Raw genomic sequence first — 51470 nt, 5'->3', positions numbered from 1 at the left:
TAAAACAAGTCAATCAACAAGTGCCCACACAGATTGTCTGATATATTGTTAAAGAGCAAAAAAGAACGACGCACTGGATTTTATCATATTTCACAACAGTGCGTCGTTGTGTGGGGTGTATTATAGGGATTTTCAAAATCCTTGCAAGTACTTTTTGCAAATAATTTATCGTTTGTTGAAAATACATACACAAAAAATAAAATTACGCCAACAAATGGTTTATTTTTCTCCAAGTTTTGTAAATTGAAGCTTGCTTAAATCCACCAATGCATCTGGTTTAATATCGGCAATAGTACGATTGAACAGCCCGCAGCTTTGGCACGCTCAAGAGCATTTTTCATAAAGCCACGATCTTTTAATACATAAAGCTAGAATCACATCGGGCGTTTAATCGCTGGACCAACTTCCTCAATCGGGCAGATTGACACGGTTGAAAGGGTAAATGGCACGCCTTTTTTATCTGCCGCTTGTGCTGCTTGGACTTCCCCACGGCACGCATACATACCGCACGCCCCAAAGCGTGCAAGAATGGTCGAAATTGAAAGTTTTTCGCCAAATAACTCAATGCTGGTATCTAAGTCAAACATATCTTTTATGTACACGTTGTCTTAACGCAATATTTTCCAAATCGCTCATATTGCGGACAAGTGTTTGATCTGCATAAGAACCGCCATCGGCATAGTGTAACATAAAAGGAGGAACACGGCGACGTGCCGCTTCACAATAGTCGCTGACTGATGAAATAATCATTTTGACCTCTTTGAATTTTGTTAATAAATGAATTATCAAGGTATAACATAAACCCAATAAGATTAAATAATAATTATTTCTATTTTTAGACATTAATCACAATTTATTTTGCTGGAGAAAAAGAAAACCGCCTAAAAAAGCGGTTCTATAATAAAATCATTTGCACTATGACAACCGCTCACACTACCGTTAATAGTGTGAGCCTAGTCGCTAAGTCATGTAGAGCTAAGAGAATGATTTATATCCTAGATATACTGATTACAGTGTTCAATAAATTAGTCTAACTGCTGGAAAGGAGCTAGGGTAAAAACCTGTCCCCAACCTCCCAATATTGTATGTTGTATGCCATACCCTATAAAATATCAAGATTAGATATTTCTTTACATGGCAAGATTATTTCTTTGGATAAACATGTAACACCAATCCAAAAGGAGCTGAATTATACCTAACCGAGAGTAACTTGTTACCCTCGACAAACTGTTGATTTAGAGGAAATATTTGCAAATTTTTATTGCAAATAAAGAGCTTACCTCACTATTTTACTAACGGGTAATTACAAGCTTCTTGCATACCGTTTAAACAAGCGCTTTTAAACCACTTTTGTGCTAAAGAAATATTTTGCGGAACTGATTGTCCTAACGAGTACATAATCCCTAACATCGCCTGGGCCTCGGCAACACCTTGATTTGCTAACAATTGATACCACTTAAATGCTTGAGCATAGTCTTGTTTTTGATAATAGTATAAATATCCCAAGCTATACTAAGCTTTCACATCTCCTTGCTGAGCTAAATTCCAATACTTATTTATCTCATCACGACTATAATAATTACTTGTCGCCTCCGAAACTGGCTGAGCTAAATACTTTTATTCAGATGTTTTATTCCAATTTCCATAAGCCCAAAAACATAATTTGAAAAATGCCATTAACAAGAATAATTTTAAAAATTTTTTCATTTTGTTCCATTCCTTATTAAATTACTAGCTTTACAAGCATCTTGAATGTTATTTGCACAAGCCTTATCAAACCAATATAAAGCCTGTCTTCCATCTTCTTTAACCCCATTTCCCAAAGTATACGCAGCTCCGACTTGATATTGAGCATGAGGATAGTTTTGTATAGCTGCTTCTTTAAGCCATTTAAAAGCCTGCTTATAATCCTGATCTACTCCCAAACCAAATGAATACAGAATACCTATTTGATATTGGGCTGGAGCATAATTTTTCTCAGCCGATTTCAGATACCATTTTGCTGCAGTCGAAAAATCCATATTATTTTCAACAGCTTGTTTGCCCATATTAAATTGAGCTTCTGACGACCCGTTATTAGCAGCTTTCTCATAACATTCATTTGCTTTCTTGTTACTTTGAGTTACCCCCATTCCTGTTTCATACATAGTCCCAATTAAAAATAAAGCTGAAGGATCATCTTGATCTGCGATAGGTTTTAATAATTTAAAAACCTTCGCATAATCCCCTCTCTCCATAGCTTCTTCTATTTGGAGAAATTGAGCTTCATTGTTATTAGCATAAACTTGCTGAACATATCCAAAAGCAAAAATCATACTCAAAGAAGTCATTTTTAACCATTTCATTCAAAATTCCTTAATAATCTCTATTAAACTGAAATTGCTCTGTATCTGGCGAATAAGTTGCATATTTAGGGCAAATCGTTTCACCTTGTGGTAAGAAAGCTGTTACATACCCCGCTGCATAATAATCTGTGCGAGCTGGCTTGTATGCACACTCACCCTTTCCAGAATACGCATCATATTGCAAACCAATCAATTCCATTTTCCATACTCTTGGCTGTTTAGGCTTGGACTCACAAGCAGATAACGCAAAAACAGACAAAGCAACAACATCATATAATGCTAATTTTTTCATAAAGACCTCACAAAGATTTTGAATACAAATTGATTTAAAATTAGAATAATGATAATTTCGCCATAAAATTTATCCACCAACTCAAAAGCGATAAATTTACCTAAAAACATAGAAAATTAAACTAGGAGTATATGATGAGCGTTCACGATACCATTCGAACAATGAGAGAATTTAATCAATGGACGCAGGAAGATATGGCTGAAAAATTGAATATTTCGGTGAATGGTTATTCAAAAATTGAAAGAGGAAAATCTAAGCTAACCTTAGAAAAACTAGAGCAAATTGCGAATATCTTTAACATTAACGTTTCTGATCTTTACTCCGCTAAAGAAAAAGGATTTTTTTGTTTATTTAGTGAAAATAGTCAAAACAATTCAAATATCTATGCCAATACTGATGCAGTCGTCTTTGAAAATGAAAAATTATCACTCATAATTCAGCATAAAGATGAAATTATAAAAAGACAGGAAGATGAAATATCTACTTTAAGAGAGATGCTCAAATTACTGCAAAATAAATAAGACTCACTTTACAGATCTCTTTGACATCATCCTCGCCCTAAAGAGCAGGAATTTTAGTCTATTTTTATTACATCTAAAGATTCAAATCCCCATAGGTGTAAAGCTTTTTTAAATTGAGATTCTTCTAGAAAATGTTCAGTACAAAACATTTGATTATGTTTTTCACCTTGAGCTCGTACACTTTTACCATCGAGCAAATATTTTATCCGCTTAGCAATCGCCGCGCCAGGATCCATAAAATATTTAATTTGTGGCAAGCACAACTGAATTTCATCTTTGATGAGTGGAAAATGAGTACAACCTAAAACTAATGTATCTAAATCTGCCATGTCTGCCCACGGAGATAACTCATCTTTTAAACTGATTAGATCAACGGAATGACCACGAATTTTTTGCTCCGCAATTTCTACTAATTTTGTCGTTCCCAATCTCTCAACAATACAATCTTGCGCAAATTTATCAATTAAATCATCGACATAATGACGTTTTACCGTACCCTTTGTAGCTAATAAACCAATATGTTTTGTCTTTGTCATTTCTGATGCAGGTTTAATAGCGGGTACAGTCCCAATGATAGGAATATCAAAAGCAGCTCGCAAAGGCGGAAGCACAACTGTACTCGCTGTATTGCAAGCTATCACAATTGCATCTAATGGATAACGTTGATTAACAAGTTGGCAAACCGCTAAAGTGCGGTGAATAATACTTTCTTCTTCGCGTTCTGAATAAGGGAATCCCGCATTATCAAAACAATAGAGATAATGCCAATTGGGTAATAATTTTTTAGCTTCACGATATACGCTAAACCCACCCACTCCAGAATCAAAAAAGAGCACAGTTGGGCATTTTTCTTTTTTATTCATTTATAAAACTCTTTCAAAAATAACCGCACTTTAGGCATTCGAATAAATTTCTCGATTATTTAGCCAACGACGGATTAAACTTTCTGCCACATTCGGATATTTTACAATTAATGCTTTAGCATAATGTTGAACTGTTGGGATCATTTTACGATCACGCATTAAATTCGCCACTTTAAATTCGGCAATTCCTGTCTGTTTAGTGCCCAATACTTCACCAGGGCCGCGAATTTCTAAATCTTTCTCTGAAATCACAAAGCCATCTTGGCTATCACGCAATACCTGTAAACGTTTTTGCGACACTTTCCCCAACGGCGGTTTATACATTAAGACACAAAAAGACGCCGTACTGCCACGCCCTACTCGTCCACGTAACTGATGGAGTTGTGATAAGCCCAAACGCTCAGCATTTTCAATGATCATTAGACTGGCATTCGGCACATCCACGCCAACTTCAATCACGGTTGTAGCCACAAGCAAATCGAGTTCTGCATTTTTAAAGGCAGCCATAATATCTTGTTTTTCTTGTGGTTTCATTCGCCCATGTACAAGGCCAATTTTAAGCATCGGCAGCGCTTTCGTTAAATCTTCCCAAATGGCCTCGGCTGCTTGCGCTTCTAGCACTTCAGACTCATCAATTAATGTACAAACCCAATAAGCCTGACGTTTTTCATTAATACAGGCATTTTTGACTCGAGCAACGATTTCATCGCGACGCTCTTCAGAAATAACCACTGTCGTAATCGGTGTTCTACCTGGAGGTAATTCATCAATAATCGACGTATCAAGATCAGCATAAACCGTCATCGCTAATGTTCTTGGGATTGGTGTTGCTGTCATGATCAGTTGGTGCGGATAAAATCCTGCTTTTTCGCCTTTTTCTCGCAACATCAAACGTTGATGCACACCAAAACGATGCTGCTCATCAATAATCACCAAGGCTAAATCCGCAAATTCCACTTCTTCTTGGAATAAAGCATGTGTCCCCACCACCATTTGCACAGCACCCGATTTAATCTTTTCCAATTCGGTTTGGCGAGCTTTCCCTTTCACCTTACCCGCTAACCAGCCTACTTCAATACCAAAAGGTTCTAACCAACGGCGGAAATTATTCGCATGCTGTTCCGCTAAAATCTCTGTTGGCGCCATTAAAGCCACTTGTTTGCCATTATCAATCGCTAATAAGGCTGCTAAGGCTGCCACTAAGGTTTTCCCCGAACCAACATCCCCTTGAACAAGGCGCATCATTGGATAATCTTTCGCTAAATCCTGCTCAATATCCGCCACCACTCTATTTTGGGCATTCGTTAGTTGAAAAGGCAAAGATGTAAGAAAACGTTGCTTCAAATCGGTTTGATAATGCAATGGCAACGCTAAAAACTGCTGCGCACCCAACCGCACTTTTTGCATCGCAAGATTATGTGCAAGAAGCTCTTCAAAGATAAGTCGTTGCTGTGCGGGATGTTGTCCTTTCTCCAAAATATCTAACGAGATATCTGGCGGCGGACGATGCAGAAATCGAATAGCATCCTTTAAACTAAAAGGATGGGGATTAAATTCATTAGGTAAAATTTCCGTTAATTGGATTTTATCGAGTAAAACCAATGCTTGATCGGTTAGCTTACGTAATGAATTTTGCTTTAAACCTTCCGTTGTGGAATAAATAGGCGTGAGCGTTTCCTCTAAAACCAATGGCGCATTATCCCGTATGATTTGATATTCTGGATGATGAATTTCTGCCATAAAACGCCCGCGTTTAATTTCACCAAACGCTTTGACGCGCGTACCAATCTGAAAACTGTTTTTCATCCCCGCATTAAAATTGAAAAAACGGAGCATAATCTTGCTCGTTCCATCAGAAAGACTTACGGTTAAAATAGGACGGCGCCCAAAGGCAACTTCACAGGTTTGGACAACCCCTTCAATGGTGGCATATTGTTCAGGACGAAGATCAGCAATGGGTGTTATTCTCGTGCGATCTTCATAACGGATGGGTAAATGAAAAAGCAAGTCTTGGAGATTATGAATTCCAAGACGGCTTAATTTATCGGAGATTGCCGCGCCTACACCAGATAAAGTGGTTAGAGGAACGGCATCGAGAAGTTGCATGCTCATTATGCTTCATTAATATTGCGCTTCAAACGAATCACACTGGTAATTTGTTTGATTTTTCGCATAATGTTTTCTAAATGATAGATATCTCTCGCGCCAACTTGGATAATAACTAATAGCACATTATTCTCTAATTCTTCAGTCCAAATACTTTGAATATTACTTTCACAAGTCGCGACCGCTGTCATGAGACTACCTAATACATTTTGTTCATTAAGCATTTCAATGTGTAATTCGGCATCAAAATTGACCGCACTTTCAGCCTCTTCCCATTTTGCCGCGGTGAAATCTTTGGCATTACCTGACGTTAAATTAGAACAAGCTTGATGATGTACAACCACGCCTTTCTTCGCCGTACTTAATGCCACGATCGGATCACCCGGAATTGGATGACAACATTGAGCGAAAGACGCTTTCATTTCGCCATCTCGGCTTAACGTTAGCGTACTTTGTGTGTTTTCAGATACACCATCCACATCAATTTCAATGGCCTCATCCATTAATTGATGAGCAATGACACTCGACATTTGGTTACCTATGCCAATTTCCTCAAAAAGCTCATTGAGGCTTGAGAGATTCAATTCATTTAGTAACGCTTGGATTTTCTCTTCAGAAACCTCAGAGAGATAATGAGGTTTTAAGGCCATTTCTAGCTGTTTTTTACCCGTCTGAACCGCATCATCTGCACGCAATAATTTTAAGAAATGACGAATACGGGTTCTTGCGCGAGCCGTCACTACAAAGTTTAACCAGCTAACGCTTGGATGAGTATTTTCACTGGTCACAATCTCAACAGTTTGACCAGATTCTAAAGCTTGTGATAACGGATAAGGTTTATGCTCTACTACTGCCGCAACACAATGATTTCCCACATCAGAATGCACGGCATAAGCAAAATCGACAGCTGTTGCGCCCATTGGTAATTCAACGATACGACCTTTCGGCGTAAAGACATAGATTTCTTTCGGGAAAAATTCAGATTTTACGTTCTCAATAAACTCAAAGGAGTTACCCACGTTTTGTTGAATATCTACCAGGCTTTGTAACCAACGTTGTGCACGTACTTGAGCGGTGGTGCTATCGTTTTTACCACCTTCTTTATACACCCAATGAGCGGTAACTCCCATTTCAGCAACCTGTTCCATCTCTTCAGTTTGAAGATGAACTTCTACTGGGACACCATGAGGGCCAATCATTGAGGTCTGTAAAGCTTGGTAGCCATTTGCACGTGGCACGGCAATATAATCTTTCACTTTACCAGGACGAGGCTTATACAAACTATGCATTTGCCCCAACCCGCGATAGCAATCATCAACCGAATTCACAATAACGCGGAAAGCATAAATATCCATAATGGAATGGAATTTCTGATCTTTCATGCGCATTTTTTGGTAAATTTTATAGAGATGTTTTTCACGTCCCCAAATACGATTTGTAATGCCTACATTATCAAGACGTTGTGAAATATCATTAGAAATGCGTTGAATCAATTCTTGACGAGAGCCACGCGCTTGTTCGACGAGCTTTTTCAGTACTTCATAACGACGAGGATGCATTGCTTCAAAAGATAAATCTTCTAATTCATTCTTGATATGCTCAATGCCTAAACGGTGGGCTAATGGGCAGTAAATCTCTAGAGTTTCTTTTGCGATACGACGGCGTTTATCCGGACGCAATGAACCCAACGTTCGCATATTATGGGTACGGTCAGCCAGTTTGATTAAGACGACACGAATATCTCGAGTCATCGCTAAAATCATTTTGCGGAAGTTTTCAACCTGTGCTTCTTGGCGGGTACGGAATTTCAATTTATCTAGTTTCGATACGCCGTCAACAATTTCGGCTACGCTAGCACCAAATTCATCTTTTAATTGGGATTCGGTATAAGGGGTATCTTCGATAACATCGTGCAATAACGCGGCCATGATTGCTTCATGGTCTAAATGCATTTCCGCAATAATTGAAGCTACTGCAACAGGGTGAGTAATGTAAGGTTCGCCGCTTGAGCGAAATTGTCCTTCGTGAGCATCTCGCGCAATGACGAATGCACGTTTGATTAATTCAATTTTATCGGCGGGCAAATACCCCTGAATAATTCGATCTAAATCTGCAAACAATTCCAAAGGACACCTGACTTTTTGTAGAGAGAAAGACTAGGCGATCAAAATAGCTTTAATTTTGACCGCTCTTTAATGAGATTATTCTGCGATTAACGCTACAGCCACTTCTTCATTACGTTGAGAAACTGCCGCATCTAAATACTCTTTTGCATCCATGATTTCTTGGTTGATTAACCCTTTTTCGATTTCACGTAATGCGATTACTGTTGGTTTATCGTTATCTTCCGGCACTAACGGCTCACTTTGATGTAACTCTAATTGTCTCGCACGACGAGCGGCGGTTAAAATTAAATCAAAACGGTTACCAATTTTTTCTACTGCATCTTGCACAGTCACTCGAGCCATGTTTTACTCCGATGTTAAAAATAATGTCTATAAAGGGAAAATATTGTACTCAATTCAAGCTTATTTTGCTAGTAGCTGATGAATTAAGTCCGCATTTTCTGTTTGTTGATAAGCTTTGGTCAAGCGTTCCGCCTGCAAAATGCTTTGTAAATCTGCCAATGCCTGTTCAAAATTATCGTTCACAATAACATAATCATATTCATCATAATGCGAAATTTCGCTGATTGCTTTTGACATTCGCTCAGCAATGACCTCTTTGCTATCCTGCCCACGTCCAACCAAACGACGTTCTAATTCAGGCAATGATGGCGGCAAAATGAAAATACTTTTTATAGAAGGTACTTTTTGACGAATTTGCTGTGCACCTTGCCAATCAATATCTAAAAACACATCAATGCCTTTTGCTAAGTTTTCTTCAATTGCTGGCAATGAAGTGCCGTAATAATTGCCACCAAACACTTTTGCGTATTCTAAGAAATGGCCTTTTTCAATTAAGGTTTCAAATTCTTCTACTGAAACAAAATAATAATGCACTCCATGACTTTCGCCTGGTCGAGGTGAACGTGTCGTGTGTGAAATAGACACCATTTTTTTCGTGCCTTGATTTTTTTCTAATAACGCGGAAATTAATGATGACTTGCCCGCCCCACTCGGTGCAGAAAGAATATATAAATTACCTTGAGACATAATTGAAACCTCTTGTTGTTGTTTGTTTTTATTATACAAAAAGAAAATGAAAAGTGCGGTCAAATTTTCATTTGTTTTTACAAATCATTAAAAAGTGATCGAGATCACAAAAAAGTGGTATATACCCTTTTTTTTATCAAAATGCCCATGCTATAATCGACCGGAACTCGTTAGAGCAACGATTTTGTTTAACTTAAAAAATAGAAGGTGAAAATCTTATGGCTATTAAAATTGGTATCAACGGTTTCGGCCGTATCGGTCGTATCGTATTCCGTGCAGCACAACATCGTGATGACATCGAAGTTGTAGGTATCAACGACTTAATCGACGTTGAATACATGGCTTACATGTTGAAATACGATTCAACTCACGGTCGTTTTGACGGTACTGTTGAAGTTAAAGACGGTAACTTAGTCGTAAACGGTAAAACTATCCGTGTTACTTCTGAACGTGATCCTGCAAACCTTAACTGGGGTGCGATCGGCGTTGATGTTGCAGTTGAAGCAACAGGTTTATTCTTAACTGATGAAACAGCACGCAAACACATCACTGCTGGTGCGAAAAAAGTCGTATTAACAGGCCCTTCTAAAGATAGCACACCAATGTTTGTACGTGGTGTAAACTTCGGTGCATACGCAGGTCAAGATATCGTGTCTAATGCTTCTTGTACGACAAACTGTTTAGCACCTTTAGCACGTGTTGTTCACGAAACTTTCGGTATTAAAGATGGTTTAATGACCACTGTTCACGCAACCACAGCAACTCAAAAAACGGTTGATGGTCCATCAGCTAAAGACTGGCGCGGTGGTCGTGGTGCATCACAAAACATCATCCCTTCATCTACTGGTGCAGCGAAAGCAGTGGGTAAAGTATTACCAGCATTAAACGGTAAATTAACTGGTATGGCGTTCCGTGTTCCTACTCCAAACGTTTCTGTAGTTGACTTAACTGTAAACTTAGAAAAACCAGCAACTTATGAACAAATCAAACAAGCAATTAAAGATGCAGCGGAAGGTAAAACTTTCAACGGTGAATTAAAAGGCGTTTTAGGTTACACTGAAGATGCTGTAGTTTCTACTGACTTCAACGGTTGTGCTTTAACTTCTGTATTTGATGCTAATGCGGGTATCGCATTAACTGATTCTTTCGTTAAATTAGTATCTTGGTACGATAACGAAACTGGTTACTCAAACAAAGTATTAGACTTAGTTGCACACGTTTACAACTACAAAGGCTAATCAAAATCGCTAAAAAATTAACCGCTCTTTTTAGAGCGGTTTTTTTATTTCCAATTCATTTCACTTAATCAATATTTTTAAATTCTTTATTTCTCATCCAGAGATAAAAATAGAAAATAAATATGTCTATTATTTATTCTATATTCACAAAATAACAACATTTCACTAGATTTTAAATTTATTTCGTTTATATTAGCGTACACTTGTTCGCTCAAATAAGGCTTATATGAATTTAGAACGTCATTTCGTCAATCGAATTCGCCAACAGGCAAAAACTCGTCAAAATGCAACCGCACTTCGCCATAAAATTAATGGCTTATGGAAAGATATTTCGTGGAACGCATTTCAACAACAGCTTGATCAGCTGTCATTAGCTTTTCTTGCTTGTAACATTCAAGCACAAGATAAAATTGCGATTTTTGCACAGAATATGTCACGTTGGACAATCGCAGATATTGCGGCACTTCAAGTCCGCGCTATAACTGTTCCAATTTATGCAACCAATACCGCACAACAAGCTGAATTTATTTTAAATCATGCCGATGTCAAAATTCTGTTTGTCGGTGATCAAGAACAATATGATCAAGCGTTAGAAATTGCGCATCAATGTCCACAATTACAAAAAATTGTGGCCATGAAAGAACAAATTCAATTGAGTGAAAATACTCTTTCTTGCCATTGGGACGATTTAATTAAATTAGGCAAAGCCGAATTTCAGGCTGAATTTGAAACTCGCTTAGCAAATAAAACGATGGATGATTTATTCACGATCATCTACACCTCAGGCACAACAGGTGAACCAAAAGGCGTCATGCTTGATTACAGTAACTTGGCGCATCAACTTGAAGCCCATGATATGGCATTAGATGTTAATCAAGATGAGGTTTCACTTTCTTTTTTACCGTTTAGCCACATTTTTGAGCGTGCTTGGATTGCCTATGTATTACATCGCGGAGCAATTCTTTGCTATCTCGAAGACACCAATCAAGTACGTGAAGCATTAACGGAAGTACGTCCAACCTTTATGTGTGCAGTACCGCGTTTCTATGAAAAAATTTATTCTGCTGTGCTTGATAAAGTTCAAAAAGCGCCTTTTATTCGTCAGATGATTTTCCACTGGGCGATTACAGTGGGACAAAAACGTTTTGATCTTCTCTCTCAAAATAAAAAAGTCCCGTTCTTCTTGCAAAAACGCTATGCATTGGCCGATAAGCTGGTACTTTCTAAACTGCGTTCATTGTTAGGCGGACGAATTAAAATGATGCCTTGCGGTGGCGCAAAATTAGAACCAAGCATTGGGCTTTTCTTCCATAGCATTGGGATTAATATCAAACTCGGTTACGGCATGACAGAAACCACGGCAACCGTTTCTTGTTGGGATGACCATCATTTTAATCCGAATTCTATCGGTAAATTGATGCCAAATGCAGAAGTTAAAATTGGTGAAAATAACGAGATTCTGGTGCGTGGTGGCATGGTAATGAAAGGCTACTATAAAAAACCTGAAGAAACGGCTCAAGCCTTCACTGAAGATGGGTTCTTGAAAACGGGAGATGCGGGTGAATTTGATGCTGAAGGTAATTTATTTATTACCGACCGCATTAAAGAATTGATGAAAACCTCTAACGGTAAATACATTGCACCACAATATATCGAAGGTAAAATCGGTAAAGATAAATTTATCGAGCAAATCGCGATTATTGCTGATGCCAAAAAGTATGTTTCTGCCTTAATCGTACCTTGTTTTGATAGCGTAGAAGAATATGCGAAAAAACTGAATATTAAGTATCAAGATCGCATGGAATTACTCAAACACTCTGAAATTATCAAGATGTTTGAACAGCGTATTGAGAGCCTTCAAAAGGAACTCGCTCACTTCGAGCAAGTGAAGAAATTTACGCTACTCTCTCAAGCATTTAGCGTCAAACTTGGTGAAATCACCCCTACGCTCAAATTACGCCGAAAAGTGATTATGGAACGCTATCATCACATCATTGACTCGATGTATTCCAGCAATAAAGAGAACAAGGAAAATAAAGAATAAAAAAAAGTGCGGTGAATTTTTCACCGCACTTTTTAGTTTAACAAAAATGATTTATTCGACTTCGACCAGCACACCTTCTTGGTGAGGTTTCAATACACCGACCTCACTAAGCTCGATACCGGCTTTTTTCGCAATCTCTAAGATTTCCGCTTCACTTTCAGGTTTAACCGCAATCAATAAGCCACCTGAAGTTTGAGGATCGCAAAGTACCGCCTTTTGATAATCCGTAAGAGGACCGATTTTATGGCCATAGCTTTCAAAGTTACGATTGGTTCCACCTGGTACACAACCTTCAGCAATATAATCCGCTACGCCATCTAATAATTTGATTTTATCAAAATGCACAACCGCATTAAGATTTGAGCCTTCACAGATTTCAGCCAAGTGTCCTAATAAACCAAAGCCAGTGACATCCGTCATGGCGGTTACACCAGCAACTTCCGCAAATTGGCTACCAATCAGGTTCATTTGACACATGGCTGCCGTTGCTAAGCCTTGGTGTTCTGGTTTTAACTTGCCTTTTTTCTCTGCAGTAGTTAGCACACCGATACCTAATGGTTTGGTTAAATAAAGCTTACAATTTGCTTCTGCTGAGGCATTCCGTTTTACACGATCCGTTGCAATCACACCCGTTACAGCTAAACCAAAAATGGGTTCTGGGGCATCAATCGAGTGACCTCCAGCAAGGGAAATCCCCGCTTGATGACAAGCAAAACGGCCACCATCAACTATTTTCTGTGCCACTTCTGCCGGCAATTTATTAATCGGAAAACCTAAAATAGCAATCGCCATAATTGGCTTTCCGCCCATTGCGAAAATATCACTAATGGCATTGGTTGCGGCAATACGGCCAAAATCAAAAGGATCGTCCACAATCGGCATAAAGAAATCCGTGGTACTGATAATTGCAGTACCATTACCAAGATCATAAACCGCTGCGTCATCCGCTGTTTCGTTCCCGACCAATAAATTCGGATCGGTAAATTTTTCGATTTCTGTCTGTAAAATTGTCCCTAACACCTTAGGCGAAATTTTACAGCCTCAACCTGCGCCGTGGCTATATTGTGTTAAACGAATCTCACCCGTCATGCTAAATCCTTACTAAAATCACATACCTTTTAAACTAAAAGTGCGGTCAGAAAATTTGGCGTTTATGACGCCAACTTCTCCACTTTCGCTTGTTTAATCATATTATCGCTGACTTCCAAAATCGTAATTTGCAAGCCATCAATTTCACAAACTGTTCCTTCATCAGGAATATCTTCAAGATGCTCAAGAATCAAACCATTAAAGGTTCGAGCATCTTCTGTATCTAATTCCCAACCGAACATTTTATTTAAATCACGAAGATTTGCTGAGCCTTCAATAATCATTGAACCATCAGATTGATGCACCACTTCTTGCTCAATAGATGGCGCCATGGAAGTGGTGAAATCACCTACAATTTCTTCCAAAATATCTTCAAGTGTGACTAACCCTTTGATATCACCATATTCATCCACCACTAATCCAATACGTTCTTTTTTCGTACGAAAGTTAGCTAATTGCATTTTAAGTGGTGTTCCCTCTGGAATGAAATATACTTCATCCACTGCACGTAATAACGTTTCTTTTGTAAATTCATTCTTTTCTAATAATAGCCGGAAGGCTTCACGTACTCGTAAAATCCCTAGTACTTGGTCATCAAGACTGCCTTTGTATAAGACAATTCGGTTATGGGGTGCATGGTTGAGTTGACGCATAATGGCTTTCCAATCATCGTCAATATCGATTCCGCCAATTTCATTACGTGGCACCATAATATCATCAACGGTAACCGTTTCCATATCTAAAATAGAAAGTAGCATTTGTGGATGCTGTTCATCTGGCGTGGCTTCACCTGCTTCAGAAACGATACTTCTCAGTTCCTCACGACTAATCACCTGTTTTTGCAAATCGAGTTTTAATCCAACCATTCGCATTAAAGTTTTGGTAAAAATATTCATCAACCATACTAATGGATAGAATACTTTTAACAATAACGACAAAATGTGACTTGAAAATAATCCCACTTTCTCTGGGTGCATTGCCGCAACCGTTTTAGGAAATATTTCAGAAAAAACAAGCATCACAAAAGTTAATAAACCTGTTGCGATTGCTACCCCCGCATCACCATATAAACGCATACCAATCATGGTTGCAATAGCTGACGCACTGATATTCACAAGGTTATTAAAGATCAGAATGAAACTTAACAAGGTATCAGGCTTTTCAAGCAGTTTTTCTGCTTTTTGCGCGCCTTTATTGCCTTGTTCCGCCAGAAAGCGAAGACGATATTTATTAAGAGACAGTAGACCAGTTTCCGATCCTGAAAAATAGGCAGATAAAATTAAACAAATAATCAGTGTAATAAATAAAGTACTAAGGGGAATACTATCCAAGGGAAAATCCTTTTGTTCGTTAATCAACAAAAAGTGCGGTTATTTTTTACCGCACTTTTTACTTGTTTTTGATTTTTACTAAATCAAACGACTACTAAAATAGCCAATCGTGAGCAGAATGATACCCGAAATTGCGTAAATAATCATCCTTTTTCCACGCCAGCCTAGTCGCCAATGACCAAAACAAGCTATACCAAAACTAATCCAAGCAAGGAAAGAGAAAATTGCTTTGTGCAGATTTTCTAGGGTCACTGCTTGTAACACATGATAAGTACCCGAAATTAAAGTCAGTGTGAGTAAAACTTCTCCCATCGCAAATAAAAAGAAGAAATGACGTTCTACTGCCATCAATGGTGGAATTGCTGGTGAAAATTGGATTTTACGCTTTTTCAAATTACGGTCTAACCACACCAACTGGATCACATAAAGCGTTGCAATAAAACAAACTGCATAGGTAAACAGCGACAAGCCAATATGGAACAACATCAATGTATTTTGATTAAGCATTTGAATAATGTGGCTTGATAAGAATGTCGCAAAGATTAAGCTAATGATCGAAAAAGCATACACGATTGGTAAAACAAACCACATCGTGGAAACAAGAAACATTGAAAGCGTCGCTAAGGCAGCAATTTAAATGCCAAGATGGCGAAAAAGTGTTTAAAGCCTTATGGGATTTAGGAATTATTCTGCGCGACCAAAATAAAACGTTAAATTTACAAGACTGCATTCGTATCACCGTTGGCACAAAAGAAGAATGTGAACGTGTGGTTGAAGCCATCAAACAAATTAACTAATACACAGGAGAACAGCCCATGCAACCTATTCTTTTCATTGCCCGCGATGGTACCTTGATTGATGAGCCAAAAACTGATTTTCAAATTGATAGCCTTGAAAAACTTAAATTCGAGCCGAACGTCATTCCGGCGATGCTGAAATTGAAAGAAAAATACCGTTTTGTGATGGTGTCCAATCAAGACGGGCTAGGCACGGATTCTTTTCCGCAAGAAGATTTCGACAAGCCGCATAACGCCATGATGGCGCTGTTTAAATCGCAAGGCATTGAATTTGACGACGTACTGATTTGCCCGCACAAACCGGAAGATAACTGCGCCTGCCGCAAGCCGAAAACCAAGTTGCTGAAAAAATACATCCAAAAAAACTTGTTCGATCCTGACCGCTCTTTTGTGATTGGCGACCGAGCTACCGACGTACAGTTGGCGGAAAATCTCGGCATTCGCGCACTGCAATATCACCCTGAAAAATTAAACAGGGATCTGATCGCAGAAAAACTGCTCGGCGACCCCATCAGCAACATCGGCAACCGCCCACCTCGCTACGCAGAAATCGCCCGCAAAACTAAAGAAACAGACATCAAGGTTCAAGTATGGTTGGACGAAACGGGCGTGAACCAAATCAGTACGGGTGTGGGCTTTTTCGACCACATGCTCGATCAAATCGCTACCCACGGCGGTTTCCGCATGAACGTACAATGCAACGGCGATTTGTGGATCGACGAACACCATACAGTGGAAGATACTGCCCTCGCTCTCGGGCAAGCATTGAAACAAGCCCTTGGCGACAAACGCGGCATCGCCCGCTTCGGCTTTGTGCTCCCGATGGATGAATGCCGCGCCGAATGCGCCTTAGATTTATCCGGCAGACCTTGGATCAAATTCAACGCCAAATTCAAACGGGACAAAGTGGGCGATTTCAGCACAGAACTCACCGAACACTTCTTCCAATCCCTTGCGTTCTCGCTACTCGCCACGCTACACTTAAAAGCCATCGGCGACAACGACCACCATAAAATTGAAAGTTTGTTTAAAGTGTTTGGGCGGACGTTGAGACAGGCGGTGAGAATTGAGGGGGAGGAGTTGCCGAGTAGTAAGGGCGTGTTATGATTTGTAGGGCTGGCCCTGTGCCCGTCCGAAATTACTAATTTTGAGAATTTTTTTAGAAATTGATCTTTTAAAACCATAAATAGGAAACTTAAAAATGCAAGTAGAGACTGAAATAGATGGGAAAATACGAGGATTAATAGAATCTGATATCAGTAAAAAATCTAATAGGAGATGTTGTAGTGCTCGAGAATTATTTGGGATAGAGTGCAGTAAAAAAATTATAGAATCTCATACGTTATCAAAAAGTGGTTCTTTAAAGACAATTATGAATAAACAAAATAAAGTATGTGGGATTAATTTAACCTTTAATGCTTTAGAAAAAAATGGTGGCTATTTTGATATTTCTGAGTTTGGTATAAATAAAGCATCTACTTTTAAGGGATTTTGCTCTGAGCATGATAAAAAATTATTTTCTATCTTTGAAGATAGTCCCATTATTCCCACTAAGGAACAATTATGCATGCTATCTTACAGAGGTATATGTAGGGAATTGTATACAAAAGAAAATGAATCAAATACAGGATTATTACATAATATGTGTGATTTTTCTGTGTTTTCTGATTCTCCAATATTACCTATAGTAAAAAATATAATCTCAAAGAGAGATGAACTGTTGGGTATAGGATTAACAGAAATTAAAAATACTTATCATGAATTAAATAATATTATTTCAAATAATAGGTTTGACGATCTTGAATATTTCGTAATAAGTTTATCATATCCGTCAAAAGTGCTATGTAGTGGTGCAATTGTTCCAGATAGGGATTTTAATAATAAAATTCTTAAAGATTTATCTAATAAAAATGAAAAGGCGGAACATCTTTTTTTTAATATTATAAATTATGAAGATAGAGGTATGTGTATTTTTTCTTGGATTAAGAAAGAAGAGAATAAATATTTCTATGATTTTATTAAGACATTAGTTCAGCGGAAGCATAGAATTGAAGATAATCTTGTGAATTTTGTATTTTCTTATTTTGAAAATACGTACTTTTCTCCTGATTGGTGGAAGGGGCTTACAGAAGAGAAAAAGAATGAAATACAAAGAAAGATAATGGAATATGACGGATGTCATAATTTGGCTGAACATAAGATAAAAAATTATTTAGCTTTTAAAATAGATAAATATAATTATTTAAAATAAGTGAGATTTACAGTGACCAATATCACAATCATCAACACCGGCTGCGCTAACCTCTCCTCCGTCAAATTCGCCTTTGACCGCTTGGGTTATCGCGCTGAAATTACGCGAGATATTCACAAAATCCAAGCTGCCGATAAATTGTTGTTGCCCGGTGTGGGCACGGCGATGGCAGCGATGCGGAATTTGCAGGAGCGCAAGCTAATTGATTGCATCCGCAACGCCACCCAACCGATGCTCGGTATTTGCTTGGGTATGCAGCTGATGACCAAATTTTCTACCGAAGGTAATGTGGCAACGCTCGGCTTAATGAACGGGCAGACGAATCTTATCCCTGACAGTGGGTTGCCGTTGCCGCACATGGGCTGGAACAAGGTGCGTTATATGCCAGACCATCCGCTGTTTGCCGGCATAGAACAATACAGCCATTTTTATTTCGTACACAGCTACGCCGTGCAACCCAATGAAAACACAATTGCGACAAGCTGTTACGGCATGTACTTCTCCGCTGCCATTGCCAATAAAAATTTCTACGGCGTACAGTTCCACCCGGAACGCTCGGGCAAAAACGGCGCGATGTTGTTGAGGAATTTTGTGGAGAATATTTGATTTTTCGATCGGGGTCGGAAAGTTGAGATAGTGTAATTGCCGTTTCTTTCCGCCTAGGGTAACAAGTTACCCTAGGTTAAGCATAATTCTACCCTGTTAGGGTAGTAGTTAGAGGAAAGAATGAGTTATACACGTTTGTTTTATCATATTATTTTTCGAACTAAACACGGTGTTCATGCTATTAATGAGGAAAATGAACAGGTTTTATACCGTTATATTTGGGGATTTGTAAAGGAACATAGCTCTATTTTATATCGAATTAATGGGATGCCAGATCATCTTCATTTATTTGTAGAGCTACACCAAACAATTTCAGTTGCTGAATTTGTGCGTAAATTAAAGAAAGCAACACATCTATTTTTAGACGCAAATAAAGACTTATTTCCTGATTTTACAGCATGGTCTGTTGGATATTGTGCATTAAGTTATGGTGAATTAGAGAAAAATAAGATCATCAACTATATTAAAAATCAAAAGGTACATCATCAGACAAGCGATTTTAAAAATGAAATGAAAACATTATTTCAAAATGAAGGAATTAAATTTAATCCCACGTTTTTTGAAGACAATCTATAACTGCCCTAACGGGGCAGAATCATGCCTAACCTAGGGGTAACTGGTTACCCTAGGCACATAAGACAGCCCAACAGGAGGATAGAAAATATATGCAATCCATCATCCCCGCCCTCGATCTTATCGACGGGCACGTTGTCCGCCTGCATCAGGGCGATTATGCGCAACAGACCACTTACAGCGATAATCCTATTGAGCAGTTCGCAAGCTATATTCAACAAGGCGCGCAGCAGTTGCATTTGGTGGATTTAACCGGTGCGAAAGATCCGTCCAAAAGGCAGACCGCACTTATCGGCAAGATTATCGCCGCCACACAAAGCAAGATTCAGGTGGGCGGAGGGATTCGTACCGAACAGGACGTTGCTGATTTGCTGGCGGTGGGCGCGAACCGCGTGGTGATTGGTTCTACGGCGGTGACACAACCCGATATGGTACAAGGCTGGTTTAACAAATATGGCGCGGAGAAATTCGTGTTGGCGTTAGACGTGCGCATTGAAAACGGGCAGAAATTGGTGGCGATTAAAGGTTGGCAGGAAACCAGCGCGCTGCCCCTTGAAAACGTTGTGGAAAACTACCGCACTTTTGGCTTGCAACATGTGCTTTGCACCGACATTTCCCGCGACGGCACACTGGCGGGTTCCAACTGCATCTTTACCGTGAAGTGTGCGCTAAGTTTCCGGACGTGCAGTTCCAGTCTTCCGGCGGCATCGGTTCGCTAGCGGATATTGAAGCTCTCAAAGGCACAGGCGTGGCGGGCGTGATTGTGGGTCGCGCGTTGTTAGAAGGCAAATTTAATGTAGCGGAGGCAATCGAATGTTGGCAAAACGGATAATTCCTTGTTTGGACGTACGCGACGGGCAGGTGGTGAAAGGCGTGCAGTTTCGTAATCATGAAATCATCGGCGACATCGTGCCGTTGGCGCAACGTTATGCGCAGGAAGGCGCGGACGAGCTGGTGTTCTATGACATTACCGCCTCTTCGGACGGTCGCACCGTGGATAAAAGCTGGGTGGAACGCGTGGCGCAAGTCATCGACATTCCGTTCTGCGTAGCGGGCGGTATTAAAACCATCGCAGACGCGGAACAGATTTTTGCTTTCGGTGCAGATAAAATCTCCATTAATTCTCCCGTCCTTGCCGACCCTGATTTAATTTCCCGCTTGGCAGAACGTTTCGGTGTGCAGGCTATCGTGGTGGGCGTTGACAGCTGGTTCGAGCACGAAACGGGCAAATATTGGGTGAACCAATACACCGGCGATGAAAAATGCACCCGACAAACCAATTGGCAGCTGTTAGATTGGGTGGCAGAAGTACAACAACGCGGCGCAGGCGAAATCGTGTTAAATATGATGAACCAAGACGGTGTACGTAACGGCTATGATTTAGCGCAACTGAAACTGGTGCGCCAAGTTTGCCATGTCCCGCTTATGGCCTCCGGCGGCGCGGGCGAAATGGTGCATTTCCGTGATGCTTTTATTGATGCCAACGTGGATGGCGCTTTAGCCGCGAGCGTGTTCCATAAGCAGATTATTAATATCGGCGAATTGAAGGATTATTTGGCACGGGAAGGCGTGGAAGTACGGCGATAACACAAAAAAGTGCGGTCGTTTTTGGACGTGTTTTTTGTATTGAATTTTATTTTTTTTGCTCTTAATATTCTTCTTGCCAGTTGGTTTTTTGTTATAGCTTTAAGGAGACAATTCTATGGATAAAAAAGATAAATTTCATTTTGAAATTTTAAAACGAAGTGCATTAGGTGATCAAAATGCATTTGATAAAATAGCGTTAGCATTTGATTTTGACGAAAGTCAAATTGATACACTATGCGATGTCCTTGAGGAATTTGAACAAAAAGAGTTTCGTTATGGTGAATTGGAACAGCGATTGAAAGAAACTTTAGGGTTGAATTACCAAAATCTTAAATTAATTATTCATTATCTATATGAAGATCATAGATATACAGATGTAATTGGTTCATATCTAAGAAGTAATAAAGATATTATGGGTAATCTCTCTATAGAGTATAATTCTATTGCGAAAGAACTTGGTATTTAGAGTAGGAATATAAATGAAAAAACAAGAAATCAACTGGCAAAAAATCAACAACCTCCTCCCCGTTATCGTGCAACACGCGACGACGTGCGAAGTGCTGATGCTCGGGTATATGAATCCGGAGGCGTTGGAGAAAACCTTGGCGGAGAAGAAAGTAACGTTCTTTTCCCGTACGAAGAATCGCCTGTGGACAAAGGGGGAAACCTCAGGACATTTTTTGAATGTCGTGGATATGAGCTTGGACTGTGACAATGACACCTTGTTAATTTTAGCCAACCCTATCGGCGCAACCTGCCATACTGGAGAAGACAGTTGCTTTCATCGATTTCACGCCTGTTTACCGGGCATGAATCATAAGAAAATCCAACGTTTAATGCGAGAGCTTGAACTTCAAGTGCGGGTAAGAAAAAGCAAAAAATTGACGACTTATCGAGGGACGATTGGCCATATCGCGCCCAATCATCTAGAACGCCATTTTAGTGCTACCAAGCCGAACCAAAAGTGGGTAACGGATGTGACCGAGTTTAAAGCAAAAGATGGTAGTAAAGTCTAATTATCCCCAATATTAGATTTATTTAACAATGAGATAGTCTCATATACCCTCAGTTATTCCCCAAACTGGGCACAGGTGGAGAAAATGTTAAAGATAGCGGTTAAGCGATTAAATAAAACAAGTGGTAGCATTTTACATTCAGACCAAGGCTGGCAATATCAGATGGCGGCTTATCGTCAAATTCTTGCTGAGCACGGCATCATACAAAGTATGTCAAGGAAAGGAAACTGTTTGGATAATGCCGCAATGGAGAGTTCCTTTGGACGATTAAAAACGGAATGCTTTTATGGTTGGGAGTTTAATACACGAGAGGAGATAGTTAATGCGGTAAGGGATTATTTGGATTACTATAATCATCGACGGATTCAACTAAAATTAAAAGGACTGAGTCCGATACAATATCGTCTTCAGTCCTTATGTGAATAGTCCAGATTTTTGGGACAGTTCAGGCGTTTATTTATTCGAACCCTCTGGGTGCAGGCCAATTCTCTGATGGCGTTCTTGCAATTTTGCAATCACATCCGCCCATGCCTGTCCTTGATGGTGCAACAACACGGTTAAGTGATAGACCAAATCCGCCGCTTCGCTGAGGGTTTCTGGTTTATCTTGTGAAACGGCAGCTAGCGCCGTTTCTACCGCTTCTTCTCCCACTTTTTGGGCGATTTTCTTAATGCCTTTGCTGTGCAGTGTTGCAGTGTAAGAGCTAGCCGGATCGGAGTTTTTCTTATCTGCTAAATGTTGTTCAAGCTGGGCGAACCATGTCCAATGGCTGGTGCCTTGTTGGGTAACCCGTCGGTAACCGTAATCAGGATGCTTTACTTTAATCTGGATAATCGCGGCTTTAAGTCCTTTATCCTTATCTGGCTTAACCTGGCGTCGAGCAAAAAACGTACTGCGCGCTAAGCCTGCAATATCTAATAGATATTTTAGGGGATAATGGGCTCTTAACTTTTGGATAACCTCCGCTGCCTGGCTTCTTCCTGAAGTCTGAGCTTTCTCAACTCCTTTAGGTAAGCGACCTCAGCTTCAAGCTGTAAAATTCTCTGGCGCAAGCGGTCTTCTTCTGTTTTGGGTGGAGGGGGCATTCTGGCATATTTAGGTTTCATTGACGGTCGTCCTGATGGTTTATAAGGAATAAGCCCTTTTATGCCACTTTTTTCAAAGCGTTTCAACCAAGTTCCGACTAATGTGTCAGAGGGAATATTGTAAAAACGAGCGGCTTCACGAATGCTCATTTTTCCTTTTAGAATAGGTTGAAGGACCTGTAATTTAAATGCTATTGTGTAGTGTTTACCCATAAAAAATCTGCACCTCAATTGTTGGTTGTTTAGTCCAACTTTTGGGGTGCAGATTTTTACCTGTTCTTTGATTCTTGCTAAATCAAACGACTACCAAAATAGCCAATTGTGAGCAGAATGATACCCGAAATTGCGTAAATAATCATCCTTTTTCCACGCCAACCTAATCGCCAATGACCAAAACAAGCAATACCAAAACTAATCCAAGCAAGGAAAGAAAAAATCGCTTTGTGTAGATTTTCTAGGGTCACTGCTTGCAACACATGATAAGTACCAGAAATTAAAGTGAGCGTCAGTAATGCTTCCCCCATCGCAAATAAACAGAAGAAATGACGTTCTACTGCCATCAATGGCGGAATAGCTGGTGAAAATTGAATTTTACGCTTTTTCAAATTACGGTCTAACCACACCAATTGGATCACATACAACGTTGCAATAAAACACACCGCATAGGTAAAGAGCGACAAACCAATATGGAATAACATCAAGGTATTTTGATTCAGCATTTGAATGATATGGCTTGATAAGAATGTTGCCAAAATCAAACTAATGATTGAAAACGAATATACTATTGGCAAAACAAACCACATGGTAGAGACAAGAAACATTGAAAGCGTTACTAATACCGAAATAATTACACTCATTAAGGAAGCTATTTCCAGTAGTGTAAATGTTTTCCCTGATACTAAATGCTCTAATAGCGGCAAAGTAGTAATAACATGCAGTACGATTGCCGAAAGTGAGGTTAGAAAAAATGGAACTTTACGCTGGCTCAACTTTCCTTCTGATGAATTCATCAAAAACGGGGCAATCAACAATAGACTAAGAATGTAAAAAATAATCGAAAAAAGGGCAAACCACATAATGCATTCTCTTTACTAGGAATTATTCTTATTTTAACGGATCTTTTCTGTAGATCGCTAGAATTTTATTTGAAATGATGAAAAACGCCCAAATTTCGGTATAATCACGACAATTTTTAAAAAAAAAACAGGATTTAAAATGTTTGAGAGTTTATCGGATCGACTTTCCAAAACGCTACGCAACATTAGCGGGAAAGGGCGTTTAACTGAAGATAATATTAAAGAAACCCTACGCGAAGTGCGTATGGCATTGTTAGAAGCTGACGTTGCTTTACCTGTCGTACGTGAATTTATCGCTAAAGTAAAAGAAAGCGCGTTAGGCGAAGAAGTCAATAAAAGCTTAACACCTGGCCAAGAATTCTTAAAAATCGTTCAGAGCGAACTTGAAAAAGCCATGGGTGAAGCCAATGAGAGCTTAAACCTCGCAACACAACCACCCGCAGTTATTTTAATGGCGGGCTTACAAGGTGCGGGTAAAACCACCAGCGTAGGTAAATTAGCAAAATTCTTACGCGAACGTCATAAAAAGAAAGTCCTTGTAGTCTCTGCCGACGTATATCGTCCTGCGGCAATCAAACAGCTTGAAACCTTAGCTCAATCTGTTGGCGTGGATTTTTTCCCATCTGATGTTAAACAAAAACCGGTAGAGATTGCAAAAGCAGCACTTGCTGACGCCAAACTCAAATTCTACGATGTTTTAATCGTGGATACGGCTGGTCGCTTACACGTTGATAGCGAGATGATGGATGAAATTAAGCAAGTTCATGCGACATTAAATCCAATCGAAACTCTCTTCACCGTTGATGCAATGACCGGTCAAGATGCGGCAAATACAGCAAAAGCCTTCAATGAAGCCTTGCCACTTACTGGGGTTATCTTAACCAAAGTGGATGGGGATGCACGTGGCGGTGCGGCGTTATCGATTCGTCAAATCACCGGCAAACCAATTAAATTCCTTGGGGTGGGCGAAAAAACAGAAGCCCTCGAGCCATTCCATCCTGATCGTGTAGCGTCGCGTATTTTGGGCATGGGTGATGTGCTTTCCCTTATCGAAGATCTTGAACGTTCTGTGGATCGCGAAAAAGCGGAAAAAATGGCACAGAAATTCAAGAAAGGCGATGATTTCACCCTAGACGATTTCCGTGAACAACTCCGTGAAATGAAAAAAATGGGCGGTATGATGTCGATGCTTGAAAAATTACCGGGTGCAAAAAACTTACCGGATCATGTCAAAAATCAAGTAGATGACAAAATGTTCATCAAAATGGAAGCAATCATTAATTCCATGACCTTAAAAGAACGTGCTAATCCAGACATTATCAAAGGATCTCGCCGTCGTCGTATTGCATTAGGTTCTGGCACACAAGTGCAAGATGTGAATAAGTTACTAAAACAATTTGACGAAATGCAACGTATGATGAAAAAAATGCGCAAAGGCGGAATGGCGAAAATGATGCGCGGCATGCAAGGCTTAATGGGCGGAGGCGGTTTAGGTGGCCTCAGTGGTTTAGGCGGCATGTTTAAACGTTAATTTGTTTATAAAAATCAACCTATAAAATCAAATGGATCAATAAACAATATTCTGAGTTCTGTATGACACAGAACTCGTTCTTTTGACTTAGAATGAATTTATTTTTGAGAACCAGTGCGGTCAAAAAATTGACTGTTTTTTGACTTCTCGACAAAATATTCATCGCTACTTACTTCAATGAAGCAAAAACGCCCGACTCTACAAGATATTGCCGACCATCTAGGCATGACTAAAATGACGGTAAGCCGTTATTTACGTAATTCTAATTCTGTTGCGAAAGAGACTCAGAAACGTATTGCGGTGGCAATTGAACAGTTTGGTTATATTCCTAATCGTGCGCCAGAAATTTTGTCTAATGCAAAGAGTAAAGCGATTGGTGTACTGCTCCCCTCCTTAACAAATCATGTATTTGCAGATGTATTAAAAGGCATTGAGCAAGTTGCCGATATTGCAGGTTATCAGACGATGCTTGCACACTATGGATATAGTGTAAAAAAAGAAGAAGAACGTATCGAAAGTTTACTTTCCTATAATGTGGATGGATTAATCTTATCTGAAAACTACCACTCTTTACGTACCCTTAAAATGATTGAAATCGCCAATATTCCAGTCATTGAAATCATGGATAGTTCCCAACCTGGCATTCAACAAGTCATTGGTTTTGATAACGTTGCTGCGGCACAAGCTATGGTAGAAACCATGATTCAGCGTGGTTATAAAAATATCGTCTATTTCACAGCAAGAATGGATAAACGAACCCAATTAAAAATGCAAGGTTATGAACAAGCCATGAAAAAATATGGGTTAGAACCTTATAGCTTGATTACTGAAGCCGCATCTTCTTTCACATTGGGTGGAAAACAGCTACGTAAAATTTTAGAAGAACGTCCTGAAACAAACGGTGTCTTTTGTACAAATGATGACTTAGCAATTGGTGCATTATTTGAATGCCAGCGATTAGGTATTGCTGTGCCTCAACAGATTGCAATTGCAGGGTTTCATGGACATGACGTAGGCTTTTCGGTCACACCTCAGCTCGCAACGGTTATGACTCCTCGTTTAGAAATTGGCAAACTTGCCGCACAAGAATTGTTAGTAAGACTCAATAATGAGCCACTAAAAGAGAAAATAATTGATCTAGGGTTTAAAATCCATTTAGGTGAAAGCATATAAGCTGTGCGATCAAAAAAATACCAACATTTTGACCGCACTTCTTTTACTTTAGATCAGAGGTTTTAATACCTCAACACAACGTTCAATTACTTGCTCAAAACTTCCAGAAATATCCACATGAATAACATCTGATTCATCTTGACCTGGCACTTCCAGCGTCTCAAACTGACTTTTTAGCATATCAGTTTTCATATAATGCCCTTTACGCTGTTTCATGCGCTCAAGTACCAGTTCAAAAGAGCCTTCTAAAAATAAGAACTTCACATTTCCATTTCCTTCACGAATGAGATTGCGGTATTTTTTCTTTAGTGCAGAACAAATAATGATCCCCACTTCACTTTTTCGTTCTAGACTAAATGCTGCATCACGAATACGCTCCAACCAAGGTGCGCGATCTTCATCATTTAACGGATGCCCCTCTCCCATTTTGATGATATTCGCTCTAGGATGAAGATCATCACCATCAATTAACTTTATTCCTAAACGATGAGCCACCTCTGTTCCTACGGAGGTTTTACCCGTACTTGATACGCCCATTAGAATAAAACTTTTTCCCATATTTTCTTGTTTATGACTCATCATACACCTCTGCAAATTTTCATTTACCATACTCTAATTACAAACAAAATGTTACTGGTAACATTTTATTTTGTGATTAATATCACAAAATAAATTCATAATCATAATTAACCGCACTTTTAAAGATAAAAATTATGTGAATGAGATCACAATTTTGAAAAGTCATCGTTTACCAAATGTTAAATCAAGCGTATGTTACGGGTAACAATTCTATTTGGAGAACAACCATGCTCATTGCAATTATGATCGTAGCAATCTTATTGCTCCTTTTACTTATTATTAAATTCAAAGTTCATGCTTTTGTGGCATTAATTATTGTGAGTTTACTTACCGCTCTGGCGGCTGGGATTCCGGTGGAAAAAATTCTGCCAACCTTGCTTGGTGGATTTGGCAATACGCTTGCGGCAGTTGCCTTATTAGTAGGTTTAGGTGCAATGATTGGTCGGCTTCTTGAAATTACTGGCGGAGCAAAAGTGCTTGCCGACACGTTAATTAATAAATTTGGTGAGAAAAAAGCACCACTTGCATTAGGTATTGCTGCATTACTCTTTGGTTTTCCTATTTTCTTTGATGCAGGCCTTGTCGTAATGCTACCTATCATCTTCAGTGTCGCAAAACGGTTTGGTGGTTCTGTCTTACGCTATGCTTTTCCCGTTGCAGGAGCATTTGCTGTAATGCACGCTTTTTTACCACCACATCCAGGCCCTGTTGCATCTGGTGATTTATTAGGCGTGAACATTGGTTTATTGGTCATTGTTGGCTTAGTTTGTGCAATTCCAACATGGTATATTGGGACTTACTTATTTAGTCTATTCATCAGTAAAAAAATTCACGTTGATTTACCAAAAGCATTCTTAAATGCCGTCGCAATCAGTGAAACCTCTGTGCAAAATCCGCCAAGCTTTACCCGTGTAATAACGATCTTATTACTACCTATTCTTTTGATCTTATTAGACACGGGTTTAAACACATTAAGCGTGGCAAAAATAATTGACGGTTCACAAACCTGGGTTGAAGCACTGCGCTTAATTGGTAAAACGCCTGTTGCCTTACTAATCACTTTAATTATTTCCATTTTGTTATTAAAAGAACAGCGTAGCTATGAACAAATTGAAAAAATTTGTGATAATGCCTTAGGTCCAATTTGCTCTATCGTGCTCGTTACTGGTGCAGGCGGAATGTTTGGAGGTGTATTACGTGCCAGTGGTATTGGTGATGTATTATCTACGATGCTTTCCAATACCGGAATGCCAATCATTGTTGCCGCTTTCGTTATCGCCATGGTAATGCGTGTCGCACAAGGTTCTGCAACTGTTGCTTTAACTACGGCTGCTGCACTAATTTCGCCTACCGTTGCTGCGGCAACTGACTTGAGCCAATTTGATCTTTGCTTCATTGTAATCGCTATTGCATCAGGTGCAACAGTGCTTTCTCACGTAAATGATTCAGGTTTCTGGCTGATCAGCCGTTTCTTAGAAATGGATACAAAAACGACATTAAAAACGTGGACATTACTAGAGACATCTATCGGTATTGTGGGCTTTATTATTGCATTAATTGGAAGCCTGCTCTTCTAATCTTTGAATATCACTTATTCACTGAAATTATTCATTCTCGTTCTGAGCCTTGCTACAGCAGGGCTCAGCCGCTCACATGCCTATTCCACTGCTAATTTTACCGTTCACTTGTTCGGGGAATTAAAGCTTAAATCTTGTCTGCATCACTCAAAAAAATAAACAACTTTTTCAATTAAATTTTTCATTACCATAGTAAATTACTCAGTTTTAGGTAATATTTTGATTGCACAATACCATATATAATTACTCAGGTATTTTACCTTGCGTAAAATGTCGCTTTAGATGAACATTCTTAGCATGTAATCATCGAGCATCCAATTTTATAATAATCTAGGAGTGATAAAATGGGACAGTATAAAAAGTTCTGGTACCTATTAGTCGCCGTATTAATTGGAGCATTCTCCATTCTCGGTTACTATGGGTTTGAAGTGTATCGTGAAGCACCACCAATTCCGCAACAATATGTTTCAGAATCAGGTGAAAAAGTGATTACTCACGATGAAATTTTACATGGTCAAACTGCTTGGCAAACCACTGGTGGTATGCAAGTAGGTTCTATTTGGGGGCATGGTGCATACCAAGCGCCTGACTGGACTGCAGATTGGCTTCACCGTGAATTAACTAACTGGTTGGATATTACAGCGAACCAAGAATTTGGTAAAAACTTTGCTGATTTAAATGATGAACAGCAAACGTTATTAAAAGCGCGTTTAACCAAAGAATATCGTGGTAGCAAAGTTGAAAACGGTACTGTTGTGCTTTCAAATACCCGTTTAGCGGCAATGGAAAAAACTGCACAATACTACATTTCTTTATACGGCGATGATCCTGCCACTAAAGTCACTCGTGAACACTTTGCGATGAAGGATAATACCCTCCCTGACTTACAAGCACGTAAAGACTTAACTAAATTCTTCTTCTGGACAGCATGGACTGCCTCTGCAGAACGTCCAAATACAAATGCAAGTTATACTAACAATTGGCCACATGAGCCATTAATCAATAACGTGCCAACACCAGAAAACGTGATTTGGTCTATTGCGAGTGTGGTATTCCTCATTGCAGGTATTGGTTTTGTTGTATGGATTTGGTCATTCAAAAAACGTGAAGATGAAAAAGAACCACCAATGCCTGAGTTCGATCCACTCACAAAATTACAACTTACGCCTTCTCAACGCGCATTAGGTAAATATCTCTTTACGGTGCTTGCATTATTCTTACTGCAAGTGAATTTAGGGGCGATTGTTGCTCACTATACTGTTGAAGGTCAAGAATTCTATGGTATTGATATCTCTCAATACTTACCTTATTCATTAGTGCGTACATGGCATATTCAAGCGGCATTATTCTGGATTGCAATGGCATTCTTAGCTGGCGGTTTATTCCTAGCACCGATCATCAATGGTGGTAAAGATCCGAAATTCCAAAAATTGGGCGTGGATGTTTTATTCTGGGCATTAGTGGTATTAGTCGTCGGTTCATTCACTGGTAGCTATTTAGCAATTGCACATATTCTTCCAGAAGAATGGAGCTTCATGTTCGGTCACCAAGGCTATGAGTTCATTGACTTAGGTCGTTTCTGGCAAGCGGTGAAATTCGCAGGCATCTTATTCTGGTTAGTCTTAATGCTTCGCGGTACAGTGAATGCATTCAAACAACCTGGTGATAAAAACTTATTGGCATTATTCTTCGCCTCAGTAATTGCGATCGGTTTATTCTATGGCCCAGCATTATTCTATGGCGAGCACACTCACATTTCTGTGATGGAATACTGGCGTTGGTGGGTAGTTCACCTATGGGTAGAAGGCTTCTTTGAAGTATTCTCTGTCGCGGCACTCTCATTCATTTTTGTAAGTTTAGGTTTAGTTTCACGTCGTACTGCAACTGTGGCAACCATTACTGAAGCGGCGTTATTCTTAATCGGTGGTATCCCTGGTACGTTCCACCACCTATACTTCGCAGGTGCAACTACACCAATTATCGCAGTAGGTGCGTCATTCTCTGCACTTGAAGTGGTTCCATTAGTGTTATTAGGTCATGAAGCTTGGGAACACTGGGAAATGCAACAAAAAACACCTTGGATGGAACGTTTAAAATGGCCTCTTTACTGCTTCGTAGCCGTAGCGTTCTGGAATATGTTAGGTGCTGGCGTATTTGGTTTCTTAATCAACCCACCAATTTCGCTTTACTATATCCAAGGCTTGAACACCACTGCCGTTCACGCTCACGCAGCATTATTCGGTGTGTATGGTTTCTTAGCGTTAGGTTTCGTGTTCTTAATTGCTCGTTATTTACGTCCAGATACACCATTTAACGATAAGTTAATGAAATGGGGATTCTGGTTATTAAATGGCGGTTTAGTATTAATGATCGTATCAAGCTTATTACCAATCGGTATTATTCAAGGTTATGCAAGTATCTCTGAAGGCTTATGGTATGCACGTAGTGAAGAATTTATGCAACAACCATTATTCGATACCTTACGTTGGGTTCGTTTAGGTGGTGATGTAGTATTCATCTTCGGTGCACTCGCCTTCTTCTGGCAAATCTTTACGATGATTTTCTTCAAACCGAAAAATAGCTAGCCTCCTCATCACATAAAAGCAACCAAAATTTTGGTTGCTTTTATTTGTTAAATATTCGTTAATTTTCTAACCGTAATTTGATCCACATCAAATCTTTTACCCTCTTTTAAGTATAAAAAAATTCTTAGTTAGATCTATACTACTTGCACCTTCAACTTTTTTTATAAAATATCAACATGAGTGAGAATCCATTTAAAGCACACTGGTCATCAAAAGGTAATACCCTATGCTTAGGGCATTGGAACATTACTTATCTTGGCCTTCCCATTGTCCTACCCATAGAGCGCCATGATAAAGATATGGGGACAAATAATATCTATAATTTCATGGATCCTGATGATGAACTTTATCGTGAGGGATTAACAGAAGATGATTGGATTGTAGAAAATATTGATTGGTTATCTGATGTATTTATTGAACACAATATTCCATTAGAAGAAGAAACCATACGAGCATTTTACCGTGCTGTCAACAAAGAGGATTGGCGATGTGGTAGCTGTGGCGGGTGCATTTAGTTAAAGTGCGGTCATTTTCATTACTCTTTTTTATAAAAAAATATTTATAATAAAACCACTAGTTAACTTTTTATTTAAACTATATAATTTGTCGATTTGTTTTTTAAAAGGGAGAAAAAAGATGAAACTTGTTGAAGTAAAACACCCGCTCGTTAAGCATAAATTAGGCGTGATGCGTGAAGCTGAGATTGACACTAAGAAATTCCGTGAACTTGCAACCGAAATTGGTAGTTTACTAACTTATGAGGCGACCGCAGACCTTGAAACAGAAAAAGTGACCATCAATGGTTGGAATGGCCCTGTTGAAATAGAACGTATTAAAGGTAAAAAAGTCACTGTTGTACCAATTTTACGTGCGGGGCTAGGAATGATGGATGGCGTCTTAGAACATGTTCCAAGCGCACGAATTAGTGTAGTAGGAATTTACCGAAATGAAGAAACGCTTGAGCCAGTCCCTTACTTCCAAAAACTCGCCAGTGATTTAAATGAACGTCTAGCTATCGTTGTAGATCCAATGCTTGCAACAGGTGGCTCTATGATTTCCACTATTGATTTGTTAAAAGCAAAAGGTTGCCAACATATCAAAGTATTAGTATTAGTGGCAGCACCAGAGGGAATTAAAGCGTTAGAGCAAGCCCATCCAGATATTGAACTTTATTGCGCATCTATTGATGATCACTTAAATGAACAAGGCTACATCATTCCTGGCTTGGGTGATGCGGGTGACAAAATTTTTGGAACAAAATAATCTTCTTATCATAGGACGGCATGTATTGCCGTCTTTTTTCCGTGCGTGAAAACATAACGCTAAAAACAGCAGATAAAACCGACCGCACTTTCAGTTAATTCAAACAGTGAGTTGAAACTAAATGAGTCATCAAGCTACAGCACCTGTTGAGGTGCAAAATATTGGCAAACAAGCGTTTGTCGGCTTACAAATGTTATTTGTTGCCTTTGGTGCATTGGTATTAGTACCTTTAATCACAGGCCTAAATGCAAATACCGCATTACTCACCGCTGGTATTGGTACATTACTATTCCAACTTTGTACTGGCAAACAAGTGCCCATCTTTCTAGCGTCTTCTTTTGCCTTCATTGCACCAATTCAATATGGTGTACAAACTTGGGGAATTCCCGCAACAATGGGTGGGCTTGCTTGTGCGGGCTTAGTCTATTTTGCACTATCAACCTTAGTGAAATTGCGCGGTAGTGCTGCACTTGAGCGTATCTTCCCACCTGTTGTTGTAGGCCCAGTAATTATCATTATTGGTATGGGACTTGCCCCCGTTGCTGTTGATATGGCATTGGGCAAAAACAGTACATATAGCTATGAACATTCGGTGTTGGTTTCTATGATTACCTTGGTCACAACTCTCTCTGTTGCGGTATTTGCAAAAGGCATGATGAAACTGATTCCAATTATGTTTGGTATTGTTGCCGGCTATGTGGTTTGTTTATTCCTAGGATTAATTAACTTCCAACCTGTTTTAGATGCAAAATGGTTTGAATTACCTCAGTTAACCAAACCAGAATTTAATTTAGAAGCCATTCTTTATATGCTACCGATTGCTATCGCACCAGCCGTTGAACATGTGGGTGGTATTATGGCAATCAGTTCTGTAACTGGTAAAGATTTCCTTAAAAAACCAGGCTTACACCGCACCTTATTAGGCGATGGTATCGCAACAGCTGCGGCTTCATTAGTAGGCGGTCCACCAAATACTACTTATGCTGAAGTAACGGGTGCTGTAATGCTAACCCGCAACTTCAATCCAAATATTATGACTTGGGCTGCGGTATGGGCGATTGCAATTTCCTTCTGTGGAAAAGTAGGCGCATTCCTTTCTACTATCCCAACCATCGTAATGGGTGGCATTATGATGTTAGTATTCGGTTCGATTGCCGTTGTCGGGATGAGTACCTTAATTAAAGGTAAAGTGGATGTAACTGAACCTCGCAACCTTTGCATCATTTCTGTGGTGATGACTTTCGGGATCGGTAATATGTTTGTCAACGTCGGCGATGCTGTTTCCCTAAAAGGTATCAGCCTTTGCGCTATCGTCGCGATTGTACTGAACTTGATTTTGCCAAAAGCAAAAAATGAAGTAGAATAAAACTTCCCAAACAAAAGGGTTAAATGAAAATTTAGCCCTTTCTTTTTTATTTTAAATCACTCGTTAATCCGTGAATCAGCAACTTTCTTTACCTATTCATCAAATTGATGATGAAACGCTTGAGAATTTTTATAGTGATAATAATGCATTATTGCTCAATTCTTTGCGTCAAAATATGACTGATTTACAGCAACAATTCTTCTACCTTTGGGGAAACCAAAGCGTTGGAAAAACTCATCTTCTACGCGCACTCTGCAATGAATATATTCAGCAACAACGAAGTGCTATTTATGTTCCATTGAGCAAATCACAATATTTCTCCACGGCTGTTTTTGAACATTTAGAACAGCAAGAATTGGTTTGTCTGGATGATTTGCAAGCGGTTATTGGAAATTCAGAATGGGAAATAGCCTTATTTGATCTCTTTAATCATATTAAAGCCAATGACAAAACCTTATTGGTTGTCAGTGCAGAGCAATCTCCAGCTGCTCTCCCCGTTAAATTACCAGATCTGGCTTCTCGCTTAAAATGGGGAGAAAGTTATCAATTGATTCCACTCAGCGATGAACAAAAACTCGCTGTATTGAAACAAAATGCCCATCAGCGCGGCATTATGCTTTCAGATGATACTGCCAATTTTATATTTACTCGTCTAGACCGAGATATGGCGACATTAAAAGAGGCGTTAGTTCAACTCGATAAAGCCTCATTGCAAGCTAAACGAAATCTGACCATTCCTTTTGTGAAATCTATTTTAGGCTTATAAACAGATAAAAAAATAACCGCTCTTTTTCAAGTGCGGTTAATTTTTTAGTCATTTAATTACCAGCAGTGATGGCAATAACCAACACCGACACTCGGCATTATTGCTACAGGAACGCGAGAATAACCTCTATGTTTAGAACGATGATCACTCGCATTCATTTCATTTGGAACGCTATCTCTTTGTGCAACTTTCGCTTTTTCTCGAGCAGTGACAGTATTACCACTTGTTACTCGAGCATTGTAATCTTGTACGGAATTCATATCATACATCGCTGCACCATTACCAATGGTTGAGGCTTGCTGAGGTGCAGTACAAGCTGTTAAAACAGATAATGCTGCAATAGAAATTAATTTTTTCATAACGTTACCTTTTATCACAAACTACTTTATTAAGCGTTTCTCTGCCTTCTTTAATCCGCTCATTCGCTTTTTTTCTGACGTTCGGATCTTCATTTTGCTCAATATATTTTGCTACATTGGCATTTTTGATTGCATAAACAGGGATATACTGTGAATGTTTCGTTTCACCTTTTTTATAAATTGTGGCACCTAAAACACTACCATAATACTCGCTAGCATCATTAGGTTTTATGTAATAATTGCTAGAATTTGTTACATCTACGCCATCATCACTTTTAAACCCACTACAGATCCCCGCAGGTGAAAGAAACGTTGTTTTTGAAGCGGCAACTTCGTTAAATTTGTACACCTCAAACTCAACACTATTCGCAAGCTCTTCTATGTCTTTTTCAGACTTAGGATCTAAACTTCTTTGGCCTTTTCCATCAATATATTTCACTGTTTCAGAAATATTACTTTCAGAAACATTGACTGAAACATGATTTTCAGGTGTCTTCGCTTTTGTTGCATATACAACACTACTACCTTCGGCTAAAACAACTGATGATGCTAAAACACAAAAAGAGTAAATCCCAATTTTTTTCTTAATATGACTCATAATAATTTGATTTTCTACGTTAATAATTATTTTCGTATAATTCGATGGGTAAATAATCTGGGTCTCGGCAGAAAGTGTACTTCATTCCCGTTAATTCATCAACTCGAATTGGTTCACAATCAATGCTATTTTCCAAAAGATAAGCAACATACTCATCAATATTCTCTACTTTAAATGCTAAATGTCGCAAACCGCAAGCCTCTGGAGTGCTTACTCTTGATGGCGGATTTGGAAAAGAAAACAACTCTATTTGACTCCCATCGGGAAAACTTAAATCTAATTTATAGCTATCCCGTTCTGTCCGATAAGTTTCATTTAGCTGTTTAGCGCCTAAAATCTCCATATAAAAATGCTTCGAACGTGCATAGTTCGAAGCAATGATTGCAATATGGTGAAAACCTAATAATTGGGGCTTCATTATTTCTCCGGTGTGACACTCTTCGCTTTTTCTTCTTCCTGTAAAGCGAGTGCATCACGTGCTGCACGAATACTTTTCTCAAGCATTGGCACACGAGGATCATCTGGCTCCAATAAACGTAACATCATCGCCCAGGTTACTGCCGCCATTTTATAATCTTCCCCTTCAAAATAACTGAAAGCAAGTAAACTTAAGGCTTCAGGATTCGAATGATCTTGACGAATAACATCACGTAAAAGCTGGTTACCTTTGAGTTTACCTGTTTGATCCTCAGAAGACATTAGCATACGCGCATAGGAAAGCTTATACGTTAAATTATCTGGTTCAAGCTTATTCGCTTGTTGATAACTATCAAAGGCTAATTTTCCATTACCTAAATTCATCCCTACCTGACCTAACAACCACCATTTTTTAGCATCCTTTGGTGTTTTTTGTAAATCCAAACGAAGTGCAGTCGAAAATTGCTGCATTTCTGCATCTGTCATTGGGTTTGTGTCTTCTTCTTTGATCCGTTCAAAGAAATAAGGTAATTTTGCCAATGTCTTTTCCATCATATCTTCGGCCTTCCAAGATCCCAAAGGGAAATAAGCTCCGCCAGCAATAATGGCCAAACCTAATAAGCCAGACACAAACCACAACTTACCGTAATTTGAGGCATTTTTATCGATAGCTTGTGTTTCTTGTTGAGGAATATCTTCCAACAATGTTTTTTGTAGCTCTTGCTTGAGTTGTTCAACATTTTCAACTAAACCCTGTTGATTATCTTGCTCAATCTCTTTCAAACGAGAAAAATATAACGCCTTATTTAATTCATCACGTTTTTTATCTTCTTTCGCTTTAACCGAACGCAACAATGGATAAAAACAAATCAATGCCACCACTAAAGTGAGCGCAATAATACTTAATGCAAAATTCATTATTTATCCTTTTCTTTGAGTAAAGCCGACAAGCGTGCATTCTCTTCATCATCTAAAACAACATCAGAATTAACCGCACTTGAGCTTTTCGATTTACGTTTAAATACAAATAAAATGCCAACAAACACTAATAAAATTGGAGCAATCCATAACACCATTGTGGCCATTGTCATTGGCGGATCATAAGTCACGAAATTGCCATAGCGTTGAATCATATAATCCACTACTTCATTTCGATTTTTGCCCTCTTGCAACAATTCAAACACTTTGCCACGCATATCCACGGCAATGGTTGCATTAGAATCGGCAATATTGTTATTTTGACATTGTGGACAACGCAATTCTTGTGTTAATTGATGATAGTCCTTTTCTTGCTCCGGTGAGGCAAAATTCAATGCATCAATAGAGGCTGTCGCTGAGATACTCACAAAAAGTGCGGTTAAAAAAAGCCATGATTTTTTCATTATGGTTTCTCCGCGAGTTTGTCATAAATCGGTTTTAAGGTCTCATTCCAAACGCGTTCATTCACATCACCCGCTAAGCGATAATGAATAACGCCTTTACCATCAACGATAAATGTTTCCGGGGCGCCGTAAACACCCAAATCTAATGCAAAAGAACCTTTTTCATCTTTAAGCACAAGACTATAAGGATTGCCTAAATCTTTTAGCCATTTTACAGCTTTTGGTGATTCATCTTTATAGTTGATACCAATGATTGTTACGCCTTGTTTAGCCAATTGATTCAAATATTGATGCTCTGCATAACAAGTTGGACACCAAGTCGCCCACACATTCAAGAGAATCGGTTTACCTTGTTGGAAAATTTCATTACCGTAGGTTTTATTTTCCAATAAATCCGTTAATGTTTTCTGTGGCACAGGTTTCCCCACAAGAGCAGACTCTAACGCTTTTGGATCATCACCTTGCGCATTGCGTCCTAACTGAACTAAAAAAGCTGCCGCCACGGCAAGAAAAACAATAAGTGGGATAAGTAGTTTTTTATTCATAACACGATCAATTTACATCTATTTCTAGGGGCTTAATTTAGTCCCGCATCACAATTAAGACTGTTTTACCAAACGACTAAAACGATAACGGCGGTCAAACATACAAAGCAAACCACCTAGCGCCATAAACAAGCCACCAATCCAAATCCAACGGATAAACGGTTTATAGTAAAGGCGAAGTGCCCATGAGTTATCTTCTATTTTTTCACCCAAGGCAACATAAAGATCGCGGGTAAAGCCCCAATCAATTGCCGCTTCAGTCATTGGCATTTTACTGACGGTATAAAAACGTTTTTCAGCAAATAATGTTGCTTCTGGTTTACCGTCTTTTGAAATATCAATTTGTGCTTTGCCGCCCATATAATTAGGACCATTTGCATCGCTCACACCGGTAAATGTGAAGTCATAGTCAGCGATCTGCACCGTATCGCCAACAGCCATTCGCACATCGCGTTCTACACTAAAGTTTTGGCTAAATGCAATTCCCCAAACCGTCATCGCTACACCAAGGTGAGCTAAAATCATCCCCCAATGGGAACGAGAAAGTTTAGTAATACCTTTAAAGAAAGATTCGCGGTGTGTTGCACGTTGTTTCATTTCATAGAGACTCAGTAACACAATAATGACGGACATCATGGTACCAAGCACAGCACTGACGGTGAGTTTATTTTGTAGGAAATACGGTAAAGCAAAACCTGCAATCGCCATCACAATGGCACTCACAACAACCGGTGTACGAATTTCAGAGAACTGATCGCGACGCCATTTTACTAACGGTCCAATACCCAGTAATAAGGCAAACGGAGTCATAATAATCAAGAACATTTGATCAAAGAATGGCGCACCGATCGAAATAGATCCCAAACCTAATTGTTTATGAACTAACGGCAATAACGTTCCTAAGAACACCACACAAAGTGCGGTCATTAATAGGATGTTATTTAATAATAATAACGTTTCACGAGAATAGCGCTCTGCATTATCACGCGAACGAATTTGGTTGCCTTTATAAGCATACAAGGTTAACGAGCCACCTATCACTACAACCAAATAAGCAAGAATATACAAACCACGTGTTGGATCTGAAGCAAAGGCATGTACTGACACTAAGATACCGGAACGAACTAAGAATGTACCCAGTAAGCAAAGGGAGAACGCCAAAATCGCTAAAAGCACAGTCCAAGCTTTAAAAGAGCCACGTTTTTCAGTCACCGCTAAAGAGTGGATTAATGCGGTTCCCGCAAGCCAAGGCATTAAAGAAGAGTTTTCTACTGGATCCCAGAACCACCAGCCACCCCAGCCGAGCTCATAATATGCCCACCAAGAACCGAGCACGATCCCGAGTGTTAAAAACACCCAAGCAGCGATCGTCCAAGGACGTGACCATCTAGCCCAAGCTGAGTCTAATTTACCCGTCATTAATGATGCGATCGCAAAGGCAAAAGCAACAGAAAAACCAACATATCCCATATAAAGTAATGGTGGGTGGAAAATTAAGCCCACATCTTGCAACATTGGATTGAGTTCTCTGCCATCTACTGGGAAGTCAGGGAATGTACGGGTAAACGGATTTGAGGTAAATAATACGAAGAGTAAAAAGCCGATGCTAATAATCCCCATAATACCTAATACACGAGCTACTGCTTCCTGTGGCAAGTGTTTGCTAAATAAGGCTACTGCTGCACCCCAAAGTGTTAATAACCAAATCCAAAGTAATAATGACCCCTCATGTGAGCCCCAAACTGCAGATAAACGATAATAAATCGGCAAGCTGCTGTTAGAGTTATTTACCACATATTGCACACTGAAATCATTTACAGCAAAGAGATAAAACAATGCTGCAAACGCAATGGTTAAAGTAAAAAATAAACCATAAGTCATTGGACGAGCCAATGACATAAGTTGAGGATGACCTTTTTCAGCTCCCCATAATGGGAGAATGGCTAAAAAGAATGAAACGGCAAGGCTTAAAGCTAGCGCATAATTTCCTAATTCAGCAATCATTAGCGACCTTCTTGCGATTTTTGCTGGGTTTCTTTATAACGACGATCGGCTTCACTCTCGCCTTTTAGTTCTGCCCCCATTGGTTTATGCATTTTCTTCATTTTCTCACCTAATTCTGGCGGCACATAATTTTCATCATGTTTAGCAAGCACTTCTGTTGCTTCTAATAAGGTTGGTTCTTTTAACACACCTTGCGCAACAATACCCTGCCCCTCACGGAAAAGATCCGGCAGAATACCTTCGTATTCAACTGTAATTGATGGACCAATATCATTCACATCAAAACGAACTTTGAGACTTTTCGGATCTCGACTAACAGAGCCTTCAACCACCATACCACCAACACGAATACGTTGCCCTACTTCAGGTTTTTGATCAGGATTTCCGTCTTTCCCTTCTACAACTTCCGAAGGGGTATAAAATAAATCAATATTTTGGCGAAGCGCATAAAGCACCAAACCTGTCGCAATCGAAATACCTAAAATCACAAAGATGATGATCGAAAGTCTTGATTTACGTCTTGGATTCATAGCGTATTTCCTTTATTTGCTTGGTTTAAACGGGCTTCACGTTGTTGCTCGCGTAACACTTCTTTTAATACTGCTTTACGACCCTTGACGCTTTGTATTGCCAAAATGATCATTGCCACGAGGCTAATGCCATAGGAAAGCCACACATAAAAACCGTAGCCTCCCATATTGATAAAATCACTCCAACTTTGGAAAAACATTTTCCGCTCCCTAAAATAAAAATAAAAAACTATTTCAGCTTACTTGCTAACTCTTTTACCCATGGGCGTTTGCTGTCTTCTTTTAGCAATTCAACGCGGTAACGCACAAGCGTAAACCAAATGGATAAAAATAAAAATCCAAAAATACATAAAATCAGTGGAATTAACATCGGTGTTGCAATCGACGGTTTTTCAAACTTCGTGATACTTGCCCCTTGATGTAAGGTATTCCACCACTCTACGGAGAAGTGAATGATTGGTAAATTCACCACACCAACAATACACAAGATACCCGCTGATTTTGCGCCCACGGCACGATCAGAAAATGCAGAATAAAGCGCTAACACACCGATATATAAGAAGAAAAGAATGAGTTCCGCAGTTAAACGCGCATCCCATACCCACCAAGTTCCCCACATTGGTTTGCCCCAAATTGCACCTGTTACCAAGGCAATAAAGGTAAACATTGCACCGATCGGTGCCATGGCTATCATTGAAAGATGAGCGGCTTTAATTTGCCAAACTAACGCAATAATGGCAGCCACCGCCATAGAACCATACACACCCATTGACCAAATCGCTGCCGGCACATGGACATACATAATTCGGAAACTATTGCCTTGCTGATAATCTGCCGGCGCATAAGCTAAACCCCAAACGATTCCAACAGCCAATAATAAAACCGCAATCACACCAAAAAATGGACTTAATTTGCCACATAAATGATATTGGGTTTCATGTTTTGCGTAAGGATGTAACCACTTCCACATAAAAGATCCTTAATTCAAAAAATAAAAAACAGTTAAAAATCTGACCGCACTTTCACCGTCATGATGATTAATTATCTAAACTAATTCGTAGTGCAGCGGCAATCGCAAAAGGCGATAAGGTTATCGCGCCAGCTAAAATTGCACCTAAAATAGCAAGCTGTCCACCATAAGGGAGATTTAACGCGGCGGCATCTAAAATTGCTGAAGCAAAAATTAAAACCGGAATGAATAATGGTACCACAAGTAAACTCAGTAATACGCCACCTTTACGCAATCCTACCGTCAATGCCACGCCAATTGCGCCAATGCAGCTTAAAATCGGCGTGCCCACTAAGAGTGTAAGCACCAATGCCCACCAAATATTCACTTCTAATGAGAGCAATAAAGCGGCAATAGGAGAAAGTAGAATCAACGGCAAACCCGTTAACAACCAGTGTGCAACGACTTTTGCAAGTGCCGTTAGCGCTAAAGGTTGAGCCGTAAGCATCAATTGTTCTAAAGAGCCATCAATAAAGTCATCTCGGAATAAGCGTTCAAAAGACAGCAACGCAGAAAGCAATGCCGCCACCCAAGCAACGCCAGGTGCGATGCGAGAAAGTAACTTAGGATCCGGCCCAATAACTAATGGAAATAGCGTGATGACGATCAAAAAGAACCAAAGCGGATTTAAAATTTCCGCTTGCTTACGGGTCGCAATCTTCAGCTCTCGCTTTATAATCTGTAAAAATATCATAAAAATCTAAGGGTTATATTTATAATCAGCAAGATTGATTTTCTTCAATAGGCTACTTGGTACTTCTTGATGACTCGTTAAAATCACCATTCCACCCTTTTTAGCATGATTTTCAAAAAGTGCGGTCAAAACTTCAACCCCTTTTTTATCTATTGCTGTAAAAGGTTCATCCAAAATCCAAAGTGGTGCTTCCGATATCCATAGTCTCGCCAAGGCAATGCGCTTTTGCTGACCCGCTGAAAGTTGGGCTGCCGGCAAATCTTCGCGACCGAGTAAGCCCACTGTTTCCAACACATCCCATAAAATATCGGTGCCTTGCTGGCTTTGACTAATCTGCTGATAAAATTTTAAATTTTCCCATGCCGTTAATTCAGGTTTCACACCAGAATGATGACCGAGATAAAGTAGCTGATGATGGTATTCTTCGCGTTGCTTTGTAATCTCGTCTGAATTCCACCGCACTTTACCTTCTACAGGTTGTGCAAGGCCGGCTAAAATCCGCAATAAACTTGTTTTACCGATACCATTGTGCCCTTCAATTTGCACGAAATCACCACTTTGAAATTGCAGTGAAAGATCTGTGAACAAGACGCGATCGCCACGTTGGCACGCCAATTGTTCTAATTGAAGTTGATGAGCAGGAAACATAGTCTCAGCCTTAAAAATAAAATCTTGTGAAAAATCAGCGGGTATTCTACCACAAGGGGAAATTTTGACGAGATTTTAAGGACTAAAAGGCATAACTATTTAGGCGTAGATCGGTGTATTTATTGATTTAAAACAAACTAAATTTTCCTAGCTTTTTCATCAGATAATCAAATAATTAAAAGATTTACTGATCTAAATCAAATTTTCTGCTACTATTTAGTTACTTTTTGATGTTGTTCTATCAAAAACATTACCTTAACTTCATTTAAAAAAGGAACATATTATGTCTTATACTCTACCTGAATTAGGCTACGCTTATGATGCGTTAGAACCACATTTTGATGCACAAACAATGGAAATTCACCACTCTAAACACCACCAAGCATATGTAAATAATGCAAATGCAGTGTTAGAAACTTTACCAGCAGAATTTTCTGAAATGTGTGCAGGCCAATTAATCAGCCAATTAGATAAAATCCCAGCTGAAAAACGTACTGCATTACGTAACAATGCAGGCGGTCACGCAAACCACAGCTTATTCTGGACATCATTGAAAAAAGGCACTACTTTACAACAAGGTGATTTAAAAGCAGCTATCGAACGTGATTTTGGTTCTGTAGAAAACTTCAAAGCTGAATTTGAAAAAGCTGCAGCGACTCGTTTCGGTTCTGGTTGGGCATGGTTAGTAATTAACCAAGGTAAATTATCTGTTGTTTCTACCGCAAACCAAGATTCTCCATTAATGGGCAAAGAAATCGCAGGTTGTGAAGGTTTCCCACTTTTAGGTTTAGACGTTTGGGAACACGCTTACTACTTGAAATTCCAAAACCGTCGTCCAGACTACATCAAAGAATTCTGGAACGTAGTGAACTGGGATTTCGTGGCAGAGCGTTTAGCTAAAAAATTAGCAAACTGCGGATGTTCAGCTAAATAATCGCTTCTCAAAATGTAAAAAATCGCCTTTTTTAGGCGATTTTTTTATCGATTAAATCCAACGTCTGACTTTTTTCTTGTACTCTAAATAAGACTCTCCAAACTTCTTTTCTAACCAGTATTCTTCAGGCTTAATTTGCCATTGTGTGATGAGATAAATAAACAGAAAAATACCGAGAAAACTGACCGCACTTTGCAAATAAACTGCCCATGCCACTAACAAACCCGCTAAGCTTAAATACATTGGGTTACGGCTAAAACGATAAATACCATTTGCCACAAACACATCACTTTTTTCTAAGTGAATTGGATTAATATTTGCTTTACTTTTATAGAATTGCCAAAGGCTGAAAAAAGCGATGACAGAAGAAATCGATACAATCAAATAAACTGCTAACACATTGATTTCGAATGGATAAGGATTAGGCAAATATGCCATCATAAGTGCACAGCCAATAAAAATGACGGGTGGCGGTACAATCGGTTTCTGAATCATCAGATCAAAAATCCAATAAAAAAGCCCGAACAATTCGGGCTAATTAAAATATTACAGATTATTTAATTTCATCTGCGCCATTTGTTTTTCTAACGGGTTACCGTTTTTCTGTGCATTCTCAAAGCTTGCTTTAGCACCATTCACATCGCCTTTTGCGACTTGAATATCGCCCGCTAAAAGATCTTTACGCGCACTAAAGCCTTGGCTTTTCACTTGATTTAGACTTGCTAATGCGGCATCAAATTGACCTTGTTGGAATTGCACAGCAGACAAACGAAGCGCCGCAAGAGAAGTTAAGATATCATCTTGTGATTGAGCAATCGCTTGTTTCAAGCTATTTTCAGCAGAGGCGTAATCTTGTTTTGCAACGAAACCTTTTGCTTCATCTAATAAGCTAAATACCGCATAGCTAGTTTTATCATGCGCTTTCACAAATTCAGCCACTTTAGCTTGTTGTGCTGCGGCATCTTTGTTTGTGGTATAAACTAAGGCATCATATTCAGCAGACGCTTGCATGATTTGATTAGCTTGATAAGACTGCCAATAACGCCAGCCCAACATCCCGCCTACGCCAAGGATGAAAGCAGCAATAATGGCTTTGCCATTGTCTTTCCACCACTCTTTTAACTGATTCAGTTCTTGTTCTTCTTCAATGGTATATGCCATTTTCCTATCCTTCTAAAATTAAAATTGAGCTTTCACGTGTTCAATTAAATTGGCCACATCAATGGTTTGTTGCTCAGCTACGCCAAGTAAGTGTTTTACCACCACTTGATTATTTTGCACTTCGCTTTCACCGAGCACAAGGGCAAGGGTTGCACCTGATTTATCAGCGCGTTTAAATTGTTTTTTGAAATTACCGCCGCTGCAATGCAACATGGTGCTTAAGTGCGGTAATTCTGAGCGAAGTTTTTCAGCGAGTTGGAATGCGGCTAATGTTGTGCCTTCACCTTGATAAACAACGTAAATATCTACCGCACTTTTTACCGGAATCGATTTATTCACTTCTTGAACGAGCAACACTAAACGCTCTAAGCCCATTGCGAAACCAACACCACTGGTTGCGTGACCACCAAGTTGCTCAACTAAGCCGTCATAACGTCCGCCACCACATACAGTACCTTGCGCACCTAATGCGGATGTCACCCATTCAAATACAGTTTTATTATAATAATCTAAACCACGCACCAATTTTGGATTAATTTCATATTGAATGCCCACCGCATCTAATAGACCGCATAACTGCGCAAAATGCTCGCGACTTTCATCATCTAAATAATCCAATAATTTTGGTGCGCCGTCCAATACATCTTGTAATGCTTGATTTTTAGTATCCAAAATACGTAATGGATTTTTTACAAGACGTTCTTTCTCTTCGTCGCTCATTAAATCTTGGTGATTTTCTAAGAAAGCCACTAATGCAGAACGATAGTTTGCACGTGCTTCTAATGAACCAATCGAATTTAATTGAAGAGAAACATGTTGATCAATACCTAATGCTTTCCACAAACGAGCCGTTAAAATAATTAACTCGGCATCAATTTCAGGGGTTGCGATACCAAATACTTCTACACCCGCTTGATGGAATTGACGATAACGACCTTTTTGCGGACGCTCATGGCGGAACATTGGTCCCATGTACCATAAACGTTGTTCATTGTTGTAAATCCAACCGTGTTCAATCGCAGCTCGCACGCACCCTGCAGTACCTTCAGGACGAAGTGTTAATTGCTCATCATTATCCCAAAATGTGTACATTTCTTTTGAGACGACATCTGTGACTTCACCGATTGCACGAGCAAATAATGGCGTACTTTCCACGATTGGCATACGCACTTCTGAATAGCCGTAGCTGCTTAAAATTTGGCGAACCTGCCCTTCAATCCATTGCCAAAGTGGAGATTCAGTTGGGGAACAGTCATTCATCCCACGAATTGCTTGAATATTTTTTGCCACGAGTTTTCCTTAAATAATTCGATTTTTTGGATCTTGTTGTGCAACTTTGGCACGAATTTTTGCTTCTAATTGGTCAATAATCGCGTCGTTATCAAAACGTTCTTTTTGACGCTCGCCATCTAAATAATAGCCACTTTTCTTATTACCACCGGTAACACCGAGGTCAGACACTAATGCTTCACCTGGGCCATTTACCACACAACCAATAATAGACACATCCATTGGGGTGATAATATCTTCTAAACGTTGTTCCAGTGCATTCACCGTGCCAATCACATCAAACTCTTGACGTGAGCAAGTTGGACAAGCAATAAAGTTAATCCCGCGAGAACGAATACGTAACGATTTCAAAATATCAAAACCAACTTTGATTTCTTCTACAGGATCGGCGGCTAAAGAGACACGCAAGGTATCACCAATACCTTCCGCTAACAACATACCTAAACCAATTGCAGATTTCACTGCTCCTGCACGTGCACCGCCCGCTTCCGTAATCCCTAAATGTAATGGTTGTTTAATGGCTTTTGCCAGTAAACGGTAAGATTCCACCGCAAGGAAGACATCGGATGCTTTTACGCTTACTTTAAATTGATCGAAGTTTAAACGATCTAAAATCTCAACATGGCGTAATGCTGATTCTAATAAGGCTTCTGGTGTTGGCTCACCAAATTTCTCTTGGATATCTTTTTCTAATGAGCCAGCATTAACACCAATACGGATAGGGATATTTTTATCGCGTGCGCAATCCACCACTGCACGAATACGATCTTCACGACCAATATTGCCTGGATTAATACGTAAGCAATCCACCCCATATTCAGCCACTTTTAACGCAATACGATAGTCAAAATGAATATCCGCTACTAATGGCACATTCACTTGCTGTTTAATGATTTTAAACGCTTCGGCGGCATCCATGGTAGGTACAGAAACACGCACGATATCTGCGCCGACGCGTTCCAACGATTTAATCTGTGCAACGGTCGCCTCAACATCAGTTGTGCGAGTATTTGTCATGGATTGTACAGCAATCGGTGCATCACCACCGATTGGTACATTGCCCACATAAATTTTTGTCGATTCACGACGTTTGATAGTAGGTTTTACTGCAGACATTCTTTTGTAAATTATTCGTTAAGGTTTTGGTAATTTAAATTTAGCCACACGGCCATCAACGGTAAGCGGATACGCCTCGCCTTTATAAGTAATACGAACGTTACCCGGCGCACCAATAATCAATGCATAGTCATTACCATTAAAGGTTAAGACTTCGCCTTGTTTATATTCTTTTTGCGCTAAAACTTTACGATTTTGGTCTTTCACACTAATCCAGCTTGAATTTTTGGTAATCTCAATAACAAGATCGCCTTTTGCTGTGGTTGGCGCTTCAGAAATGGCTGGATTTTCAACCGCACTTTGAGCATCTGGTACGGTTGGCTCTGTTGTAGGTTCTGTGTTAGGTAAGGTTTGTTCCACAACAGGGGCTTGAACTTGTTCAACGGTAGGGGCCGAAGTTGCGCCAGTTGAAACTTCTGCGTTTACTGGTTGAACTTGATTCTCTTGAGTATTTGAAACAACAGGTTCAGCAGCATTATTTTTTGCTTCCGTTACAGGTGCTGTTTCATTATTTGACGTTAAAGGCTGGTTATTCACCGCGACTGGGATGTCATTCGAATGAGTAACCAGTACCTCTGCTGTTTTTTCTTTTTCAACGTAGGTTTGCACTAAATTATCACGTTCTTCATTTGATTTTTGATAATTTTGCCACCACCATAAGCCAGTCATTCCAACAGCAGCGAGTAAAATAATAGTTGTGAGTGTGCCTACCCAACGGCTGTGAGATGAATATTGGTTAACTGAACGAGTGGCACGTGCATTTTTACTTAAATCATTTTTGTGTGCTTCACCAAAGGTCAAATGCGCCCATTCGCTTTCAGGAATACGTAAAAATTTCGTATAACTACGCACATACCCTTTCATAAAGGTTGAAGGTACATTTTTTTGGACAAATTCATTATTTTCTAATTTTGCCAAAATACTTGGACGTAAAGAAATAGCCTTTGCCACATCTTCTAGAGAAAGGTTTAGTGCTTCGCGTGTTTGGCGAAGTTTATCCCCAAAGGAGATATCTGTTTTTTCGGTTTGTTCAAGGATTGTATTCATAGGTATAAAATAAAGAAATAGCAACAAAAAACTAAATACTAAATTCTAAAGTCGAAAGGGTTTTTTGGCAATGATTATTTGAGTGAACGGAGCTTTTCCGCTCTAGAAGGATCAACTTGGCGCAATTTCTCCAACGCTTGTTGATAAACATCGGTTTGTTTTCCGGCAAAAGCACAAAGTGCTATGTTTTCGTAAGTATCGGCTTGATGATAATAATTCGGTGCTGCAAGCGCCGCATTAAATTGTGAATAAGCTTGTTCAAACTCACCCTGCCCACATAAAAATGCACCAAAGTTGTTATACACATCGCCTTGCTTATCATCTAACTTAATCGCCTGTAAATAAGCTTGCTTCGCTTTTTCCGTATCGCCTTGTAATTGATAAAAATGCGCAAGTGCCGAATGTACAAGATAATAGCGGTCATCATGTTCAAAGGCTTTATCTAAATTCAGTTTTGCTTGAACAAAATCCTCTTGTTGCAGATAGCCTAATGCCAACTCAACGCGCGCTTTTGCGGCTTGTTGTTTATTAAAATCAACAGAAGACTGAGAAACGCAAGCAGAAAAAACAAAAGGAAAAATGACCGCACTTAGAATGTTAATTGGGATTAATTTCATCTTATCACTCCTCTATCTTATCACTCTTCCTCGGGCCATTTTCCCTTTACAAGTATTGCTATATTTAGCTTAGTTAACCGCTTTTACGTCAATACCTTCGCCAAACTTACGTTTCATTGCTGTACGTTTAGTTCGGTCGATTACATCGCCCGCCAACTGACCACAAGCCGCATCAATATCATCACCACGGGTTTTGCGCACAATCACCGTAAAGCCGTATTCCATTAATGTTTTTTGGAAACGATCGACACGGCTATTTGAGCTTTTACCATAAGGCGCTTCTGGGAAAGGATTCCATGGGATCAAGTTAATTTTACACGGGGTATTTTTTAACACTTGAGCTAATTGATGCGCATGCTCTGTGCCATCATTCACATGATCTAATAACACATATTCAATAGTCACTTTACCATGGTTAGCATTTGATACTTCTAAGTATCTATGCACCGAGTCCATCAACATTTTGATGTTATATTTTTTATTGATCGGCATAATTTCATCGCGCAACTCATCGTTCGGTGCGTGAAGTGAAATCGCTAATGCCACATCAATCTTATCGCGCAGCATATCAAGTGCTGGCACGACACCAGAAGTGGATAACGTCACGCGTCGTTTAGATAATCCATACGCGAAATCATCCAGCATAATTTCCATCGCGGGTACAACATTGGCCACATTTAGTAATGGCTCACCCATGCCCATCATCACCACATTGGTAATCGGACGAACACCCGTCACACCAAAATTACCGATAATTTTTGATGCACGCCAAACCTGCCCAATAATTTCAGACACCGTTAAATTACGGTTAAAGCCTTGCTGTGCTGTCGAACAAAAAGTACAAGCTAAGGCACAGCCTACTTGAGAAGAGACACAAAGCGTTGCGCGATCTGCTTCAGGAATATAGACCGTTTCAACTTGCTGTTCACCTACCTGCATCGCCCATTTAATGGTACCATCCGCAGAGCGTTGCTCAACCGCCACTTCTGGCGCTTTAATTTCCGAGACCGCTTTTAATTTTTCTCGTAATTTTTTATTAATATTGGTCATATTGTCGAAGTTATCTTCGCCAAAATGATAAATCCATTTCACTAATTGATCCGCACGAAATGGTTTCTCGCCTAATTCAGCAAAAAACTCACGCATCTGCTGACGCGTTAAATCCATTAAGTTAATCTTTTTTGTATTCGTTTCGGATGAAAGGGGTTGTTCTAACATAAAGCCTCGTTATTACACATTACGGCGATGATGTTACTCATAATTGAGCAACAAAAAATTCGCATATTAAAAATGAGCCGAGATTTTACAGATTTACCGACAGATAAGCTAGCAGATTTAAAAAACAACGAAAATTTTGACCGCACTTATTTGCGATCCGCATCGCAAAAATCAAAAAAATGAAAGGGAAAAGTGCGGTTAAAAAAACTTCGAATTTTTTATCTTTCATACATCCCAAACCCCTACAAAAACTGATAGAATGTGCACTTCGTTTTATTCTCTGAGTTAGCTATATTGAAGATATGTTAAAAAAAGTTCTTTCTGTATTGTGTTTAGTACCCGCAGTCGCAACGGCACAATCTTATATCGTATATGATTTCACCCATGATAGAGTGCTCGAAAGTAGCTCACCTAATCATGTGCAACCTATCGCATCCGTCACCAAGTTAATGACAGCGAATGTGTTTCTTGAAAATAATCGAAACGCAAATTGTACTGCATCGATTACTGACGATGATTATGATTACATTAAAGGCACACATACAAAATTACCAAAATACACGCCAATTTCTTGTAATGAATTATTAAAAGCAATGCTTGTTCATTCTGATAACTATGCTGCCCATGCACTTTCTCGCTCTGCGGGCATGAGTCGTTTGCAATTTATCCAAAAAATGAATGAGAAAGCACGAGAATTAGGCATGCGCTCTACTCGCTTTTCAGACAGTTCAGGTTTATCTGATAGCAACATTTCAAGTGCAATGGATTTAGTTAAGCTAGCCAAATACTCGCTCAATAAAGCACAAATCAAAAATCTTTCTAATATGCCAAGTGCCTTCATTCAAGCTGGCGGACGCAGCGTTTTTGTTAAAAACACCAATAAATTAGTGCGTGAAGAAGTGTTTGATGCAGCAATTAATAAAACCGGCTATATTCGCGAATCTGGCTATAATTTAGTTTTCGTGAATAAAAATCCATGTAATCACTCTACCATCGGTGTGATCAGTTTAAATAACCATTCATCTGCGTTTCGTACTAACTTTACCAAAGGAAAATTAGAACAATACGGTTGTATCGCAGGGCGTA

At 39.4% G+C, this 51470-nt stretch carries 51 protein-coding genes and 7 pseudogenes (1 of these 58 only partly in view); 23 read left to right on the top strand and 35 right to left on the bottom strand.

Annotated elements, in window-relative coordinates; all coding sequences use genetic code 11:
* Positions 1-281 precede the first annotated feature (281 nt).
* The 4 genes and pseudogenes from ACXVWP_RS06515 to ACXVWP_RS06500 form a co-directional block, all read right to left on the bottom strand.
* Positions 282-750 (bottom strand): annotated as a pseudogene (locus ACXVWP_RS06515) (alpha-hydroxy-acid oxidizing protein); the annotation flags it as partial.
* Positions 751-1284: 534 nt separating this feature from the next.
* On the bottom strand, positions 1285-1506 hold the full coding sequence (locus tag ACXVWP_RS06510; RefSeq protein ID WP_128787055.1) for a tetratricopeptide repeat protein: 222 nt from the start codon (positions 1504-1506) through the stop codon (positions 1285-1287).
* A 197-nt stretch (positions 1507-1703) separates the two neighbouring features.
* The gene (locus tag ACXVWP_RS06505; protein WP_128787054.1) at positions 1704-2345 is read right to left on the bottom strand and encodes a tetratricopeptide repeat protein; all 642 of its coding nucleotides are present in this window, start codon (positions 2343-2345) and stop codon (positions 1704-1706) included.
* 10 nt (positions 2346-2355) lie between these two features.
* Positions 2356-2637, bottom strand: a complete 282-nt coding sequence (locus ACXVWP_RS06500; RefSeq protein ID WP_297569966.1) for a hypothetical protein — start codon at positions 2635-2637, stop codon at positions 2356-2358.
* 134 nt (positions 2638-2771) lie between these two features.
* Here ACXVWP_RS06500 and ACXVWP_RS06495 point away from each other — a divergent pair, with 134 nt between their 5' ends.
* Positions 2772-3158: a helix-turn-helix domain-containing protein gene (locus ACXVWP_RS06495; protein WP_128787993.1), complete on the top strand. Its 387-nt coding sequence runs from the start codon at positions 2772-2774 to the stop codon at positions 3156-3158.
* 53 nt (positions 3159-3211) lie between these two features.
* Here ACXVWP_RS06495 and murI read toward each other — a convergent pair whose 3' ends face one another.
* The 5 genes from murI to gmk form a co-directional block, all read right to left on the bottom strand.
* Complete coding sequence (gene murI / locus ACXVWP_RS06490; RefSeq protein ID WP_128787052.1) at positions 3212-4021, bottom strand: glutamate racemase; 810 nt, start codon at positions 4019-4021, stop codon at positions 3212-3214.
* A 30-nt stretch (positions 4022-4051) separates the two neighbouring features.
* A complete protein-coding gene (recG, locus tag ACXVWP_RS06485; protein ID WP_128787051.1) occupies positions 4052-6133 on the bottom strand; it encodes an ATP-dependent DNA helicase RecG in 2082 nt (693 codons plus the stop codon).
* Entirely contained in the window at positions 6133-8253 is a 2121-nt protein-coding gene (gene spoT, locus ACXVWP_RS06480) for a bifunctional GTP diphosphokinase/guanosine-3',5'-bis pyrophosphate 3'-pyrophosphohydrolase (protein WP_128787050.1), read from the bottom strand. Before spoT ends, recG begins: the two co-directional genes overlap by 1 nt.
* Before the next feature lie 75 nt (positions 8254-8328).
* The gene (rpoZ, locus tag ACXVWP_RS06475) at positions 8329-8595 is read right to left on the bottom strand and encodes a DNA-directed RNA polymerase subunit omega (RefSeq protein ID WP_289901387.1); all 267 of its coding nucleotides are present in this window, start codon (positions 8593-8595) and stop codon (positions 8329-8331) included.
* 60 nt (positions 8596-8655) lie between these two features.
* Positions 8656-9282: a guanylate kinase gene (gene gmk, locus ACXVWP_RS06470; RefSeq protein WP_369866746.1), complete on the bottom strand. Its 627-nt coding sequence runs from the start codon at positions 9280-9282 to the stop codon at positions 8656-8658.
* 218 nt (positions 9283-9500) lie between these two features.
* Between gmk and gap the strand changes: the two genes are divergently transcribed.
* Positions 9501-10520: a type I glyceraldehyde-3-phosphate dehydrogenase gene (gene gap / locus ACXVWP_RS06465; RefSeq protein WP_128787049.1), complete on the top strand. Its 1020-nt coding sequence runs from the start codon at positions 9501-9503 to the stop codon at positions 10518-10520.
* A 226-nt stretch (positions 10521-10746) separates the two neighbouring features.
* Positions 10747-12564 carry an AMP-dependent synthetase/ligase gene (locus ACXVWP_RS06460; RefSeq protein WP_128787048.1) on the top strand — a complete coding sequence of 606 codons (1818 nt, stop codon included), beginning with the start codon at positions 10747-10749 and terminating at the stop codon, positions 12562-12564.
* A 51-nt stretch (positions 12565-12615) separates the two neighbouring features.
* On the opposite strand, the gene selD is transcribed toward ACXVWP_RS06460, so the two are convergent.
* The 3 genes and pseudogenes from selD to ACXVWP_RS06445 form a co-directional block, all read right to left on the bottom strand.
* Complete coding sequence (gene selD / locus ACXVWP_RS06455) at positions 12616-13653, bottom strand: selenide, water dikinase SelD (protein WP_289901389.1); 1038 nt, start codon at positions 13651-13653, stop codon at positions 12616-12618.
* Between the two features lie 62 nt (positions 13654-13715).
* Positions 13716-14984: an HlyC/CorC family transporter gene (locus ACXVWP_RS06450; RefSeq protein WP_128787046.1), complete on the bottom strand. Its 1269-nt coding sequence runs from the start codon at positions 14982-14984 to the stop codon at positions 13716-13718.
* Between the two features lie 78 nt (positions 14985-15062).
* A pseudogene (locus ACXVWP_RS06445) lies at positions 15063-15617 on the bottom strand (cytochrome C assembly family protein); the annotation flags it as partial.
* Positions 15618-15619: 2 nt separating this feature from the next.
* On the opposite strand from ACXVWP_RS06445, the pseudogene ACXVWP_RS06440 reads away from it, so the two are divergent.
* The 10 genes and pseudogenes from ACXVWP_RS06440 to ACXVWP_RS06395 form a co-directional block, all read left to right on the top strand.
* Positions 15620-15781, top strand: a pseudogene (locus tag ACXVWP_RS06440) (histidinol-phosphate transaminase); the annotation flags it as partial.
* An 18-nt stretch (positions 15782-15799) separates the two neighbouring features.
* Entirely contained in the window at positions 15800-16888 is a 1089-nt protein-coding gene (gene hisB / locus ACXVWP_RS06435) for a bifunctional histidinol-phosphatase/imidazoleglycerol-phosphate dehydratase HisB (RefSeq protein WP_297569957.1), read from the top strand.
* A gap of 94 nt (positions 16889-16982) precedes the next feature.
* A complete protein-coding gene (locus tag ACXVWP_RS06430; protein ID WP_369866747.1) occupies positions 16983-18032 on the top strand; it encodes a cytoplasmic protein in 1050 nt (349 codons plus the stop codon).
* Between the two features lie 12 nt (positions 18033-18044).
* Positions 18045-18638 carry an imidazole glycerol phosphate synthase subunit HisH gene (gene hisH, locus ACXVWP_RS06425; RefSeq protein WP_289901391.1) on the top strand — a complete coding sequence of 198 codons (594 nt, stop codon included), beginning with the start codon at positions 18045-18047 and terminating at the stop codon, positions 18636-18638.
* Between the two features lie 120 nt (positions 18639-18758).
* A complete protein-coding gene (gene tnpA / locus ACXVWP_RS06420; protein WP_289901392.1) occupies positions 18759-19214 on the top strand; it encodes an IS200/IS605 family transposase in 456 nt (151 codons plus the stop codon).
* Between the two features lie 89 nt (positions 19215-19303).
* Positions 19304-19944: pseudogene (locus ACXVWP_RS06415) on the top strand (1-(5-phosphoribosyl)-5-[(5-phosphoribosylamino)methylideneamino] imidazole-4-carboxamide isomerase); the annotation flags it as partial.
* A gap of 80 nt (positions 19945-20024) precedes the next feature.
* The gene (gene hisF, locus ACXVWP_RS06410; RefSeq protein WP_297567521.1) at positions 20025-20798 is read left to right on the top strand and encodes an imidazole glycerol phosphate synthase subunit HisF; all 774 of its coding nucleotides are present in this window, start codon (positions 20025-20027) and stop codon (positions 20796-20798) included.
* A gap of 115 nt (positions 20799-20913) precedes the next feature.
* A complete protein-coding gene (locus ACXVWP_RS06405; RefSeq protein WP_128787041.1) occupies positions 20914-21264 on the top strand; it encodes a hypothetical protein in 351 nt (116 codons plus the stop codon).
* A 13-nt stretch (positions 21265-21277) separates the two neighbouring features.
* Positions 21278-21589 (top strand): annotated as a pseudogene (gene hisI, locus ACXVWP_RS06400) (phosphoribosyl-AMP cyclohydrolase); the annotation flags it as partial.
* Positions 21590-21607: 18 nt separating this feature from the next.
* A pseudogene (locus tag ACXVWP_RS06395) lies at positions 21608-22240 on the top strand (IS3 family transposase); the annotation flags it as partial.
* 27 nt (positions 22241-22267) lie between these two features.
* On the opposite strand, the pseudogene hisE reads toward ACXVWP_RS06395, so the two are convergent.
* From hisE to ACXVWP_RS06380, 3 genes and pseudogenes are all read right to left on the bottom strand, one after another.
* Positions 22268-22579 (bottom strand): annotated as a pseudogene (gene hisE, locus ACXVWP_RS06390) (phosphoribosyl-ATP diphosphatase); the annotation flags it as partial.
* A 179-nt stretch (positions 22580-22758) separates the two neighbouring features.
* Positions 22759-23112 carry a helix-turn-helix domain-containing protein gene (locus ACXVWP_RS06385; RefSeq protein ID WP_128787039.1) on the bottom strand — a complete coding sequence of 118 codons (354 nt, stop codon included), beginning with the start codon at positions 23110-23112 and terminating at the stop codon, positions 22759-22761.
* 77 nt (positions 23113-23189) lie between these two features.
* Positions 23190-23975 (bottom strand): cytochrome C assembly family protein, encoded by a 786-nt coding sequence (locus ACXVWP_RS06380; protein WP_297567519.1) that lies wholly within the window; start codon positions 23973-23975, stop codon positions 23190-23192.
* Positions 23976-24114: 139 nt separating this feature from the next.
* Between ACXVWP_RS06380 and ffh the strand changes: the two genes are divergently transcribed.
* Positions 24115-25506 (top strand): signal recognition particle protein, encoded by a 1392-nt coding sequence (ffh, locus tag ACXVWP_RS06375; RefSeq protein WP_289901393.1) that lies wholly within the window; start codon positions 24115-24117, stop codon positions 25504-25506.
* Between the two features lie 177 nt (positions 25507-25683).
* Positions 25684-26679, top strand: coding sequence for a gluconate operon transcriptional repressor GntR (gene gntR, locus ACXVWP_RS06370; protein ID WP_289901394.1), 996 nt, complete (start codon positions 25684-25686; stop codon positions 26677-26679).
* Positions 26680-26727: 48 nt separating this feature from the next.
* On the opposite strand, the gene ACXVWP_RS06365 is transcribed toward gntR, so the two are convergent.
* Positions 26728-27258, bottom strand: coding sequence for a gluconokinase (locus ACXVWP_RS06365; protein WP_289901507.1), 531 nt, complete (start codon positions 27256-27258; stop codon positions 26728-26730).
* Between the two features lie 227 nt (positions 27259-27485).
* Here ACXVWP_RS06365 and ACXVWP_RS06360 point away from each other — a divergent pair, with 227 nt between their 5' ends.
* The 6 genes from ACXVWP_RS06360 to hda all read left to right on the top strand — a co-directional run bounded on the left by ACXVWP_RS06360 (position 27486) and on the right by hda (position 34815).
* Positions 27486-28835 (top strand): GntP family permease, encoded by a 1350-nt coding sequence (locus ACXVWP_RS06360; protein ID WP_049356964.1) that lies wholly within the window; start codon positions 27486-27488, stop codon positions 28833-28835.
* Between the two features lie 344 nt (positions 28836-29179).
* Positions 29180-31420: a nitric-oxide reductase large subunit gene (locus tag ACXVWP_RS06355; protein WP_049356966.1), complete on the top strand. Its 2241-nt coding sequence runs from the start codon at positions 29180-29182 to the stop codon at positions 31418-31420.
* 176 nt (positions 31421-31596) lie between these two features.
* Positions 31597-31935, top strand: coding sequence for a hypothetical protein (locus tag ACXVWP_RS06350; protein ID WP_049356968.1), 339 nt, complete (start codon positions 31597-31599; stop codon positions 31933-31935).
* 121 nt (positions 31936-32056) lie between these two features.
* Positions 32057-32683 (top strand): uracil phosphoribosyltransferase, encoded by a 627-nt coding sequence (upp, locus tag ACXVWP_RS06345; protein WP_049356970.1) that lies wholly within the window; start codon positions 32057-32059, stop codon positions 32681-32683.
* Between the two features lie 121 nt (positions 32684-32804).
* Complete coding sequence (locus ACXVWP_RS06340; RefSeq protein WP_289901395.1) at positions 32805-34049, top strand: nucleobase:cation symporter-2 family protein; 1245 nt, start codon at positions 32805-32807, stop codon at positions 34047-34049.
* A gap of 70 nt (positions 34050-34119) precedes the next feature.
* Positions 34120-34815 carry a DnaA regulatory inactivator Hda gene (hda, locus tag ACXVWP_RS06335; RefSeq protein ID WP_289901396.1) on the top strand — a complete coding sequence of 232 codons (696 nt, stop codon included), beginning with the start codon at positions 34120-34122 and terminating at the stop codon, positions 34813-34815.
* Positions 34816-34871: 56 nt separating this feature from the next.
* Here hda and ACXVWP_RS06330 read toward each other — a convergent pair whose 3' ends face one another.
* The 12 genes from ACXVWP_RS06330 to ccmA all read right to left on the bottom strand — a co-directional run bounded on the left by ACXVWP_RS06330 (position 34872) and on the right by ccmA (position 43001).
* Positions 34872-35174, bottom strand: coding sequence for a hypothetical protein (locus ACXVWP_RS06330; RefSeq protein WP_289901397.1), 303 nt, complete (start codon positions 35172-35174; stop codon positions 34872-34874).
* A 4-nt stretch (positions 35175-35178) separates the two neighbouring features.
* The gene (locus ACXVWP_RS06325; RefSeq protein WP_297567514.1) at positions 35179-35772 is read right to left on the bottom strand and encodes a hypothetical protein; all 594 of its coding nucleotides are present in this window, start codon (positions 35770-35772) and stop codon (positions 35179-35181) included.
* A 19-nt stretch (positions 35773-35791) separates the two neighbouring features.
* Entirely contained in the window at positions 35792-36190 is a 399-nt protein-coding gene (gene gloA2 / locus ACXVWP_RS06320; RefSeq protein WP_289901399.1) for an SMU1112c/YaeR family gloxylase I-like metalloprotein, read from the bottom strand.
* Positions 36190-37107: a c-type cytochrome biogenesis protein CcmI gene (gene ccmI / locus ACXVWP_RS06315; protein WP_297567512.1), complete on the bottom strand. Its 918-nt coding sequence runs from the start codon at positions 37105-37107 to the stop codon at positions 36190-36192. The genes gloA2 and ccmI overlap by 1 nt, the downstream gene beginning before the upstream one ends.
* A complete protein-coding gene (locus ACXVWP_RS06310; RefSeq protein ID WP_054419647.1) occupies positions 37107-37571 on the bottom strand; it encodes a cytochrome c-type biogenesis protein in 465 nt (154 codons plus the stop codon). The genes ccmI and ACXVWP_RS06310 overlap by 1 nt, the downstream gene beginning before the upstream one ends.
* The gene (locus ACXVWP_RS06305) at positions 37571-38116 is read right to left on the bottom strand and encodes a DsbE family thiol:disulfide interchange protein (RefSeq protein ID WP_289901401.1); all 546 of its coding nucleotides are present in this window, start codon (positions 38114-38116) and stop codon (positions 37571-37573) included. Before ACXVWP_RS06305 ends, ACXVWP_RS06310 begins: the two co-directional genes overlap by 1 nt.
* A gap of 54 nt (positions 38117-38170) precedes the next feature.
* Positions 38171-40120 (bottom strand): heme lyase CcmF/NrfE family subunit, encoded by a 1950-nt coding sequence (locus ACXVWP_RS06300; protein WP_289901402.1) that lies wholly within the window; start codon positions 40118-40120, stop codon positions 38171-38173.
* Positions 40120-40650, bottom strand: coding sequence for a cytochrome c maturation protein CcmE (ccmE, locus tag ACXVWP_RS06295; RefSeq protein ID WP_049385008.1), 531 nt, complete (start codon positions 40648-40650; stop codon positions 40120-40122). The genes ACXVWP_RS06300 and ccmE overlap by 1 nt, the downstream gene beginning before the upstream one ends.
* The gene (ccmD, locus tag ACXVWP_RS06290) at positions 40647-40850 is read right to left on the bottom strand and encodes a heme exporter protein CcmD (protein ID WP_005699972.1); all 204 of its coding nucleotides are present in this window, start codon (positions 40848-40850) and stop codon (positions 40647-40649) included. Before ccmD ends, ccmE begins: the two co-directional genes overlap by 4 nt.
* 29 nt (positions 40851-40879) lie before the next feature.
* A complete protein-coding gene (locus ACXVWP_RS06285) occupies positions 40880-41620 on the bottom strand; it encodes a heme ABC transporter permease (protein ID WP_005695597.1) in 741 nt (246 codons plus the stop codon).
* A gap of 67 nt (positions 41621-41687) precedes the next feature.
* On the bottom strand, positions 41688-42353 hold the full coding sequence (ccmB, locus tag ACXVWP_RS06280; RefSeq protein ID WP_049364995.1) for a heme exporter protein CcmB: 666 nt from the start codon (positions 42351-42353) through the stop codon (positions 41688-41690).
* Positions 42354-42359: 6 nt separating this feature from the next.
* Positions 42360-43001: a cytochrome c biogenesis heme-transporting ATPase CcmA gene (gene ccmA / locus ACXVWP_RS06275; RefSeq protein ID WP_065242994.1), complete on the bottom strand. Its 642-nt coding sequence runs from the start codon at positions 42999-43001 to the stop codon at positions 42360-42362.
* 283 nt (positions 43002-43284) lie between these two features.
* Between ccmA and sodA the strand changes: the two genes are divergently transcribed.
* Complete coding sequence (gene sodA, locus ACXVWP_RS06270) at positions 43285-43935, top strand: superoxide dismutase [Mn] (RefSeq protein WP_297567509.1); 651 nt, start codon at positions 43285-43287, stop codon at positions 43933-43935.
* A 51-nt stretch (positions 43936-43986) separates the two neighbouring features.
* Here the strand turns inward: sodA and ACXVWP_RS06265 are convergent, their stop codons facing one another.
* The 7 genes from ACXVWP_RS06265 to ACXVWP_RS06235 all read right to left on the bottom strand — a co-directional run bounded on the left by ACXVWP_RS06265 (position 43987) and on the right by ACXVWP_RS06235 (position 50384).
* Positions 43987-44430: a methyltransferase family protein gene (locus tag ACXVWP_RS06265; RefSeq protein WP_289901404.1), complete on the bottom strand. Its 444-nt coding sequence runs from the start codon at positions 44428-44430 to the stop codon at positions 43987-43989.
* A 51-nt stretch (positions 44431-44481) separates the two neighbouring features.
* Complete coding sequence (locus tag ACXVWP_RS06260) at positions 44482-45096, bottom strand: YfgM family protein (RefSeq protein ID WP_005698380.1); 615 nt, start codon at positions 45094-45096, stop codon at positions 44482-44484.
* An 18-nt stretch (positions 45097-45114) separates the two neighbouring features.
* Positions 45115-46386 (bottom strand): histidine--tRNA ligase, encoded by a 1272-nt coding sequence (gene hisS, locus ACXVWP_RS06255; RefSeq protein WP_297567507.1) that lies wholly within the window; start codon positions 46384-46386, stop codon positions 45115-45117.
* 9 nt (positions 46387-46395) lie between these two features.
* The gene (ispG, locus tag ACXVWP_RS06250) at positions 46396-47502 is read right to left on the bottom strand and encodes a flavodoxin-dependent (E)-4-hydroxy-3-methylbut-2-enyl-diphosphate synthase (protein WP_049363739.1); all 1107 of its coding nucleotides are present in this window, start codon (positions 47500-47502) and stop codon (positions 46396-46398) included.
* An 18-nt stretch (positions 47503-47520) separates the two neighbouring features.
* Entirely contained in the window at positions 47521-48549 is a 1029-nt protein-coding gene (locus ACXVWP_RS06245) for a RodZ domain-containing protein (protein WP_297567504.1), read from the bottom strand.
* Between the two features lie 74 nt (positions 48550-48623).
* Complete coding sequence (gene pilW, locus ACXVWP_RS06240) at positions 48624-49166, bottom strand: type IV pilus biogenesis/stability protein PilW (RefSeq protein ID WP_289901407.1); 543 nt, start codon at positions 49164-49166, stop codon at positions 48624-48626.
* A gap of 69 nt (positions 49167-49235) precedes the next feature.
* Positions 49236-50384 carry a bifunctional tRNA (adenosine(37)-C2)-methyltransferase TrmG/ribosomal RNA large subunit methyltransferase RlmN gene (locus tag ACXVWP_RS06235; protein ID WP_289901408.1) on the bottom strand — a complete coding sequence of 383 codons (1149 nt, stop codon included), beginning with the start codon at positions 50382-50384 and terminating at the stop codon, positions 49236-49238.
* Positions 50385-50686: 302 nt separating this feature from the next.
* On the opposite strand from ACXVWP_RS06235, the gene ACXVWP_RS06230 reads away from it, so the two are divergent.
* On the top strand, positions 50687-51470 hold the 5' portion of the coding sequence (locus tag ACXVWP_RS06230; protein ID WP_070776048.1) for a D-alanyl-D-alanine carboxypeptidase family protein. It continues 92 nt past the right edge of the window; the window shows 784 of its 876 coding nt (coding positions 1-784); its start codon is at positions 50687-50689; its stop codon lies beyond the right edge, outside the window.

This window comes from Haemophilus sp. SZY H56 (assembly GCF_054332415.1).
This window is presented reverse-complemented; position numbering and strand designations above follow the sequence as displayed.

Coding starts and splice junctions, on each gene's coding strand:
- ACXVWP_RS06505 (WP_128787054.1), bottom strand. CDS start 2,345: ATGAAATGGTTAAAAATGACTTCTTTGAGTATGATTTTTGCTTTTGGA.
- ACXVWP_RS06500 (WP_297569966.1), bottom strand. CDS start 2,637: ATGAAAAAATTAGCATTATATGATGTTGTTGCTTTGTCTGTTTTTGCG.
- ACXVWP_RS06495 (WP_128787993.1), top strand. CDS start 2,772: ATGAGCGTTCACGATACCATTCGAACAATGAGAGAATTTAATCAATGG.
- murI (WP_128787052.1), bottom strand. CDS start 4,021: ATGAATAAAAAAGAAAAATGCCCAACTGTGCTCTTTTTTGATTCTGGA.
- recG (WP_128787051.1), bottom strand. CDS start 6,133: ATGAGCATGCAACTTCTCGATGCCGTTCCTCTAACCACTTTATCTGGT.
- rpoZ (WP_289901387.1), bottom strand. CDS start 8,595: ATGGCTCGAGTGACTGTGCAAGATGCAGTAGAAAAAATTGGTAACCGT.
- gmk (WP_369866746.1), bottom strand. CDS start 9,282: ATGTCTCAAGGTAATTTATATATTCTTTCTGCACCGAGTGGGGCGGGC.
- gap (WP_128787049.1), top strand. CDS start 9,501: ATGGCTATTAAAATTGGTATCAACGGTTTCGGCCGTATCGGTCGTATC.
- ACXVWP_RS06460 (WP_128787048.1), top strand. CDS start 10,747: ATGAATTTAGAACGTCATTTCGTCAATCGAATTCGCCAACAGGCAAAA.
- hisB (WP_297569957.1), top strand. CDS start 15,800: ATGCAACCTATTCTTTTCATTGCCCGCGATGGTACCTTGATTGATGAG.
- ACXVWP_RS06430 (WP_369866747.1), top strand. CDS start 16,983: ATGCAAGTAGAGACTGAAATAGATGGGAAAATACGAGGATTAATAGAA.
- tnpA (WP_289901392.1), top strand. CDS start 18,759: ATGAGTTATACACGTTTGTTTTATCATATTATTTTTCGAACTAAACAC.
- hisF (WP_297567521.1), top strand. CDS start 20,025: ATGTTGGCAAAACGGATAATTCCTTGTTTGGACGTACGCGACGGGCAG.
- ACXVWP_RS06405 (WP_128787041.1), top strand. CDS start 20,914: ATGGATAAAAAAGATAAATTTCATTTTGAAATTTTAAAACGAAGTGCA.
- ACXVWP_RS06385 (WP_128787039.1), bottom strand. CDS start 23,112: ATGGGTAAACACTACACAATAGCATTTAAATTACAGGTCCTTCAACCT.
- ACXVWP_RS06380 (WP_297567519.1), bottom strand. CDS start 23,975: ATGTGGTTTGCCCTTTTTTCGATTATTTTTTACATTCTTAGTCTATTG.
- ffh (WP_289901393.1), top strand. CDS start 24,115: ATGTTTGAGAGTTTATCGGATCGACTTTCCAAAACGCTACGCAACATT.
- gntR (WP_289901394.1), top strand. CDS start 25,684: ATGAAGCAAAAACGCCCGACTCTACAAGATATTGCCGACCATCTAGGC.
- ACXVWP_RS06365 (WP_289901507.1), bottom strand. CDS start 27,258: ATGAGTCATAAACAAGAAAATATGGGAAAAAGTTTTATTCTAATGGGC.
- ACXVWP_RS06360 (WP_049356964.1), top strand. CDS start 27,486: ATGCTCATTGCAATTATGATCGTAGCAATCTTATTGCTCCTTTTACTT.
- ACXVWP_RS06355 (WP_049356966.1), top strand. CDS start 29,180: ATGGGACAGTATAAAAAGTTCTGGTACCTATTAGTCGCCGTATTAATT.
- ACXVWP_RS06350 (WP_049356968.1), top strand. CDS start 31,597: ATGAGTGAGAATCCATTTAAAGCACACTGGTCATCAAAAGGTAATACC.
- upp (WP_049356970.1), top strand. CDS start 32,057: ATGAAACTTGTTGAAGTAAAACACCCGCTCGTTAAGCATAAATTAGGC.
- ACXVWP_RS06340 (WP_289901395.1), top strand. CDS start 32,805: ATGAGTCATCAAGCTACAGCACCTGTTGAGGTGCAAAATATTGGCAAA.
- ACXVWP_RS06330 (WP_289901397.1), bottom strand. CDS start 35,174: ATGAAAAAATTAATTTCTATTGCAGCATTATCTGTTTTAACAGCTTGT.
- ACXVWP_RS06325 (WP_297567514.1), bottom strand. CDS start 35,772: ATGAGTCATATTAAGAAAAAAATTGGGATTTACTCTTTTTGTGTTTTA.
- gloA2 (WP_289901399.1), bottom strand. CDS start 36,190: ATGAAGCCCCAATTATTAGGTTTTCACCATATTGCAATCATTGCTTCG.
- ccmI (WP_297567512.1), bottom strand. CDS start 37,107: ATGAATTTTGCATTAAGTATTATTGCGCTCACTTTAGTGGTGGCATTG.
- ACXVWP_RS06310 (WP_054419647.1), bottom strand. CDS start 37,571: ATGAAAAAATCATGGCTTTTTTTAACCGCACTTTTTGTGAGTATCTCA.
- ACXVWP_RS06305 (WP_289901401.1), bottom strand. CDS start 38,116: ATGAATAAAAAACTACTTATCCCACTTATTGTTTTTCTTGCCGTGGCG.
- ACXVWP_RS06300 (WP_289901402.1), bottom strand. CDS start 40,120: ATGATTGCTGAATTAGGAAATTATGCGCTAGCTTTAAGCCTTGCCGTT.
- ccmE (WP_049385008.1), bottom strand. CDS start 40,650: ATGAATCCAAGACGTAAATCAAGACTTTCGATCATCATCTTTGTGATT.
- ccmD (WP_005699972.1), bottom strand. CDS start 40,850: ATGTTTTTCCAAAGTTGGAGTGATTTTATCAATATGGGAGGCTACGGT.
- ACXVWP_RS06285 (WP_005695597.1), bottom strand. CDS start 41,620: ATGTGGAAGTGGTTACATCCTTACGCAAAACATGAAACCCAATATCAT.
- ccmB (WP_049364995.1), bottom strand. CDS start 42,353: ATGATATTTTTACAGATTATAAAGCGAGAGCTGAAGATTGCGACCCGT.
- ccmA (WP_065242994.1), bottom strand. CDS start 43,001: ATGTTTCCTGCTCATCAACTTCAATTAGAACAATTGGCGTGCCAACGT.
- sodA (WP_297567509.1), top strand. CDS start 43,285: ATGTCTTATACTCTACCTGAATTAGGCTACGCTTATGATGCGTTAGAA.
- ACXVWP_RS06265 (WP_289901404.1), bottom strand. CDS start 44,430: ATGATTCAGAAACCGATTGTACCGCCACCCGTCATTTTTATTGGCTGT.
- ACXVWP_RS06260 (WP_005698380.1), bottom strand. CDS start 45,096: ATGGCATATACCATTGAAGAAGAACAAGAACTGAATCAGTTAAAAGAG.
- ispG (WP_049363739.1), bottom strand. CDS start 47,502: ATGTCTGCAGTAAAACCTACTATCAAACGTCGTGAATCGACAAAAATT.
- ACXVWP_RS06245 (WP_297567504.1), bottom strand. CDS start 48,549: ATGAATACAATCCTTGAACAAACCGAAAAAACAGATATCTCCTTTGGG.
- pilW (WP_289901407.1), bottom strand. CDS start 49,166: ATGAAATTAATCCCAATTAACATTCTAAGTGCGGTCATTTTTCCTTTT.
- ACXVWP_RS06235 (WP_289901408.1), bottom strand. CDS start 50,384: ATGTTAGAACAACCCCTTTCATCCGAAACGAATACAAAAAAGATTAAC.